Here is a 57,671-nt window from a genome sequence, read left to right as displayed (position 1 = left end):
CTACACGGATTGCCTGTAACTTGTTACTATTACGGGTATAATCAGGGTTGAGCGCTCTTTCGTTGTGGGTGCTCTTTTCTTTTGCCATTTTTACTGTCGCCCCCTTGTTCTATGCTTCGAGGAAGTCAGGGAACGCTTTTTCCAGGTCGTCGAGTTTGACCCGTACACATCGGCCTATTTTTTTGGCCGGTAGTTGGCCGGCGTAAATCAGCCGGTAAATCGTCTTCGTGGAGACTGAAAGAATTTGCGCTGCTTGCGCAATTGAAACGAATTGAGGTGCGTTTGCAGTACCCATTTTTCTACTTTCCGGGGCCCGCGTGCACGCTTAAAAAGCATTTAAGGCGCACTACTAGTAGAGCCCCTAAAACGTTGGTTTTAGTTGCTACTACTAACAGAACGCCTGTTAGCCGGGGTATTGAGCAGAGCCCCGGATGCTCGAGGGAGTATACACTCCTGTCTAAGTGGAGGCTAACATGCCCAATGAAGGGGAATCAAGTATTAACGCTCCTCTTGGCTTAGCCGTGTTTTCAAAAGATCCACGAACGAAACCCAAGAAATCTTGCGCTGCATCAGCTCATCGAAAGCAGGAATTAACTGGCGGGCCGGTAACTTGGCCTCCAAACTGCAGAGTCTGCATTTAAACTCCCAATAAAGCGCCCCGCCCTCAAAAGACTCCTTAGCTCCCCTGACTATAGATGCTCCCCAATCTATAGACCCTCCCCAGTCGGGAGAGCGGCCCCGGCCAATCAAATCGCCACGGTAAACAGCATTACGAGATTTGAGCTCTGCACCCAAGAAAGAAGAAACCACCTCACACACTTCAGCATGTACCCGCCTTAAGTGGTCTTCGGAAAACTCTCGCACTTCCTCCCCTGGTACAGGATGACGGGCGGCCACAATCTCGCAAGCATCTTCAAGCTCATCTAGAAAATTGCCGTTCTTCCTAAGAGTTTCTAGCACCTCCCCAAATTCCGGGCTTAAAGGGTCGACCTTCTCAAGACCTTCTAGCACTGGCATTATGTTGTCAATATCAGGCCGCGCCACTTTGCGTACCGGCCCTAGGTGCCGGTTATCTTTATAGGTGCGGTTAGATGCATGAGGAACAGACCTCCACAGGCTGACGACCTCGTACCGTTCCCCGTCTATTATCCAGGCGGCTAGAGGCTTGATACTTCCTCGCACCTTGACTTCTGGCGCTTCCAACAAGTGGCGTGCATAGTCCGCCCGCGGTTCAGGCTCGAAAGTACCGAGAATATAGCGGCGGGGTTTTTTCCCCTCTCGGTCATGTAGGTCTGAATCACAAAAAACCCGAATAGACCACAGCACAGGCCGGCGCGCGTGTTTCTTACTCCTGGTCATGGTCCTCACCCCTAAGAAACTCTGCTAGTTCTCGTTCCCAAGAAGTAAAGTCTTCCGCAAAACCACGGAAAACTAAACGGCGCGCCACCTCAATAAACGCGTTAATACCCATCTCCTCGGAAAAACCTGGCAGGTGCCAAGCAGGGAAAAGGGTTTTCCACTCCTCGACCCACGAAGACCGGAAAGCAGACTCCTGCAAGTTCTGTAAATCCTGTAGCAAAGCGACCGCTGTTGTCCCTAACGCGGAAATATCATCCTCGCTCGCACCACGGTAAGGCACCACGAAAATACCGGCCCGGCCCCAAAAAATACCGCCAATACGCCGCGAACAAAAACCACTCGCCATTAACTGCTTTTCACAGTCCGGTAACTCTTGGCCCGGGAAAGCTTCACCCGCTAACCGCGCGCCACGATACACCCTCAAATACCGGCGAACGTCCTCCACTCCCTGCGGCCAGGGCTCAGAAGCTATTACACTGCGTAGCCCTGCCCGGAAATAGTCCTGACGGCTCATTTACAAACCTCCTTGTTTTAGGCCCGCTTAGCACGGCGGGTATCCAAACTAGCCACGCCCCGCGGGGCCGAATAGTAGGCCGCGATCTTGCGCGCCCCGTCCTGTTGGAATTCGTCCAATGAGTGGGAATAGTGCTTTGTCATATAGTCGGTGGAGTGTCCGAGCATGGCCTGCACGTCACGCAAATGCATTCCAGCCCGGATAGCCAACGAAGTAGCTGTATGTCGTAAATCGTGTGGTGTTGTATGTTCTATCCCTAGCCGCTTACAGGCGTTTGCCAGGTTCACGCCCCATTGCTTATTAGGCATGTGTTTTCGTGCGTCCTCCTTTGCAGGGAACAACAACCCGGCGGGGCCTACCTGCCGAGCGCGCTGCGCTATTTCTTTCCCCACGGGGCCGCCCATGTAGATCGTGCGAATAGAAAAACGTGTTTTCGGGTTGCCCACCACTGTGGCCACGCCATCACCCGTAACGCCCCGCTCGACGCGCACACGAGTAAGCCCCGTCGTCGAGTCATAAGCAACGTCTTTACCACGTAGCTCGCGAATCTCCCCCGAACGTAGCCCAAATTGGCCCGCCGTGAGGGTCATCAAGCGCTGGTACTCTGGCACCTCGTTCGCGAGCGCTAGCAACTCTTCGCGGCTAATCGCGTGTGCCTGGCGTTTCTTCCGTCCCTTCTCCCGAACTGGTTTACGCACATTTTTCGAGTTCGGTGGATACGGATTCTCAGAGATACGCTCATCAGCTACCGCTGCATTTAAAATATTGCGGAACGTGTCCCGCGTACTTTTCACGCTAGAGGTGAGGGAGTTAGCCCAATCGACTACTTCGGGGCGGCGAATTTCCTTTAACGGTACGTCTGCCCACCTGGGGAGGATATGACACCTTAACACGCTCTCATAGCCGCGGCGGGTTGCTGGCGTGACGTCTACCGTGTCAATCCAGCCGCGGGCGTACTCTCCGAGCGTGTACGCGTCCTGTTTTGCTTTGTGTTCCGCCGCTTCCCGCTCACGGGCTTTTGTTTCCGGCGACTTCCACGTGCCTTTATCGATGGCGTGTTTCTGTTTGGCAAGCCAAGCTTCAGCCGTTGCCTTAGTGGTGAAAGACTTTCGGACGATGTTCCGCGCTCCGTCCTTCTTGTACTTTTGGTGAGGGTTGAGAAATTCCGCCCTCCAGAGAGCTTTTCCTCGTTTTTCGATGTACCCAAAACCGCGCCGCCGCGCCATTTTCTCACGCTCCTAAAAGGGGGACAAAAAGGGGACAAGCCCCGGCAAAAACAGTCTAAACGAGGGTATTAAAGTCGTGCAAGAGATTATGCTAAATCGTTGGTATACCGCGGAAAAGTCCACTTTTCGGCGTCATCTCGTGGAAGCAAAAAACATGGGTCTTTCGATTCGAATCCCACGGGGCCTACCACTACTTTCCCCCGGAATCACAACGAAAAGTGATTCCGGGGAAAACCTTTTCGGCACGCGAGTAACACCTGAGTAACACCGAAAATTGCTAACGAAAGCAATTTCGGGGGATCGCTTTTACCAGGCAAAAAAGGGGACAAAAAGGGGACAAGCAGTTTTCCCCGAAATCACAACGAAAATAATTTCGGGGAAAACTGTAAATCAAACTGCCGTTGCACGGCATATGGTGCCGTTGCGTACCACATGGCAACGAAACACTTTTCGGAGCTAATTCTGCCCCTGCTGGCGGCCCCTCGCGTTTGCGTGACATGCCTCCGGGCGGGCAGCAGCTGCGGCGCGGGCGGCTTGCGGAGCGGCCTGGGCGATCCGTTCGATCGCGGCGGCGTCGTGCATGGCAGAAACGAAGTAAGCCTCAAACACGGAAGGCGGCAGGTGCACCCCGCCCTCCAAGAAGGCGTGGAAGAAGGGCGCGAACCGGAACTGTTCTTGAGCCGCTACTTCCGCGTAGTTGTGCGCGGGAGTGGGGGCGAACAGTACCGAGAACAGGGAGCCAACGCGTTGCATAGTGTGCGCCACGCCGGCCTCCTGCAAAGCCTGGGTAATGATCTCCTGGATTTGTGCGGAAGCTGCGTTCACCTTCGCGTAGACCTCGGCGTCGGCAAGCTGGAGGGTGGCGATTCCGGCCGCGGTGGCGAGCGGGTTCCCAGAAAGCGTGCCGGCCTGGTATACCGGGCCGGTGGGCGCGAGATAGTCCATAACGTCTGCCCGCCCACCCAGGGCCGCGATGGGCATACCGCCACCGATCACCTTGCCGAAGGTGAAGAGGTCTGGGGTGAAGTTTTCTCCAGCGTCGCGTTGTAAGCCCCACATGCCGGCCGGGTGGACCCGGAAGCCGGTGAGAACTTCGTCGAAAATAAGCAGCGCGCCATGCTGGTGGCAAGTTTCGGCAAGGAACGCATTGAAACCTGGCGCGGGTGAAACCACACCCATATTTGCCGGCGCCCCTTCCGTAATTACGGCCGCGATTTTCTCCCCGTGCGTGGTGAAAAGTTCGGTCACGGCCTCCCGGTCGTTATAGGGCAAAACCACTGTGTCTTGCACGGTGCCGGCCGGTACACCCGCGGAAGAAGAAAGCCCGAAGGTGGCCACGCCCGAACCGGCGGCTACTAACATGCAGTCTTCGTGGCCGTGATAGCAGCCAGCGAATTTGACCACGAGATCCCGGCCGGTAAAACCGCGCGCCAAACGAATCGCCGTCATGGTGGCTTCCGTACCCGTGGAAACAAAACGCAACTTTTCTACCGGGGCCACACGGGCCGCTACCAATTCCGCGAGTTGCACCTCCGCTTCCGTGGGCGCCCCGAAGGAAAGGCCCCGCGCCGCCGCTTCCTGCACGGCCTGCACCACCTGCGGATGGGAATGGCCCAAAAGCATTGGCCCCCAAGAACCAACCAGGTCAACATATTCTTTTTCCGCCGCCGTAGTAGTATCGCTAGCCCGCCCGTACAGGTAAGGGCCTTGGGCGCGGTCCACAAAAATCGGGTCTCCCCCTACCGAACCGAAAGCCCGCACCGGCGAATCCACGCCGCCCGGGATCACTGACTGGGCACGTTCAAAAAGGCTCATCTTTCCTTCTACTTCCTTTGCAGTTCTATGCTGTGCTTCTGTATATGTTTGGTTTGCGTTTGCGATGCGGTTGTAATGCGGTTGTAATGCGGTGTTTTCGCCGCGGGCCGTTTTGCGCTCTGCCAGCGGCCCGCTAGTTTTTGCGCCCGGCCCCAGCGGCCCGCTAATCTACTTCACGCCCGGCCCCAGCGGCCCGCTAGTTTTCGCGGAGCCAGCCGGCAATTTCGGCGGCCCAATAGGTGCAGATCATGGTGGCTCCGGCGCGGCGGATGCTCAGCACGCTTTCCATAATGATGCGCTTGCGGTCTACCCAGCCGCGTTCAGCGGCCGCTTCCACCATCGCGTATTCGCCAGAAACCTGGTAAACAGCCACCGGGACGGTCACATTTGCGGCTACGTCCGCCGTCACGTCCAGGTAGGAACTACCCGGCTTGACCATTACGACGTCGGCCCCTTCCGCCTCATCCAACAAAGCTTCCCGCAAACCTTCCGTACGGTTAGCCGGATCGAGCTGATAAGTAGCACGATCTCCACGCAACTGAGAATCTACTGCTTCGCGGAACGGCCCGAAGAAAGCGGAAGCATATTTCGCGGAATAAGCAAGGATGGAAACCGCGGTGAAACCTTCCCCGTCCAAAGCTTCCCGCACGGCCGCCACCTGGCCGTCCATCATCCCGGATAGGCCGAGCATGTGCGCGCCGGCCCGGGCCTGCGCGAGCGCCATCTCCTGGTAGATCTCCAAAGTGGCGTCATTGTCCACGTTTCCCTGCGCATCGAGCACCCCGCAATGGCCGTGGTCGGTAAATTCGTCCAGGCAAAGGTCGGCAATAATAACGGCGTCGTCACCTAGTTCGGTACGCAAAGCCCGCAACCCGCGGTTGAGGATCCCCTCCGGATCGGTAGCCGCGCTCCCCCGCGCATCGCGCTGCGCCGGCACTCCGAACAACATAATCCCGCCCACTCCGGCATCCACTGCCTGGCGTGCCGCGCGGGGCAAAGACTCCAACGTGTGCTGGTAGACGCCGGGCATGGAAGCGATCGGCTCCGGTGCGGCTATCCCCTCGCGCACAAACATGGGAAGCACAAGGTTCGCCGCGGCCAGCTGTGTTTCCCGCACCATTCCGCGCATTGCCGCATTGGTCCGCAACCGGCGCGGCCGCTCAATAAGTTCCACTTTCCGTTCCTTCTTTCCTGGATTCTTTGTTTCTTCGGTTTTTGGTTTCTTGGTTTTTGGTTTCTTGGCTGCTTGGTTATTTGGCGGCTAGTTACGTAGCGCCCGGGCGATTCCTGCCGGGTCCGGGGTGGGCGCCACTCGCACCGGCCCGCGGTACCCAGCTTGCCGGCAGGCGCGCGCGGTCGGCTCCCCCAGGGCGACGAGCGCCGGGGCACCTTCCCACAACCCGATATTTTCCGGTGGCGCGTTATCTTCCGGCGTCCTGTTATTTTCCGGAGGCAATACCTTTCGTATGGCCGCGAGTACCGCGTGGGCCGCACTTCCCGCGGTCAAAACGATAGCGGCCGGGCGTAGGCTCAATACCTTTTCGACGCCGTCCACATCCGGCTCCGTGCGATACACCTCGTGGCGTTCTACTTGGTAGCCGCGGGCAGCAACCGCTTCCGCGAAATCCGTAGAAGCCAGGCTCGAACATGGAAAATAGATACGCCCGGGAATGTTTGGCGGCGAGACCTCTGACGCTTGAACCGGTTTTTGAGCACCCGGCCCCTGGGCAGCGGGCTTCGGGACATCTTGACCTCGCGAACCTGACCCCTGAACACCCGGTTTTTGCCCGGTTTGGTACTGCCCGGTTTGGCGTTGCTCGGTTTGACGTTGCTCGGCTAGCGGGAAAGCTTCCCCGAAAACGCGGCCGGTAGCTGGCTGGGGGCCAATGAAATCCGGCGGCCGGGGGCTATGGCGTGCTGTGCCCTTACCAATGCAAGCAATTTGCAACTCCGGCGGGATTTCTAATTCCCAGGCCCGGAAAACATCAAACACATAACCCGAAGTAACCGCTAGCCATACCGAGGCTGTGGATTGGCGGCCAAGGGCATAGGCGCCGGCGGATTGGCTGGTGAACTCGCCGGCAAGATCGCGGGCAAACTGGCTGGTCGGCTGGCAAATGTCTGCGCGGGCATGGCCGCCGTTTCGGGCATGGCGAGCATAGCCGGCATAGCGGGCCAGGTAATCGCGAGCGCGGTCTTTTTCGCTATCCACAGGGATCCGCCGCGTTACGGGAATCCCCAGCCAGTTAGCTGGCACCTGCCAGTGCGGGGGAAGCACGCGCGTGATTACCACCAGTCCGGTAGTTCGGAAGGTACCGGAATTAGAAGCTCGCTTCGTCGCCGCCATTACTTGCCCTCGGTTTCCCGGCCGATGCTTTGCGCGGCTGGCCCGAGTGCTTCCAATAGCTTGGCGGCCAAGCGGAAGCCAAGCTCGCGCGGATCTGCGTGAGCGGCGGCCGGCGCGGCCTTCACTTGCGGTTCTGTGCCCGAGTTCGAAGCGGGCTCCCTACCCGGTTCCGAAACCAGTTCCGTGCCCGGTTGCGGAACCGGCCCAGCCGTTGGAGGTTCGGCGCGGTTAGCAGCTTGCGCTGCGCCCGCGGCCAATTCGAGGCGGATGGTTGCTTCGTCTTCGGCGCTGGCGGTGCCATCCGGGCTGGTCCAACGGGCGAAAAGATGTAATTCATCCGTGCCCGAGGCCACGGTAGCCAGAGCGCCAACCGGCGTCGAACAACCAGCTTCGATCCCCACCATAAAACTGCGTTCGGCCAGCGCTACCGCCCGGCCTTCCGCACTCTCCACCTGTGCGGCAGCGGCGGCCGCGCGCGTACCGGGCAAGGTTTCCAGGGCGAGGATGCCCTGCGTGGGTGCCGGCACCATTTCCGCCACGGGAATATCGTGCCCGCCAGTTATCCCCAAGCGGGCCAGGCCGGCACGAGCCACGATCACGGCGTCGAGATCCGCTCCCGCCCGCGCGATCCGGGTAGGTACGTTACCGCGAATCGGCACCGCTTCCACATCGGGACGCAGCCGCAACAATTGGCCGATGCGGCGCGGAGAACCGGTTCCCACCCGCGCTCCCGCCGGCAGTTCCGCAATACTCGGATACTTGCCGTACAGCACATCGCACGGCGCTTCCCGCGCGGAAAAGAACATGGCGAAATCGGGGCTATCCGCCGCCGGCAAATCCTTGGCCGAATGGACCACCAGATCGCATTCGCCGGCCAGTAACGCTTGGCGCACCGCGTTCGTAAACAGCCCGGTACCACCGATTTGCGAAAGCTGGCGGCGGTCCGTATCCCCGCGCGTAGTGATCCCCACCAGTTCGAAAGCGCCATACAAACCAGCCGCGCAAATCTGCCGGCCCACCGCTTCCGCTTGCGTGACGGCCAGTTGCGAAGTGCGAGCACCAATGCGAAGTACCGTCACTGCGCGTCCTTTGTGGAATTCGGTTCTGCGGTTTCTTCGGCGGTTTCTCCTACGGCCGGGTTCGAAGTTGCTTCGGGGTGCGGAGCCAGTGCCACGCCCGTGATTTGGCGAGCCAGGCCCAGGGAATGTTCGATGATCGAGGAGATACCGGCTCCGGCCAGCCAGCTGCCGGCCCCGTAAACGCCGGGCGGGAAGACCAACGCATCTTGCCACTGCGCCAGTTGCGGGCTGCGCGGGGTGAGAGCAGGCCCCCAGGCTTCGAAATGCCAGTCGAGGATGCGCGGGTTTTCGATCCCGGTGATCCGGGTAAAATCTGCGGCCGCTATTTCCGCAGCGTTCGCCTCCGTAATATGTGCTTCCGGGTTATAAGACAGCCGCACCACGTGCGGGGCGGGAAGCCGCCACTTGTAACTCAAATGGGTCATGCCCTTAACCCGGCTAAACCCGGGCGCCGTGAGCAAACCCGAACCGCGCGGGCCATTATCCAATTCCGGATTATCCAAGGCCAAAGAAACGTGCGTGATCGGATTACCGCGCGGTACCTCCGGGAGTGGATTATCCGAAATCATGGCCAGCAAATGCGCGGAAGGATCCAAACCTGCCGCCAAAATAACCCGGTCGGCCTGCACCACGTGTGTCTTACTTGGCGCGGCAGCTACAGAACCTGCGGCGCTACCGGGCGCGGCGGCGTCGGCACTGGTTTCGATAACCAGTTCGTAACCGCCTTCGACCGCGCGGATCGCGGTGACTTTCCGCCCGGTGTGGATAACGGCACCGGCCTGGCGGGCTTGCGCGGCCAAAACGAGCGGCAACCGGTACATGCCCCCGACGATGCTTGCCGTGCGCGCGCCGGACGGAATGGAACGTACCGCCCCGGCCAGCGTGCCCTCCCGTTCGAAAGATTCCTGCAAATATGCGGGAATGGCCAGCTCGTACGGGTCGGCAGAATAGATCGAGGTGGTAATCGGCGCGACCAGCGTGTGCACCACCTCCGCACCCATCCGTGCCTCCACCAGCTCGCCCACGCTATTTGCCGTGCGGCCTACCTCCGGGCCGAGCGTGGCGTCGGCGGCGGCGCGGGCGGGATCGCGCAAAACTTGGCGCACCTCTTCCGATTCGGGATGCGCGGGGATCCCCATAACCGAACCTGCCGGCATTGGGAAAGCCGCGTGCTCGGAAACAATCCACGACCTACCGCGCGGCTCTTGCACCTGCAAACCCAAAGATTCGATGTAAGCCCGGGCGTGGTCCTGCTGCGCAAAACTCTCCGCCCCGCCTTCAACCGTGCGGCCCGCCAATTCCAAACCATGAATCAACCCGCCCAGCTCGGCATCGGCTTCAAAAACTTCCACTTCGTGGGCGGAATGGGTACCGCGGGCGTGGTGGGCGTGGTGGGCGCTAGATTCCGGCGTGCTGGTAGATTCCGGCGCGGCTGCAGTTTCCAGCGTGGTTGCTGTTTCTGGCGCGGCTGCTGTTTCTGGCGCGGCTGCTGTTTCCGCGTGCGTTAGTTCACGTGCCAGTATGAGCCCGGCCAAGCCGCCGCCCACAATTACGGTCTTCATCGATGTGCCCCTATCATTCTGGTGATTGGTTTTTCTTCTTCTGCTGCTCTTCCGCTGTTTTCTGCGGTGCCGCTGGCTGCGCAGCAATCGCTTCCCCGCGTAATGTGCGGTGCCGCTCGCTGCGCAGCAATCGCTTCCCAGCGTGGCACTGCTCCCATGCGCGGCGTCGCTTTCTAGCTCTTACCGGCTCAGCCCGCTGCCATTTCTTGCGAGGAACGCGAATGCACATATTCCACCACTCGCGTGAGCACCGCCGGATCCGTGGTGGGCGGTACCCCGTGGCCCAAGTTCACAATATGGGCCGGTGCCGCCGCCCCCGCCCGCAAAACGGCGTCGATATGCTCCCGCAAAACCTCCCACGGAGCCGTAAGCATCGCCGGGTTAATGTTCCCCTGCACCGGTTTGCCCGGGGCGCGGCGCGCCGCCTCATCCAGTGGGGTGCGGTAGTCGACGCCGATAACCTCGGCCGGCTCGGCCATCAAATCCAAGAAGGCGCCCGTCCCGGTGCCAAAATGGATCGCCGGAACCGGCAGGTCGGCAAGCACGCGCCGCGAATACGGCAACACGCGTGCCTCGTAATCCGCGCGGGAAAGCGAACCGGCCCACGAATCGAAGAGCTGTACCAACTGCGCGCCCGCCTCGATCTGCACCTCCAAGAAGCGGCGAGTAATGCATGCCACCCAGCTCAGCAAGGCATCCCAGGCCTGCGGATCGGCGTGCATCATGGCACGGGCCGCCAAGTGATCGCGCGTGCCCTTGCCTTCTACCAGGTAGGCGGCAACCGTGAAAGGCGCACCCGCAAACCCAATTACGGGCACCTCCACTTCCCGCGCGGCGGCGGCCAGCCCGCGCGAAATCAAGTCCTCATCTTCGAGACACCTGTCTACTATTTTAGCGACGTCGCTACGGGTGCGGACCGGTTCCGCAATCACCGGGCCAACCCCGGGCACAATTTCCACCCCGATACCCGCCAGGCGCAGCGGCACCACAATGTCTGAGAAAAATATGGCGGCGTCCACTTTGTGCCGGCGCACCGGCTGCGCCGTGATCTCAGCCACCAAATCTGGAGTCAGGCAAGCCTCAATCATGGGGATCCCTTCCCGCGCTTTTCGATATTCAGGGAGGGACCTCCCCGCTTGACGCATAAACCACACGGGATACTTCCCCGGTTTTTCGCCATTTGCGGCAGTTAAAACGCTTTTGTTCACACCTTCTCGCTTCCTTGCGCCCATCTGACTTCCTATAGATGAAATTTAGTGCAAAAATGTAACTATGCCAATTTTCGCAACGTCGGCGAACCACAGGAGGACTCCCCTCGACGAAGTAGCGAGAACGGCGGAACTGCATAGCGCCTTTACTGATCTACTTTCACGATTGGCTGGGGTTCACGGCTTCGTCACCGTCTCCACGTGCAACCGCTTCGAAATTTACATCGACGCGGATAGCGACGCACTCGATTTTCTTAGCGACATCCCGTCTCAGTATCGGGCTTTGTGGCCTTCCACGGCAGAGTTCTATCGCGGCACCGCCGCCGCGCAACATTTATTCGCAGTAGCTAGCGGACTTGATTCCTTGGTGGTAGGGGAACGGGAAATCGTGGGTCAAATCCGCCGCGCGCTTTCCACCGCGCGGGAAAACGGCACGGCCACCGCTAACCTCGAGCGTCTCTTCCAAAGGGCTTTACACACTTCTCGGCAAGTGGCTACCCGTACCGAACTGGCCCGAAGCGGCCGCTCGGTGGTCAGCATCGCGCTAGATTTACTGGACCGCGCCCTTCTTCGCCAGCATGGCGAGCCCGACCAGCTCGCAAAGCTCACCGCAGCTACCATCCCCGCCTCCACACCCGCTCCTGCATCCGCACCCGCTCCTGCCTCCACACCGGCTCCTGCCAGCACGCGCGCAGAGAACTGGCGCGGGCGGCGCGTGATTGTAGCCGGCACCGGATCATATGCCCGGGTTACGGTGGCGGCTTTGCGCGAGCGCGGCTGCCAGGATATTGCGGTGTGGTCAGCTTCCAACCGGGCGGCAGATTTCGCGACTAAGCACGGTTTGCAGGCTTTAGAAAAGCGCGATTTTACGGACGCGGATGCAATTATTTTCTGCCGCGGCCGGGGCGGGCATGTTTTCGGGCCCACTGATGCCGCCCAGATCGTGACTGCCCGCGGCGAGGCCAATCTAATTGATCTAACTATTTCCCGCGATGTGGATCCGGCCGTGCGGGACGTCAAAGGTACCTACCTGATCGATCTGGAAACTATTTCCCGGCACACGCCTGCCGTGCAGCGCGAAGCTTTAACGCGTGCCAAGGAACTGGTAGAAACCGGTTTGGAAGATTATGTGGCGGATATGCGCGGCCGCGATATTGACCCGGTGATCGTTTCTTTGCGGGAAAAAGTAGCTGGCACGGTGGAAAGGGAATTGCAAAAAATTCCGCGCACTGCCTGGCTTTCCGCGGAGGATACGAATTACTACTTACGGCGGTTGGCTAACAGTATCTTGCATCAACAGATGCAAGCCGCACATCGCGCCGCCCGCGCCGGCCGGGCCGCGGAATATCACCGGGCCGCCGAACTTGTTTTTGGAGCTGGGTTCCCGCCGCCGCACAAATCGGAAACGGTTCCACCAGCTCCCACAACAGCTCCCACAAGCAATACCCCTAGAGAAACGGATGGACTCAATGGCTGATGCCTACATGATTCTCAGTTATGGCGGACCCGATAAAACCGAGGATGTGATCCCCTTTTTGCGCAACGCTACGAAGGGGCGGAATATCCCCGATGCGCGGCTCGCGATGGTGGGAAAACACTACGAACTGTTTGGGGGAAAATCGCCCATCAATGAGCTGAATGAAAAGCTCGCGGCGGATTTGCGTGCCGAACTTGCTTCGCGCGGCGATCACACTCCGATTTTTATTGGTAACCGGAACTGGAAACCATTCGGCAATACGGTTTTGCAAGAAATGTACACCCAAGGGATCCGCGAAGTATTAGCGCTGGCCACTTCGGCCTACGCTTCCTATTCTTCATGCCGCCAATACCGGGAAGATGCTGCCCGCTGGCTCGGAGAAATCTTCGCGCCGGGGATGCATATCCGGAAGATCAAGCCGTTCTGGGATCAAGAGTTTTTCTATCAGGCACAGCTAGCCGTCACCCGGCAGGCGCTGGCCGAGTTGCCAGAAGGCCGCCTAGTTTTCGTTACGCATTCAATTCCCACCGCAATGGAGGAAGCATCGGCCACTGCCCAGCCCTATTCCTATAACGAACAGCACCTGCAGCTGGCCCGCCGCCTCACCGCAGAGCTAGGCGTACAGGAGTGGGATTTGGTGTATTGCTCGCGTTCTGGTAGCCCGCACACCCCCTGGCTCGAACCTGATATTTGCGACCATATTGCTGATCTTGCCGCCCGCGGTATTCGGGATGTTATCGCGGTACCTTTCGGGTTTATTTACGACCATATGGAAGTGGTTTACGACCTCGATACGGAAGCGAAGGAAGCGGCCGCGGAGCACGGCGTGCGGTATTTGCGGGCCGCCACGGTAGGTGACCAACCCGGTTTCATATCCGGTTTGGCTGATTTGCTCACCAATCCGGGTGATATGCAGTATCGCCCCGATGATTGCTTGCCCGGTACCGGGGAATTGTTGCCCGCTATCGGGGAGGAGGCCGACGACGCCGCCCGCGCCGATTCTGCCAATTCGGCTCGCGAGGCACCCACCGCCTAATCGCGGTAAAGAGATCGGGATGGACAAATCGCGGTGAACAAATCGCGATAGGGAAACGTAATAGGTCAAACCAAAAGTCTCAGCACAATAAAACTAAGCAAGGAAGCGGAAGAGGAAAATCATGGCTGAAGCAACGCATGGAAACCACACTCCCACCGGGCATCCCGGCGGGCATCCAGGAACCAGCCACCCCGGAGCTGGGCATCCGGGAGCTGGCCACCCCGGCGGGCATCCGGGCGGCGGGCATCCAGGAACCAGCCACCCGGGAGCTGGGCACCCCGGCGGGCATCCCGGAACCAGCCACCCGGGCGCCGGCCACCCGGGCGCCGGCCACCCTAGCGGCGTGATTACGCACGTGAGTGATCACGCTGATCCCACGGCCGTACAGCGCCATGAAAACGGGGCCGCGCCGTTGGGTGCAGATGTCACTTTGTACACCATGTGGCTTGCCCTTACCTGCGATTTTGATGCCACGCAGGCCGATCCGGAAACGGTGGCCGGCGAAGTGGAGGAACGGATTGCGCAGGCCGGCGGCCGGGTGCGTGGGTTCTATGATTTGGGCGGGTTCCGCGCCGATGCAGACCTGCTCGTGTGGGTAATGGCAGATTCTCCGGAAGAAATCCAGGCTTCCTACCACGAAGTGCTCAATTCGCAGCTCGCGGTAACAACCGCTTGGGTTGCTACCGGCCTGCACCGGATGATGGAATTCAACAAGGCCCACTACCCTGGTTTCATGGACCACGCAGCGCCGAAGTTCATGACGGTCTACCCCTTCATTCGTAGCAAGGACTGGTACTTGATCGATGCGCGTTCGCGCGGGCTGATGATGCGCGACCACGGCGCCGCCGGCCAAGAATTCTCGGATTGCGTGACCTCCACGGTCGCAGCCTTCGGCCTTGGCGATTGGGAATGGATCGTCTCTTTGGAAGCCGATGATCTTGCCCGGCTCGTAGACCTACTGCGCGCTTTCCGGTACACGGAAGCACGCCGCTACGTCGACGTCGATACCCCGTTCTACACGGGCGTGAAAGTAGAGCTCGCTGACTATCTGCGCCGCATCCAAAAGCGGCCCGCGGCCAAGTAAGCGGATACCGAACCCCGCGAGTAACTAAGCGGCTACCGCACGTAGAACAATAGAAAGCAATAGGACAGCGATACCGGTTCGCGCCGGATAGTTGCCAGCTAATCGCCGCAGCTAGTTGCCGGGTTGCATTGCGGCGCACCCGGGCCCTGCCAGCGGAATCGCATCACCTGTGGATAACCACGAAGGGTAATGCGGCTTCCCCGCAGGGCCCGTTTTAGTGGCAGCAGTTCCCGGCGTGCTTAGTATCTGCCGGCATAGATTCCCGGAAGTGTACGACGGCGTTGGCGTGCTACGCCGGCGGCGCACTACACCGTTACCGGGCAGCGTCGTTACCGAGCGACGTCGTTACCGAGCGACGTCGTTCCCGGGCGGCGTCGTTGGTGTACGCGGTTCTGCCGGGCACAGCGCTTAAGCGAGCTGAGGTAGTTCGGTGAGGGGCTGTTCGGGTTCTGGGCGTAGCACCTTGTAGACCTCCCAAATCATGGAGATGATCGGGATTACGAGGATCGCTCCGAGGATGCCGGCCACCAAGGTAGCGCCGGTAACGGCCACGGCGATTACTACCGGGTGGAGGGAAACTTGGCGGCCCATAATAATCGGTTGCAGGATGTGGCCTTCAATTTGGCCGATGAGCGCAACCCCGATGAGTACCACGAGGGCAATAATCGGTCCCTTGGTGGCCAGGGCTACCAGGGCGGCAACGATCATCGCCAGCGGAGCGCCAACGAGGGGGATGAAAGCACCAATGAAAACGAGGACGGCGAGCGGGGCTGCCAGGGGCACCCCGCAAATGAGGAGCAAGATGAGCGCCATAACGCCGTCGCACACGCCGATAATAATGGTGCCGCGCGCATAACCGGAGAAAGTGTTCCAGCCGGCGCTAGCTGCCGCATGGGTGCGGTGGCGGGCGTCTGCGGGCAGGAGGTTTACGAACCACAACCACATCTTTTTGCCGCTGGCCATGAAGAAGATGGCGCAGAAAATTGCCAGTGCCAGGATCGAAAAGCCGAGGACCACCGAGGAAGCTTGGGAGAGCGCGCTGGAGGCGATAGTGCCGGCATTGCTTTGGAGCCATGCGATTCCGCGGTCGATCAGCTCGCCCATTTCTTGGTAGAGCTCTTCTGCGCTTCGGTCGATCGGGAGGGGGCCGTTGGCGAGCCACTCAAGAATGCCTCGCAGGCCGCGGCTCATTTGTACGGCGAGCATATCCCACTGGTTGATTACCGAATCCACGATCCAGGTGATCGCGCCCAGGAAAATCGCCACGAAACCCACCAGGGAAACCCCGGTGGCCACCCCGCGCGGCATCACGCGGGATAGGCCAGACACGACCGGATTGAGCAAAGCCGTAATCACGCCCGCAAAGAACACGGCTATGAGCACCCACTGCACGGCCGCCGCCATATGGAAAATTCCCCAAATAGCAATAAAGACGCCGATGAGCAGCCATGCCGATACACCCCAGGAAACGAGCGTACGGTTCACCCCGCGCGGCAAAAACTCCACTTCCGGGCGCGCTTGCGCAGGCTGTGGCGCAGAATGTAGCGCTGGTTGCGCTGCGGACTGTGCCGCGGGTGCGGGGCTTCCGGGATCTCGCACGGATTCTTGCGCGGGATCTTGCGCGGGGGCAAGGCCCTCCGGCGTGCCGCTTTCCGCGGTCGTGCGCGCTTTACTTTTTTCCGCGATTACCTCGCGTAGCTTGGCTATAAATCGCAAGGTGCATCCTCTCTGTGGGCGGCTACTTGCCTCGGGCGGCCACTTGTTCCGATTTTTCGGTTACCTCGCAATCCTACGGGCTGGCGACGCCGGCGTCGCGCGCCGTCTCGCGCGGGGCGTGCCGTGTTTGCCGAGGTGCTGGGCCGTCTCGCGCGGGGCGCGCCGTGTTTGCCGAGGTGCTGGGCCGTCTGGCTCCGAGTGTGCCGGCCGGGCGCGGGCTGTCGGGTTAGCGGCGTCGGCGGCGTTCTCCGCGCCGCGTGATTTCGGAGGGCATGGAAGCGAGCGCCACCGCAATTGACACGAAAACGAGCCCTGCGAACTGGCCGAGGTTAGGGATTTGGCGCAAGGTGATAATGCCGGCGACCATCGAGGTGGCAGGCAAGAGCGAGGCGAGGAGGGCGAAAGTGGAGGCGGGCAGGGCACCCAAAATAATCTGTTCCACCGTGAACGGCACCACGGAAGACATTAGGGCAACCAAAACTAGGGTGCCGAAAACCTTCCAGTCGGAAAGAAGCGGGCCGGCGCCGGGTGCACCGATGGGCGCGTAGACGATAGCGGCAACCGCCATGCCGATGGCGAGGCGGTCGATCCCGTTACCTTGGGCGGCGCCGCGCCGGCCCAACACGATGTAGAGCGCCCAGAAAACCGCGGCGGCAAGGGCGAAACCCACGCCCGTACGTACCTGCGGGTCGGATAGGTCAACGCCCGCCCAAGAAATTGAGAACACACCGGCTATAGCAAAAAGCGCGCCCGCCCAGCTCTTCCAGCCGCGTCCGCCCAGCACGGCCACTGCTACCGGCCCCAAATATTCGAGAGCAACACCCGTCCCCAACGGGATATGTTCAATGGCACAGTAAAAAGTCATGTTCATGGCGCCCAAGGCCAGCCCAAATACCGCGGCCCCGCCGATAAGCCGCCAATCCAGCCGGCCGTCGCGGCGTTTCGGGAAAGGCCGGCGCCACAGCAATAAAACCAGCGCCGAAATCGTGATCCGCCCCCAAGCTACGGAAAGCGAACTTGCCGTAGCGAAAAGCAAAACGGCCAGGCCGGCGCCAATATATTCCACCAGGCCTTCGCCCAAAAACATGGCCGGCGCCCACTTGGCTAGGCGGGAGCGGTGCGGCGGTTGCGCGCCCGCAGCGTTTCCGGCGCTGGCGCTACCTGCGCCGGTTCCTTCCGGGCCGGGTGCTGGCTGGTGCTGTGACGTGGCAGATTCGCGTGCCTCCATGCCTGCCTAACTTCCCTCTTTCTTGCAGTTTTCGGATTGTCTCAGTACTAGTTCCTGGTTTTGTTTCGCGGCGCGGGCGCGGTTTTGCCGGAGCGAATTTCCGTACTGGGAACGAGCTGCCGTGGCCCGGGCTTACGCCGTCTTACGCTACACGATGCCCACGGCGTGGAACATGGTAGCGATCGCGAGCATTACCACCAGGCATAAACCGGTAGTAATGAGCACCGCATCGCGCGCGAGGGCCACGTCAGACTGGTAGCGATGCGCGTACACGAACACATTATTAGCGGTCGGGAAAGCCCCCACAATAGTAATCGAAAGCAAGGTATGGCCGGTCACGCCCATTGCCCAGCCGAGCAGGAATACGGTAAGCGGCCCCAAGATACAGCGCATGAAAACCGCCAAAATCAGCGCCCAGGATTCGCGGTCGAATTTCGGCACGCGTGCCCCGCGGATCGAAATCCCCATGGCAATCAAAATAATGGGCACATTTGCTTGGCCTAACATATTTGCGGGTGCGGCGATCACCGCCGGCACTTGCCAGCCGGCCAGGGAAAACACCAGCCCGCACAGTACTGCCAGCAAGAGCGGGTTACGTAGCCGGGAAATCACCGTATGCCACAGTCCGCGGCCCGGTTGCCCGGTTTGCCGGTCCAAAATCGCGAAGAAAACGGGCACCAGCACGCCGATCTGGAACAGCAAAATCGGTGCGGCCGTAGAAGCATCTTGGGTAATGGCTACCAGGAGCGCGATCCCCAAGTTGCCAACGTTCGTGTAGCACGCGGCAAGGGTGCCAATGGTCAGTTTGGTGCCGCGGATGCCCAACACGTACCGCCCCAAAGCCCAGTACAGGATCGCAATAAGGCTCGCCGAAAGCACGTTCGCCAGGGAGCCGCGACTAAAGAAGGCCGCTGGTTCGGATTCAGCCACCGTCATAAATAGCAGTGCGGGGAGGGTGGAGTTGAAGGCGATCTGGGTGAGGGTCCTATCGGTTCCGGGTGCGACGACGCCGGCCCGCGCCAGCAGGTAACCGGCGAGAATGCAAAAAATGATGACCCAGAAGGAGAGGAGTACGCTAGCCATAACGCTCTTATTGTAAGGCGTTATGGCTGCGCCTTCATACTTTTAGGGCGGCCTTTTAAGGTTGCCTTTACGGTTGCCTTTTGGCCACGGCTTCATACCTGCAGAGCCGGCAGACCCTGGTAGGTAGCCGGCAGACCCTAGTAAGTAATATTGGCTCGCAAAGCGCGGTGGGTGGAGATATCCAATAGCGCACTTTCGGCATGGCGTACTTGCCCGCCGGTCACCAAAATGTGGTCTTCTTGCTCGGTGGGTACCAGCGCGGGCATGGTGGGAGCCTTCGCGGCGCCGCTAAAACCGCTCCGCCGCAAAGCCGCGCGAGCGCGCGTTATCGGCATGGCCAGATCGCCGAGGATCACCCGCGGCAGGTTTTCTAGGCCGCGGGCTTGCGCAAAGCGGTGCAAGGCGGCGTCCATGGTTTGCAATTGCAACTCTCGCAAACTGGGAAGCGGGCTCAGTTCGGCAGTGGCCACGAGTACCGGCCGGCCCGGCGTATTAATCTGGGCGAGGATCGCATACCGAGGTTTTTCCGCGCCCAAACCGAGCTTGCCTCGCAGCGCCCCAAACCAGTTGCCCCGCGGATTGCGAGCCGGGAGCTCGATTACGTCCCGCGCGCCCAGCGGATAGCGCGAAGCCAAAGCGATACCGCGCGAGTTACCGTGCTTGCCAGCTTTGCACCAGCGTCGGCGTATCGGGCACGCACATTCGGGCACAAAAATAACTTCCTGGTAGTCACCGGCAGCCAGAATTGTGGCAAGGAAAGGTTGGCCGGCGGCGCGTTCCCGCACGCCTTGTAAAGCGAGCACATCTGGATCACATGCGGCAAGTACTTGGGAGGCGCGCTCAATGCGGCTGGCCTGCCATTCCACGCTGGTATAGCCACCGCGCGGTTTGCGTGTAGGGTGGCCGTCATTTAGCTGTGCGGTTACCACATGAATGCTTGCCATATGCCCTCGCCCCCGATTTCCGGTTGTTGCGGTTGGTTTCCGCTCCCGCGCCGGAGCCGCTTTCGCCACCGCTTTGACCTGGTAATTTGTTTTACCACGCGGCTCAATCCTAGCGGTTCGCGCGCCGCGCCGGCGGGGCGCCACGGTAGCGGCGGGCACTGCGGAGGCAGCAGCGAGCACTGTGGAGGCCGCAGCGGGCGCCGCGTTAGCAGCGCGCCGCCCGGGCGCAGCTGCTGTGGGCGCGGGCGCCCCTCCCACTGCGGGCGCCACTCCCACTGCGGGCGCCACTCCCACTGCGGATTCCGCAGTTTGGGCGAGAACCGTGCGAGATGTTGCTATTGCCGGCCATATTGGTGTTGCCCGCAACTGATTCCGGCGTTCCTTCTTATTTTCGGGCAGAGCGTGCCTCCCGTGCTCCTTCTTCAAGCTACCTACCTGCTACGCGTTTCTAGAATCCTGAGGATCTGCCGGCCCCCTTTGTGCCCGCAGATTCCGGCCCGCACTGGTTCCGGGAAGTATCCGGCCTGGTCAGTTCCGGCAGCGCCACGCCAGGCCCCTACGTACCGCCCGCGTTCGCGCCAGGTAGTGGATAGAGCGGCTTCTCTACTGCTCCACCTCACCACTATCTTTAACCTTAAAGGAAAGTGCTACAGAGTTCATGCAGTATCGCTGTCCGGTCGGAGTTTGTGGCGCATCTGCAAAAACGTGACCAAGATGCGAGCCACATTGCGCACACAGCACTTCTGTTCGCGGATAGCCGAGCACATAATCCACCCGCGTGGTCACCGCGTCAGTATCTGCCGGATCATAAAAACTTGGCCAGCCACACCCGGATTCAAATTTGGTATCCGAGCGGAACAGTTCCGCTCCGCAGGCCTTGCACGAGTAGATACCCTCGCGGTTTTCTGCGAGCAGCTCCCCCGTAAACGGACGTTCCGTGCCAGCCTGGCGCAGTACTTGGAACTCTGCGGGCGTGAGCACCTGCGCCCACTCTTCCTCAGTTTGCGGGAGCATCTTTTTGCGAGTTTGCACCATTTTTCGATTCCTTTTTGTCCTTTTTGTGGTTTGCGGTAGCGGATTTAGAATTCTTCGCTTCTTCAGGCTTGTTTTTCTCAGAGTTATCTTTCTCAGAGTTGCTTTTCTGAGAGTTGTTTTTCTCTGGGTTGGTTTTCTCTGGGTTGTTTTTCTCAGGCCTATTTGCAGACTGAGCGGCCTGCGGTTCCACAATTGTAGAACCTGCACCGGGCGCCGTAGCCGCAGCTGCGTTGGCGCGGGCGGCAGCGCGTTCACGTTCTGCCAACACGGCCGGCCCGGGCCCGGTCAATTCCCGCCCGCGGCTCTCGTTGCGTGCCGAACCGGTAAACAGCGAAGCTTCGTGGCCGGGTTTTACGGGCTCGCGCGCCCCGGTAACCGGCTTTTCTCCCGGCGCATAGGCCTTCGGCATTTGCCGCTCGGCGATCGGAATCCGCTTCGGCGCGGCCGCCATAATTTCCGCGGGCCGCATTATCCGGGTTTCCGCCGTCGTCGTACTTCGAGTAAAGCTCCGCCGCGGTTCTGCTTGCCGGGTAGTGCCCTGCCTGCGCGCGCGGTCACTTTGTTTCCCTGCGGGTTTCGCCTTTTTGCCGCGCTGCCGGCGCCGTTCGCGCGCTTGGCGGGCCCGGTTTCGATTCGCCTGACGCAGGCGTTGGCGTTGCTCCGTATCCTCCATATCCGAGCCCAAACCAATATCCATGGTTGCTGGATCGGCGGCGGTGGCGTCGTCGAGCGTATCGCCACGCAGTTTCCAAATCTTGCGGTGCCAGGAAGCATCGAGGGCTTCCTCCCCACTATCGGTAACGCTCGCGCTGCTCCCCTCCCCCGCATCGGCGTCAGTACCGGCCTCTTCCGCATCCACAAAAGCGGTTTCTTTATCGGTGCTGAGGTCGTACACGTGCGGGCGGCGGGTGGTGGCGCGCATGACCCCCGGTTCGGTTTCGGTTTCCGTTTCTGCTTCGCCGGTTCCTGCCGGAAGCTCTCGGGGAGAGACGACGGAGATGCGCTGGCGCGGCATGGATTCGGGCGAATAATCCTGCAACCAGCGCAACATTTGCTCGCGCACATAAAACTGCAGGTCAAACATTTCCCCCACGCTATCTGCGGAAACCTGCATGGCGACCCGCACGATCCCGTTATCAACGCTCTTTACCTGCAGCACTCCGGTCTCCCCATTCCACAGGTCCGTAGATTCCAAAATTGCGTCCAGCTCCGCGCGCAGATCGGCGATCGGCACCCGCCAGTCCAGGTCGAATTCCACGGTGCCCGTCATTTCGGGCACGCGCCGCGTCCAATTCTCGAAGGTCGTGGTAGTCATCTCCGAGGAGGGCACAATGAGGCGCCGGCCGTTCCACACCTTGAGCACCACGTAAGTGAGCGTGATTTCCTCAACCGTCGCGTTCGTGTTTTTCCACACAATATAGTCATTGACGCGCAAGGAATCAGAGAACGCGAGTTGTAACCCCGCAAACACGTTCCCAAGTGCGGACTGGGCAGCAATACCAGCGACCACCGAAATCAGCCCCGCCGAAGCAAGTAGCGAGGCACCCACCGCGCGCGCCGTCGGGAAAGTGAGCAAGGCCGCCGAAACCGCGATCACCACGATAATCACGTTGACCAGCCGGCGCAGGATCTGCAACTGGGTTTGGGTGCGCCGGTAGCGGGTTTCCGCCATTTCTTTGACGAGTTCCAGGTAGCCGCGCGAAAAACCATTCACGGCCCCCACTGCCAACCAACCCATGCTCAAAATCAGCAGGATCTGCAAAATATGGAGCAGACCATCGTAATAGCCCGGCAGTTCCGCAGGGCTCAACCCTTGCCCATAAACCCGCAAGGCCAACCACGCGCCCAGGAAAGAAAGCAGCGCGAAGGTGGGTACGCGAATCCCGCGCACGGTTGCCACGAGCGCGCGGTTGCGGCGCACGACGCCGGCCAACACCGCTACCGTAATCACGGCCACCACTAGACCCGCGAAAGCACCAAGCAGGATCATGCCCACCACTTGGCCTAGCTCTACCGTGTTTTCCACCGCGTTCGCCGCGGCCTCTTCCAGATTGGCGGGGCTGGGCGAACTACTCGGATCGGGCAGTGCGGGATCTGGGGTGGGTGGAGGCGTTTCCTCCCCGGAAGCTCGGGCGAGGCCAGCCACCAGAAGCGGGGCAAAGGCAAGGGCAGAAAGCATGCTTCTATCGTAAGCGGCGCGAGAGATTTGCGAGCGTGCCGCTGCGCTCATGATTGCTGAGGGCGATAAGGCTTGTGGAGAAGGCACTAATCCGCGAAAAAGCAGGTTTTTAGAACCGTGACGCACGGCACGCCGTTTTGATTTGCGTAAACGCCAATTCATTCGTAAGCTATACCTCGTTCCCTTGACGGGAAACTTGCGGAAAGAAACGCAAGGGCCCCCATCGTCTAGTGGCCTAGGACGCCGGACTTTCACTCCGGTAACACGGGTTCGAATCCCGTTGGGGGTACGGTGAACAATTTTGCGGTTAGCTCCGTGAGATTTACTGGATGCCGATCCTTTCGATCGGATCTCTGGTAAACTTCGCGGAGGAATATGGAAGATTGTTTCCCTTCTGGCCCTGTAGCGCAGTTGGTTAGCGCGCCGCCCTGTCACGGCGGAGGTCGCGGGTTCAAGTCCCGTCAGGGTCGCGATGAAAATCCCGGGAAACCGGGTTTTTATCTATCTGGCTCTGTAGCTCAGTTGGGAGAGCGTTCGACTGAAAATCGAAAGGTCACCGGATCGACGCCGGTCGGAGCCACGAAATAAATACCCTTCCCAGAACAGGAAGTTCCGAGCACTAGCTCGAAACACCTAGGCATCTTGTTCTTCGGGAAGGGTTTTTGCATACCTGGCCGCCCGCTCGGCACGCCCGCGGTGTATTGGCCACTGTTTCCTAGATAGAAATCCAGCCCGTCTCCAACCTAATGGTTGAAGCGGGCTGAACGATTACCTACATGATGCCACGACCCCCAGAATCCGCTCACACCAGTGGCGCCACGCCTGCTCGAAGCGCCTGCTCGAAGCGCCTGCTCGAAGCGCCTGCTCGAAGCGCCCGATCAGAGCACCCGTGGCGGCCTTCTACCGCGCATGCACAACGGCCACCCGCACAGGCATGCGCCTATCGGTGCGTGTATCGATACACAATGTCACCAACCTTGCATATAGGCCTTTAGTCCTGTAACGTGAGTTGCGTTAGCAGTGGCGATGCACGTACGGAAAGACGCAATGAGCGCGACGATGCGTGCACGGCTTTGAAGGTGGTAGTCGATTTCTAGCTAAATAAAACAGGAAAAATACACGCAACCGTCATTGTGCTTACATGCAACTGACATACGCGTCATGCAAAAAACGACGGACTGTCTTGCGTATTTATCAAGCAATTTTACTCGTTCTATCTTTAAGTCTTTTGGAGTATGTTAGAGCTATATGTTCTAACCCCTGCCAATGTCGCTACGGAGTTAGAGATAGTAAAACAAATACAATTTTAAGGAGTAGCAATGTCGCGCACCTATGTGGTAACTGGTTCTGGGTCCGGTATTGGCAAGAAAACCGCCGAACTCCTTCGCGAACGTGGTGACAAAGTTGTAGGTATTGATCTTAAGGGCGGCGAGATCGAGGCTGATCTTTCCACCCCGGAAGGCCGGGAGGCGGCTGCTGCCAAGGCGATCGAGCTTTCTGACGGCAAGATTGATGCCATTATTGCTTGCGCCGGTATTTCCGCCCCGATCCCGAAGACGGTTTCCATCAACTTCTTCGGCGTCGTGGAACTGATTGCGAAGCTGCGCCCAACTCTCGCAAAGTCGGAGGCGCCGCGTATTTCCGTCGTCTCCTCCATGGCAACCCTGCAAACTGTTTCTCCGGAAATGGTTGAGGCCATGCTGGCTGGCGATGAAGCTAAGGCACTCGAAATTGCCGCGAGCTTCCTGGATGAAAACGATCAGATGGCCGGCTACATCGCCTACCCGTCTTCTAAGCGTGCGCTTTCGCGCTGGGTGCGCCGCGTCTGCATCACCGATGAGTACGCGGGTGCTGGCATCGCCGTCAACGCGGTGGCACCTGCCGCCGTGCTCACGCCGATGACGAAGGGCCTGGTAGATACGGAAGAAGGCCGGGCACTGTTGGCTAAGTCCACCCCGATGCCGCTCAACGGCTTCCAGCCAGCCGAGACCATTGCGAATGCGCTCATCTGGCTCACCGAAGAAAGCAACACGCACTGCACCGGCCAAACGATTTACGTGGACGGCGGTTGCGATGCGTCCCTGCGCGGGGACGATATCTGGAGCTGGAACGACTAGCGGCGCTACTCGCTAGCATCCGCTGGTTGCTAGGCGTGGCAACCGGATGCCAGGCGCGGCCACGGCTCTCGCTAGCATCTGGTTGGCAGCACAGCCACGGCGGCCCGCGGCCTCCTAGCCGCGGGTGCTCTCCTGCCGGGCATCAGAAAATTTCATATGAACCATGAGGTGGGTGCCGGCGCAGAGGTTGCGGCGGTGTCTAGTCCGCAGCCTCGGCTAGTGGCGGTTCTCCTTTCCCGCCCAGCCCACTCACCCTTCCGGCATCGCTTCCGGCGATGCGCCCGGGCCCCGCAGATGTTGGTGCGAGTTTCTGCGGGGCCCGGATTGCTTAAGTCTTTGGCCGAGCTGGATCGCCCGCATGGTTCGCTCCACGGCCGCAGCTAAATTTGCGGGGCCGTTTGCGAGAGCTTCCTCCAAAGTACAAACCTCTGCCACGATCGGCACCAGCGCCGCGAACAAAGGATTCCCGCCTTGCAGATCCGAGGAAATCTTGCCGGCAAAAGCCAACACTGGCAAGTAGCGATCTTGTTCTTGCGCGAGCTGCTGTGCCAGGCGCGCAATCCCCGCCAAGGTTTTCCCCATCAAAGTTTGCGCATCAATACTTCCCTCACCGGTGAGTATCACGTCTGCCTCGCGCACATGCCGGCGCAGCTGGACGGCGTCGATCACCACCTCGATTCCGGAACGCAACTGCGCGCCCAGGAAAGCCCGGAAGGCGAAACCGAGCCCGCCGGCAGCTCCGGAACCGGGCTCGTTGGCGGCCTGCTCTTGCCCGCTCACCTGCGCAAAGTTCGCGAGCGCGGCATCAAGGAAAGCCACATCGGCCGGGGTGGCACCCTTTTGCGGGCCGTAAATCGCGGCCGCTCCGCGCGGCCCGGTGAGCGGGTTGTCCACATCGCAAGCCACGGTGATTTGTGTTTGCGCGAGGCGCGGGTCTAGGCCGGTTCCATCCACGCGGACCAGGCGCGCCAAAGATTCCGGAGTGGCTGGAAGTGCGGCGGGAAGCGCGGCGGGAAGTGCGGCGGCATTTGCGGTGGCCTGTTCGGGCGCGATAGTTTGCTCGGGTGCTGTATAGAACTTCATGCCGAGGGCGGCGAGCATCCCGGCCCCGCCGTCGGTAGTTACCGAACCGCCGAGGCCAATAATTAGTTCGCGGGCACCGGTATCGAGCGCGGCTTTGATTAGCTCGCCAACACCTGCGGTGTGCATGTGGCGCGGGCGGCGGGCGGCGGGCGTGACCTTACTAATTCCGGCAGCTTCCGCGATTTCTAGGACGGCGCGGTGGCCGTCGCTGGCGAAGCTAGCCGTGGTGGGTTGGCCGAGCGGATCTGTTACTGAGACTTCTCGCAGCGGCATTTGCAAGGCTTGGGCCATGGCGGCGGTGAAGCCCTCCCCGCCGTCGGCCACCGGGATTTCCACGCAAGTGGCCTGCGGAAACACGCGCGCCACGCCCTGCGCCATGGCGCGGGCGGCCTGCCCGGCCGTCATCGATTCTTTGAAACTATCGGGAACACACAGAATTTTCATCGGCTTCCTTACCCCTGCCTCTCGTAGCCTAGCCCGGCTACTCTTTTCGCCGGCTGGTCTTCGCGCCCTAACCTCACCCTCGCCTTTGCTAGTAACTTACCGGGAACCCCACTTCCCCACCTCCATCGAGCATCAAACACCCCGCCACAAACACCCCACTCCACTAATGCATTGCTTCACACTTCGAGCGCTTTAGAGCGCTGGAGTGAATTTTTCTGTATGCTCAACTCTGTCGGTCAGGAAGGCCGGCTCGCGGTAAGCGTTCTACTGCCGAAAACGGCACCGCCCCGCACTAGGAAAACCAAGAAAGGTCTATCGCCATGAAGAAGCTCCTCGCGCTCCTTGCTAGCGCCCTAATGGTCACGTCGTTGTCCGCTTGCGGGTCCAATGACGATCACCAGGCGGCGGGCGATACCTCCGCGGCCTCCGGTGCAAAGCAAACCTTCACGGTAGGGTTCGACGCCGATTTCCCGCCCTACGGTTACCAAGAAGACGGCGAGTACGTAGGCTTCGATCTTGATCTGGCCGCGGAAGTTGCCAAACGGCAGGGTTGGGAGCTCGTCAAGCAGCCTATCGATTGGGATTCGAAGGATATGGAACTCGATTCGGGCACGATCGATTGCTTGTGGAATGGCTTTTCCACCACCGGCCGGGAAGGTAATTACACTTTCTCCGAGCCCTATGTAGATAATGCGATCGTCTACGTGGTGAAGGCTGATTCGGGAATCAACACTCCGGCTGATCTGGCTGGTAAGAACGTGGTTGTGCAAGCGGATTCCTCCGGCCTTTCCGCGCTCAAGACGGATGACGGTAAGAAGGTTGCCGATACTTTCGGTTCGCTCACGGAAGTGCCCGAATACAATTCGGCTTTCATGAATTTGGAATCCGGCGCAGCTGATGTGGTGGTCGTGGATACTGGCGTGGCCGATTTCCAGATCGAATCGCGCGCCCCGGGTACTTTCAAGGTGCTCGATGAAAACCTGGTAGACGACTACTACGCGGTGGGCTTCAAGCTCGGCAACACGGAACTGCGCGATAAGGTGCAAGAATCTCTCGACGAAATCTACGCCGACGGCACCTTCATGGAGCTGGCCAAGAAGTACGGCCTCGAAAACTCCGTCATCACCAAGTAAACAGTAGCCAACTTATGGCAAGCTAATACCGTGTGGCCCAGGCATTCTCACCGCGCCTGGGCCACACGGCCCGGCCACACCGGCTCGGCCACACCGGCTCGGCCGCACCGGCTCGGCCACACCGGCTCGGCCACACCGGCTCGGCCGCACCAGCTCGGCAACCGGCCAACCCGTGCCCAGCTTCCGAGAATCCGGCATACTTTTCTTGCTGGCCCCGGCCGCATCAGCCCAGCTACACCGGCCCCGACCGCACCGCGCCCGGTAGCCGGCGTCGTACGAAAAACTTTGCAAACCGCCCTGAACGGTTCCACCCTGAACGGTTATCCACATGTTAGAGATTTTCCAACAGTTGGCGGACGGCATGGTCCGCACTTTCATTATTTTTGCCCTCACCCTGATTTTTTCCATGCCGCTCGGGTTGTTGGTGTATGCCGGGCGCGTTTCGCGGATTAGGCCGCTGGCGTGGCTGGTGCAGTTCTATATTTCGGTGATGCGCGGAACGCCGCTGATTTTGCAGCTCATGGTGGTCTATTTTGGCCCCTACTATATTTTCGGAATGAAAATTACCGCTTCCTACCGTTTCTACGCGGTAATTATTGCTTTCGCGCTGAACTATGCGGCCTATTTCGCGGAGATTTACCGCGGCGGTTTCCAGTCGATCCCGAACGGGCAGCGGGAAGCAGCTTTCGTGCTCGGCTATTCGCGCCGCCGCACGTTCTTCTCGATCCTGCTACCGCAAATGTTCCGCCGCGTAATGCCTTCGATTACGAACGAAGTGATCACTTTGGTGAAAGACACTTCCCTCGCCTTCGCCATCGCCTACGCGGAAATGTTTACGGTAGCGAAACAGCTTGCCGCCGCCAGCGCCTCGATGACCCCATTCATCGCCGCCGGCCTCTACTATTACGTCTTCAACCTGGTGGTTTCTTTCGTTATGGAACGCCTGGAAAAGCGCCTCGGCGCCTACACGATTTAGTATTCTTCACGACGACGCCGCACGGGGGTTCTTATGGCAGCTTTAGAAATTATTGGCATGGAAAAAGCTTTCGGGTCTAACCAGGTACTCAAAGGCATCAACCTGAAAGTACAAGAAGGGGAAGTGCTAGCAATTCTGGGCCCTTCCGGTTCGGGAAAGTCAACACTGTTGCGCTGCGCCACCTTCTTGGAAGAAATGGACAGCGGGGAGATCCGCTATTTTGGGGAAACGGCTTTGCGCCGGGAAAACGGCGTGAAAACTTCCCGCGGGGATGAACGGCAATTCCGGCACGAGTTTGGGCTCGTGTTCCAGAATTTCAACCTTTTCCCGCACTGGACGGTAATGCGCAACCTGATGGATTCCCCGGTACGCGTGCAAAAACGCCCGGCCGCGCAGGTGCGTAGCGAATGCGAAGAACTTTTGGCACGCATGGGGATGTCCGAAAAAGCCGATGCTTACCCGGGAGAACTTTCTGGTGGGCAGCAGCAACGGATTGCGATCGCGCGGGCTTTGGCGCGCAATCCCCGCATGCTTTACTTCGACGAACCCACTTCCGCGCTCGATCCGGAACTGACCGGGGAAATTTTGGCGATTATTCGCAAATTGGCCAGCGAAAAAATGACGATGGTGATCGTTACCCACGAAATGGATTTCGCGGCCGAAGTAGCAGACCGCGCCCTATTTATTGACGACGGCACAGTTTTGGAAGAAGGCCCAGCCCGCCAGCTCATCGAACAGCCCGAAGCCGAACGCACGCGCCGCTTCCTCAAAAAACTCCGCGGCGAATAGGCGCGTGGCGGCGCGGGCCGGCGCGAGCCGGCGCGAGTCTATGCCGTAGCAGCTGCGGGTTTTGCGGCGGCGGATTTTGCGGCAGCGGATTCCTGCTCGAAAATGAAAGCATTTGCCGCAAGATATTGTGCCGTGGTGAGGCTACGCGGGTCTTCGGGGTCTATATATTCTTTCTGGGCGCGATGCGTGAGTAGCCATTCCTCCACATCGCCCTGCAACCACACGGCCGATTCAATCTGCCCATTCGGAACCACTCCGTGCGGCTGTGGAAACTCGGAGGCACGGCTCGTGGCCCACTTCCGCACTGCCTGCCGAGAAACCCCATAGGTCTCACCTATTGCCGAGGTATTTACCAGGTCTGGCAGTAAACGTTCAACATGGATTGGAGGCGTAACTGTACGCACAAATGCGTAGGCTTCCTTAACTGCTTGCACTGCAGAGATACCTTCCGCGTATACGGAAATGATCCCCTGGGAGTCTCTAGTGCCGCACAGGTAAGTAAAGTTGTCAGGCGCACGTTCAAAAGCGTCTGTCTGTGCATCGTTGTATATATCCATCCCGCTTACAGAAAACTCAAAAAAATATCCGGGGGCGGCCATCGTATTGCTCCTCGTTCGTGGTACCTGCATACACAATATCGGCAAAGTTTACGATCGACAACTACTGCCCGTTGTTCGATAAGCGCAGGCAAAGACCTTTCTTGGAGAGAAATCCTGTAAGGATCTCATAGATCATGCCGCGCGCTGTTTCCTGATCGCCTCAATGAATGGGTGATGAACTGACGAGCTACGTTCAGCCGTGTCGAGAATCTCTTGTTTGACCACAGTCAGCATCGCAGGCGGCAAATCGGGGACTTCATCGGACTGAGGCTCACGGGCGAGGAAATAAGAGATCAGATCCCTGTGCGGAAGATCGGCTCGTTTACTTCCCTTAGGCCTACGTTTCCAAGACTTTTGCCAAACTTTTTCTTTGTGTGAATACTCAGCAAGATCAAATGCATCGAGTGATCCGTACGTGCCCCACACGCAGTCGATTACCTTTTTAATGTAGCCACCAGGCTCCTCGCGTTCTGTTTCCCAAGGCGCGAACCGCGAGGACAAAACATCCTGGTCAACCTCTTTGAGTCCAGCATGAGCGGTGAGCAGATCCCCTACAACAGGGCCGTGCTGCATGGCGTAAAACCGCTCGCTAAATAATGGTTCGCCGGTAAGGTGCGCATACCAACCGAAAGCATAGAAACACAACTTTTCGAGCTTAGTGGCTTCAATTTTCCCGCCAGCGCGGTCAACAAACTGTGTAGAAACGTCAAATACGCTTAGCACGATTTTCTCCCCTCCTAACCACGACAACACAGGACAAGGCCGCGCCCGTTACTGTGACGTGCGCACCCGCACTGTAACGTATCTGGGCTCGACCCCCGGAAAGTGCACACGGTGGTCGGCCCCATAGGCCAGCTCATCCTTAAAAGTCGATGCTCGTTCATGGCACGAATAGCATTGCGAATACTCTGTCTCAATCGGCCCGCAGCAGACGGAACACACCTTAACTTGTGAAAACAGCGCTCCCTCAGAAAAGGAAAACCCTCTCCGAATTGTTCTCGCGTGATAGCCAACGAGAGCCACCAACCACTGCTCGAGATCATGACTATTCACGAAGGCACCTACAGAGACGCAAGGTCAGAAATGTTGAAAGTTGCCATCTCCATCGCAATGGATACCGATTCTTCGACACTGTAGGCAACACGAGCTAAAACGCTAGGATCATCAACCAGCTTGCGACCCCAGGACGTGTTTTCATATACCGATCTCGAAACAACCAATGGGCGCCCGTGTGCCGCAGCCTGCTTCGCTTGATGCCGAGTTCCCGATTTTTCCTTTGCTGAGATGATGATTGTGGCATTCGCGTAGGCCGACATGACGGCATTACGCATAGGGAAAGAGAACTTTGTCGGAGCGGAACCGGGCCAGAACTGTGAAAGGACTAAGCCACTATCTTCAATCGCATGCTGAAGCCGACGGTTCTCTGCCGGATAGTAATGATCGATACCATTGCCGATCACCGCAACCGTACGTCCCCCGCAAGCAAGTGCCTCAGAATGCGCAGCATCGTCTATACCCTTCGCCAAACCACTGACGACGGTTCCACCTTTGCTAACGACGAGTCGGGACATCTCCCGCGCCGCCTCGATTGACGCCCGTCCCGCCTCGCGCGAGCCAACAATGCAGATGCCGTGATCGGGTTGGGCAAGTTTGCCACGAACGAAGATCACCGGAGGGAAGTCATGCACCTCCCGCAGCTGCTGGGGATAATCGGGATCAAGCCAAGAAAGTGGGCGTTCACCAGCGGCAATCCATTGCTCAACATCCCGAACAGCACTGGTATGGATACGTTCGGAGTCAGGTTCTTCAGCAAGAATCAGGCTCGGCAAATCGCCATCGATTAACCGTTGCCTCAATGCCATCTGCGACTTTTGAAAAGATCCATAACGCAGGAGGGCTACCAAGGCGACAAGTTCCTCAGACATAGACATCTCGTCTCCCACCTTTCGTGCCCTCATCCTACCCATACCTCCCCAAACCACCACCTAAATTAGAAATGCATTACGGCCTGCGAGTTATGTGGGAGCAAGGTTCGGGAAGCGTGATCAATATGTCCTCGATTGGCGGGTTAATTGCCGGGCCCAGCCCGATCACTCCGTATGTGGCTTCCAAGTTCGGCATTACCGGTATTTCGCGCCTCGCCGCGCAAGAATCGGCACCCCACGGCGTGCGGGTCAATTCGGTACACCCCTCGCCGGCCGATACAGACATGATCTCCTACCTGGAGAAAGAAAGCGATACGCCGCGAGATCAAATGGCGGCAGGCATCCCACTGGGCCGCTATGCCACGCCCGAAGAAGTAGCTAACGTGGTGCTTTTCCTCGCCTCGGATGCTTCTTCCTTCGTTACCGGTTCCGAATATCGGGTCGACGGCGGCATGCTCGCCTAAAGGCGCACCCGCCCAGTAAAAGGCGCACCTGCCCAGTAAACAGCCCCGGGCCTTATCGCAACTGTGGCCGGCCGCGGAAAACACTCCGCGCCCGGCCTTAGCCGTATCCAGCGCACAAAACTCACCTTTACCGCAGCAAATAAAGGCCTTGGACGAAACTCGAAAGCAACCGCGGCGCCGCCCGACTACACTGCTACTGTCGCCGGTAACCCAAACGGGCCGCGGTACAACCGGTTCGCGGCCCAGCCAGACCGCGGCACAAACGGTTCGCGGCCCAACCGGTTCGCGGCACAGCCAGGCCGTGGCTCAGGCAGGGCAGAAGCCCACCCGGGCATACGCCTAACCAGGCCGCGGCACAGCCAAACCGCGGCACAGTCAAACCGTGGCACAGTCAAACCGCCGCCACGCACCGGCACGGGCACGGGCACGGGCGTAAGGTTCGAAGTTTTTGTGAGGATGGAGCAATGATGCAGGTACCTGCTTCCGCGGATGCGGTTCCAGATTCTGTGGATACGGTTCCAGAGGCCCAATTTTCCCCGGGTTCTCTCATCATTGCGCGGTCTGAGCGGTGGATTGTGCAGCGCGTGCAACGGGCCCGCGGCGGTGCCTGGCGTTTGGAAGCGCGCGGGGTTTCCGATTACGTGCGCGATCAGGAAGTAGTTTTCTTCACCGACCTCGAACAGGTCACGCCTATCGACCCGCATGACGTCAATATCCGCGCCGATAATTCCCCGCATTTCCGCCGCACGCGCCTCGCCGTCGAATCTGCTTTGCGGCAAATCCCGGTTCCCCTCGATGAACGCTCCTTCACGGTGGCGGACCGGATGCTTGCCGATCCGCTCGATTACCAGCTCGCGGCCGTGGAAAAAATTCTCGATTCGGATTCGATCCGCCCTCGTATTTTGTTGGCCGACGCCGTGGGCCTGGGGAAGACGATCGAGATCGGCATGATCCTGGGCGAGCTGATTGCACGCGGGCGCGGGGAACGAATTATCGTGGTGACCCCGAAACACATGATGGAACAAACCCAGCAAGAACTGTGGGCCAGGTTTGCGATCCCGCTGGTGCGGCTCGATTCTGCGGGAATTCAGCGGGTGCGGCAAAAACTGCCTGCCTCCCGTAACCCTTTCACTTACTATCCGCGCGTAATCGTTTCTATCGACACTTTGAAATCCCCGCGCTACCGCGCCCAGCTGGGCAAAGTGCGCTGGGATGCCGCCGTGATCGACGAAATCCACAATGCTTCCAATCCGGGCACCCAAAACAACCAGCTGGCCCGCCTCATCGCCTCCCGCACGGACGCCCTTATCCTCGCCTCCGCCACCCCGCACAATGGTGACCCGCGTTCCTTCACCGAAATTCTTTCCATGCTCGATTCCATGGTGGTACTCCCAAACGGTTCCATCCAAGTGGAAGAAGCCAGCAAGCTGATCGTGCGCCGGCATCGCAATAGCCCGGAAGTGGCCCGTGAGGTCGGCTCGCGCTGGGCGCCGCGCTCCGAACCGCGTAATATCCTCGTCCCCGCTTCTCCGGAAGAAAACGCCGTGTTGCGCGAACTTTCCGAACGCTGGCTGCCCGCTTCACGCGCCACTTCCACTGCCGACGTCGCCGCGCCCGCTGAAGCTAGCCCCACCGCGGGCACCGCTACTTCCACTGCTGGCGCCGCTGCCCCCGCTGAATCTAGCCCCACCGCGGGCACCGCTACTTCCACTGCCGACGACGCCGCCGCGCCCGCTTCACGTACTGGTTCTCGCAGCAGCGGTATTTCCGGGGTGGAAAAGCTTTTCCCGTGGACATTGTTTAAGGCCGCGCTGTCTTCTCCGGCCGCGCTCATCGAAACGGTGGACAATCGCCGCAAGGCCGCCCAGGATCCGGAAGAACGCCAAGCCTTGGCAGATTTGCGCGCTGTGGCGGAACAGGTAACGCCGGATAAGTCCGCGAAGTTGCAACGGCTCATTACTTATCTGGAAGAGATCGGGGTGGGCCGCGGCAAAGAAACCCGGGCCGTGGTCTTTTCGGAACGTAACGCTACCTTGCGGTGGATCCAAGAAAATCTGGAAAAGCAGCTCAAGTTAGGGAAAGGCGCCGTGGAGATCATGCACGGCGGGCTTTCTGATGAAGAGCAAATGCGGATTATTGACGATTTCAAACGCGCCGATTCGCCCATCCGCGTGCTCGTGACCGGCGATATTGCTTCCGAGGGCGTGAATTTGCACCTGCGCTGCCACGATCTGATTCATTTCGACGTGCCGTGGTCGCTGATTCGCATCCAGCAGCGCAATGGGCGCATCGACCGTTATGGCCAGCTCGAATCCCCGCGCATCGCCGCCCTCCTGCTCGATCCTGCAGATGATTCCCTGGCCGGCGAACTACGCGTTTTTGAAAGGCTTATCGAACGCGAACACGAAGCCACGCGCGTGCTTGGCGATGCGTCCCTGCTCATGGGGAAAACTTCGGTCGAGGCCGAAGAAAAAGAAATACGGCAGGTCCTGGCCGGAGAAGTAGACCTGGATGAGGCCGTACCCGATCCGGAACAGGCCGTGGCCAAAGCCTGCGAAACCGTGGGTACTACCACGCAGGACCCCGATGTTTTCCTGCTGTCTTTGCTGCGCCCCGAAGACCGCCCGCAAGCGCCCGCGCCCGCACCCGCCACGCCCGCCACGCCCACGCCCACCGCACCCACTGCCGCCCCGCAACCGGCCACTGCCACCGCGCAACCAGCCGCCGCTCAACCTGCCACTGCCGCCTCGCCCGCGCCCGCCGCGGGGCTAGCCGAGCCAGCGGCGTCGAAATCTTTTGCGCGCCCGGTGCCGCGCAGTTTGTACCGCACGGAAGCCGATTATTTGGTGAGCGCTTTGGAGGAAGGTTTTGACCAGGTTTCCCGCAAGCCGCTCAGCGAGGGCGGGGTGGGGCTGGAGATTCACGCACAGGAGGGCGTTATTTCTTTGACCCCGCCGCGTGATTTGGCTCGGCGTTTAGACTTTTTGCCGCAAGATTATGTGGCTGAGCGCGGGGTGAAAACGAAACTTGCATTGGCTACCCGGCCCGACCGTGCGAATGCTTCTTTGCGGGAGGCGCGGGAAGGTATTTCGCATACCACCTGGCCGGCCGTGCATTATCTGGGGCCTTTGCATCCGGTAACCCAGTGGGCTGCCGATCGGGCTTTGGCGTCCGATGCTTCTACCAAGCCGACGATTACCGCGGCGGTGAGTCCGCAGATTTCGGAACCGTGCGTGCTTTTGGTAGCCACGATTTCGAACCGTTTGGGCCAGGTGGTGGCACGTTCTTTTGTGGCCGCGCAGCATTACGGGGGCACGATGTTCCCGCAAACGATTGCCAATCCGTATTCCTGGTTGCGCGAACACGAGATTTCTGAGGAAGCAGTGAACCCGGGTGAACTTGCACCGGAAGATCTGGCCGGGGCTAAAGAGTTGATCATCCAGGCCGTGCGGAGCGCTGAAACTTTGGCGAATAATACTTTGGAGGCGAACCAGAAAAATGCGCAAAAGCGCTTGGATTCGTGGCGGGCGCGGGCTGATGCTTGGCAAGTTCAACGTGCGGGCCATAGTACGCAGCGCGTGATTCGTACCGCTAAGGAGATCCAGCGCGAACGCGAACTGGCTGATTCTTTACAACCTGACCGGCTCACGGTCCGTCCCCTGCTTCTGCTTTACCCGGAGGTACACCTTGGCTAGCTTTGATTCCTTCGCAAACATCGACGAATGGATTTCCGACTACTACCTCACCACTTCTGATCGCGGGGAAACTTTCGAAAACCTGGTAAATGCCCGCCGTAAGGAGTGGGAAGAGTATCCGGGTAATCCGTGGGAGCGGTTTTCTGCGGTGCGTTCCGAGCTGGCGTTAGTGTTGCCGCAAGTTGAAGAACGGAACGACGCCGTTGCCCACGCCGGTATAAATACCGGCCCGGAAAGCCCGGTACCGGCCGGTGATGCTGAGCAGCCGGGAACGGCGCAGGCTAACCGGTTATTGCGCCGTGCTTTTGGCTATACGGAAACCCAGGAACCGCTTAGGTTTAGCGCACCGGGCCAACTGGTTACCATGCAGGGCAGTTATCGGCATGGCGTTTTGGCGGTAAATTTGCCGTTCTTGGATACTCCGGAAGCTTTGGGCAGTCTGGTTTTGCCGGTGCGGGAAAAAGACAGCCCGCATATTGTTTATCAAGACGTTTTCAAAGCTGTGGGGCAGGCCTTTCTGTCTGATTTGGAACCGGCCTTCGCGGTTTTGTTTGCCGGCCAGTGGGTGGTTTTAGGGGAACGGGAAACTTGGGCGCAGGGCCGATATTTGGCTATCAATGTGGCTTTGGCGGTGGAGCGGCAAGACGAACGCGTGAAAGGCGAATTGCGGCACGTAGTGGCCGCCCTGGCCTTTGAAAACACTTCCCAGGATGCGGAAGGTAATTGCTGGTGGTCGCAGGCGCGGGAGGCCGCGGTGAACCACTCCATGAAAGTTTCGGAGTCTTTGCGCGGGGCGGTACGGGATTCGATTGAGATTATCGGCAATGACGTACTTGACCGCCTCCGTGCCCAACACCGCCCTGCCGCCGGCGCTGCTATCTCCGCTGGCGCTGGTGTCTCCGCCGACGCTACTTCTGCCGGCGCTAATCCTGCCGACGCTACTTCTGCCGACGCTACTTCTGCCGACGCTACTTCTGCCGACGCTACTAGCGCGCTTTCAGGTTCCGTTGGCAGCGCCACTGTGCTTCCAGATCCGGCCAGTGTGGATGGGGATGATTTGGCCCGCCAGGCCCTGCGGTATTTGTACCGGATTTTGTTCTTGCTGTTTGCGGAAGCTTCCCCGGAATTGCAGATTTTGCCAGTGGGCGATCCGGACTATCAGGCCGGGTATAGCCTTTCCCGGTTGCGGGATTTGATTCTGGAGGCACCTGCCTCGGTGGCAGAAGAGCAGGGCACACACTTGTATGATTCCCTGCAAATTCTTTTCCGCCTCGTCAACGAGGGCAATAATTCTTCCCCGGCTAGCCCGGATGATTCCTTGCCGGGTTTGCGATTCGAGGCGCTATCGGCGGATCTGTTTTTGCCTGCGGCTACTCCGCTGATTGATGGGGTCAAGCTTTCTAACCGGGCACTTACGGATGTGCTCACGAATCTATTGCTCACTCCGGAAACGGCCAAACAAGACCGCGGGTTTATTTCTTATGCTTCCCTGGGGGTTTCCGAGCTTGGCCAAGTGTATGAAGGTCTCATGTCTTACCGGGGGTTGGTGGCCGCAGAAGACCTCGTAGAAGTTGCTCCGAATGGGGAAGCCGATAAGGGGTCGTGGCTGGTAAGCCTGGACAAAATCGATGATTTGCCAGAAGAGTCGATTGTTATGTCCACCCAGCGCTCTTCTGCTGGGGAGCTGGTTTCTACCCGGCGGATTCACCGGCGGGGCAGTTTCGTGTTCCGGCAGTCTTCTCGCGATCGGGAACGTTCGGCTTCGTTTTATACCCCGCAGGTGCTCACCGAGTTCACGGTTGGTCAAGCTATTGCGGAACTCCGGGCCGCGGGTACGATCACGCGGGCTGAAGATATTCTTCAGCTTGATATTTGCGAACCAGCCCTCGGGAGCGGGGCCTTCGCCGTGGAGGCGGTACGCCAGCTTGCCACCCTCTATTTAGACCTTCGGCAAGAAGAGTTGGGCGAATCTATTCCGGCGGATTCTTATACGCGCGAACTTCAGCAAGTGAAATCCTATATTGCCTTGCATCAGGTGTATGGGGTGGATTTGAATGCCACCGCGGTAGAGCTTGCCGAAATTTCGCTCTGGTTAGATACGATGACGGCGGGTCTGCAAGCGCCTTGGTTTGGTTTGCGTTTGCGGCGCGGCAACTCTCTAATCGGTGCTTTGCATGCAACATATGCTCCTTCCCAAGTGGCTAGCGGAGCCTATTTGCATGAGCCGGCCAAGCGTTCGCGCCTCACTTTTGGTAGCCCGCAAGAATTAGCCGCTGGCGGTAGTGATGCTGATAGTGGTGCCAGGCTTGATACTGAAGATTTGGTGAGCGGGGATTCGGATACTCAACGCATTTTCCACTTCTTGTTGCCTTCTAAAGGTTGGGGTTCGGCAGTGGAGGCGAAAGGCCTTTCCAAATATGCCGGAGATTCTATTCGGGAGCTGCGCACCTGGCGGCGGAGCGTGCAACGCAAATTCACGGCGAAACAGTTACGCCGCTTAGCTGGGCTTTCGGAGCGGGTGGAGATCCTGTGGAGATTCGCGTTGCGCCGCATAGAAATTGCCGAACAGCAAGTACATCGCGATATTCCCTTGTGGGGCCGCCAAACCCCCACCCACACCCAGGCCGTTTCCCGTGAGCAAATCGAGGCGGAACTTTTTGAAAACACTTCCGGTGCTTATGGGCGGCTCCGGCTGGTTATGGACGCGTGGTGTGCTCTCTGGTTCTGGCCTCTAAACCTTGACGAAACCGCCGCACCTAAGGATGCTGGAACTCTTTTCTCTGTAGTGGGTAACCCGCAGGAAGAGCAGGAAGAGAACAATAGCGGCGCAGCCAACCAGAACGTTCGCCAGCAGTCTGGTTCTCGGGTTCCGGCTCCGCCTTCGGTAGATGAGTGGTTGGATACGCTCGAAGCCATTTTGGGGCAGGCTGATTATGCCCGTAATATCAGGCCAACACAGCTTCGTGACTACCGTGAAGCTGGGCCTGATCTGGTGGCCGGAATGGATTGGGAGGAACTAGCCGCAGCCGAGAGCCTGGCCATTTCTACCGGCGGCGTGCAACTCTCCGTTCCGGAGATTATTGCCGCACATCCGTGGCTGCAAACAGTAGAGTCTATTGCCGCTCAGCAGGGTTTCTTCCACTGGGATCTAGACTTTGCCACTGTTTTTGCGCGCGGCGGTTTTGACCTACAGGTCGGCAACCCGCCCTGGGTGCGGCCTCTTAGCGACGAAGATGGCGTGTTGGCCGAGTTTGATCCTCGGTTCGCTATCTTCAAACGCGCCACTCAAGCTAAGAAGAGAGAATGGCGCGAACCTATTTTGGCAACTCCCGCCGGAAGGAAAGCTTTGGTTGATTCCATGGCTGAAACCGCCGCTACCTCCGCCTATCTTTCTTCCACGCCCGAATACCCGCATCTGGTCAATCAACAACCTGACCTATATCGCGGGTTCATGGAGCGCACTTGGGCCAACCAGGCACCTACTGGCATTGTGTCGCTCATCCATCCCGAATCCCACTTCGGCGAAGTTGGGGCAGCAACACTGCGCCGCGAAGCTTATTTGCGCCTGCGCCGGCATTGGCAGTTCGTCAATGAACTATCCCTATTTGATATACACCACCTGGTTTCCTACGGTGTTCATGTCTACGGGAATCCATTAGAGCTCCCTAGTTTCCTACAAGCCGTATCCCTCTACCACCCGCAAACTGTTGTAGATTCTTTGCGGCATGATGGTTCTGGCCCGGCTCCCGGTATCAAAAATGATGAGAACCAGTGGGATCTGCGCCCCCATCGTGATCGCATCATCCAGGTAGACCAGAACGAACTCCAAGTTTGGCATGATGTCATGGAAGGCCCGGAAACCCCGGTTTTGGATACCCGCATGGTCTATACGGTTAACCGTGATGCCGCCAAGGTTCTCGAAAAACTTGCTCAACAACCCCGGATCAGCAGGCTAGAACTGTACGCTTCTAGTGGTTGGCACGAAAAGAGCGATAAAACCAAGGGCTATTTTGATCGCGGCTGGGCAGTGCCGGATTCTTGGGAAGACGTTATCTTGCAAGGCCCACACCTCGGCATCTCCCTGCCCATACAAAAACAGCCGAACGAGACTCTACGAAACAATCTCGACTGGACAGAAATCGATCTCGAAGCAATTCCGAGCGATTTCATCCCTGCCACCGGGTATCAACCCGATCCGGAAAAGGATTCCTACGCCGCCGACTACGGCACCTGGAAAATCAACGGCACACAGCAACCCGTGCGGTCTTTCTACCGCATTGCCTGGCGAGAATATGTTGGTTCTACAACGGGTGCGCGGACACTCCAGTCTGCAATTATTCCACCCGGGACCGCACACATTCACATCGTTAATTCTGCTGGTCCAGTACGGAACCTTATTGAAGTGTGTGTTGGGGCCCTCTCTTCGTCATTCCTAGTCGATTTTCTGGCTCGTTCTATGGGGCGAGGACACATCAATTTTGAAAACCTCGAAAACCTCCCCCTCGGGGATTCTCCTCTCCTGGATGACGCGGCGCGGATTTATTTGCGGCTCAACTGCTTGACCTCTGCTTATGCCGATCTGTGGGAAACCTGCACGGGTGAACCTTGGACCCCGGAGGTGCCAATCCGGAACGCGGCAGAACGCCGGAAAGCCCAAATTGACATTGATGCGATCGCGGCAATCAATTTCGGAGTCACGGCCGATGAGCTGTGTTCGATTTACCGCACCCAGTTCCCGGTAATGCGAATGCGTTACGACGAAGCTGATTTCTATGACGCTAATGGCCGGCTAGTAGAAAACAACATCGCCCGGGCCGAACGTTCCGCTATAGATAGCGGCGAAGGAGGCACGCTCAGCGAGGAAGCCCGTACCTGGGTGCACCCGCAATCCGGCGTCACTTACGTATTCGAATATCCTTTCCGGGTTTTGGACCGCGAAGCCGATATGCGAAAAGCTTATGAATACTGGCAGGGCGTTGCCACACAGAAAGAAAACAAGGCGGCACGGCAAGAAGATGCGGCGGCACAGCCCGCAAATCTGCTTTCTCCTAAGCCAAACGCGTCTATTAGGCCAAACGAGGATGGTGATCGGTAGCTATGGCGATGCTAAATCCGATAGGGGCCGCTAAAAGCATTGAGGCGGGGATCTCCGAATACCTTACGAGTTCTTTCACGCTGAACGATCCGGCCACTTCCCAAGCCCTGGAAGATTTCCTGACGGACCCGGTAGACGGCATGTTCCATGGCCCCTTCGTCCGCGTCCGCCTGCCCTACCAGCCCGCCCCAGAAAACGGTACATCTGCCACCCAGCCTTTGAGCTGGCTTCCGGAAGGTTTCCAGCCCTACAGTCACCAGGCGCGTGCTTTCGCCCGGTTGCGTTCCGATGCTGCCAATCCTTCCGGCACCGGCCCGCAGCCGACCATCGTGGCTACCGGTACCGGTTCTGGAAAAACGGAGGCCTTCCTCTACCCGATTATCGACCACGCGCTGCGCGCCAGAAACGCCGGCATTGGCGGTATCAAAGCGATCATTATCTACCCGATGAACGCACTTGCCGCCGACCAAGAAAGCCGCCTGGCCCGCCTCCTTGCCGAAGATAAACGTTTGCACGGCCTTCGCGGCGGTATTTATACGGGTGCCACCACGCAGCAACGCCAGCGCGCCACTTCCACACACTTGATCAGCAGCCGCGCGGCCATGCGCGTAGACCCGCCAGATATTTTGTTGACGAACTACAAAATGCTCGATCAGCTTTTGTTGCGAGACGACGACCAGCCCCTCTGGGAACTATCCGCCCAATCGTTGCAATACATCGTGCTCGACGAATTCCACACTTATGACGGCGCGCAAGGCACCGATGTTGCCCTCCTGCTACGGCGGCTCGGGCTCCGCCTGCGCGATTTCGCTCCCGATAGGTTCCCGGACCCGCACGTACCGCTCGGGCCAATCACTCCCGTTGCTACCTCTGCCACCCTGGGTGATAAAGCCTCCGAAGTACTCGATTTCGCACACACCGTATTCGGCACGCCCTTCCCCGATTCGGCGCTAATAGGCGAAAACCTCATGGACTATGAACGGTGGTCCGCCCGCCTCCGCGCCGAACTCGCTGCCAATACCGCTACCAGCACTACTCCCGATACCGCACCCAATACCGTTACCGCGGGCCGCGCGGAAAACAGCACGCCCGGCGCCGCGCCGGATGCGGAGCCGCTTGCTTCCGAGTTTGATGCCGCGGCGGCCCGGGAAGCTATGCACAAAGTGTGCGCGGCGATGGAAGCTTTCGAAAACGGCACGGCCGCAAACACAGAAACTGCCGACCCGGGTGAATTGCGGGCCGCTTTTGTACAAGAAATATTTGCGCGGCATGTTCTCCACCTGCCCCATTTGCCCCACCGGCCAGGAGCCAGCACCCCAGAAGCCAGCGCTGCAGAATCCACCGCCGCACCTACCCTGCCAGAAACCAGCGCCGCTCCTACGCCGGAAGAGCTCTTGCGCGCCTACGCGCTCCACCCGCTTTTCAAGAATATTTTGCAGTGGGCGGCCCGGCCGGCCCCGCTGCGGGAAAGGCCGGCACCGCTACCGGAAAATGATCGGCGCCAGCGCTGGGCGGTGCCTTCGCTTACCGAAAGGTTTGTGGCCGAATATGCGATTCCGGCCCGTTCGGAAAACGCGGCCGGGGAGTCGCTACCGGAACTATTTATGGGCTACGCCCTAGAATTTATGGCTTCCTTACGCGCGGTAGTAACCGCCGCGGATTCGCACTTGCGTTTGCTGGTACCCGGCGTGGAAACACACTTGTGGATCCGCGAAGTTTCCCGCGTGGACCGTTTGGTTGGCGAACCGGAAGCCGGGGAAAAACTGTTCCGCTGGTCTGACGATGGCCCGCTGGAAGAAAGCAATAATGCGGCCACTTGGCTTCCTGCCTGCTATTGCCGGCATTGCGGGCGGGCCGGGTGGATGGGTTCTTTGCGGGCCGGCAGCGAAGCCGAACTGGTAGAAGACGCCACCGAAATCCGCCGTTCCAGCGCCCAAAACAGTGGCAAACAGCGCCCCCTCATGGACGCCCAGGCCGCGGCCGGGCAAGCCCGGGAAGAAGGCCGGGCCTTTGCCGGCGTCAAAACTAGTGACGCTACCAATTGCAACTACTGGTTAGATGCCGAAAATAAACACCTCCTCACCTCCGCACCGAGCGAAGAAGATATCCAAACCGCCCGAGTAGTTCCCGTAGTTACCTACGCTCCCCACCAAGACAGCGAAGAACGGGCGAATAAAGAAATCTGCCCTTCTTGCGGGGAACCCGATTCGATCCGTTATATTGGTTCTTCCATCGCCACCCTCCTTTCGGTAGCGCTTTCGAACCTGTTTGGTTTACCGGAACTGGACGCTTCCGAAAAGAAAACCCTGGTTTTCACGGATTCGGTGCAAGACGCCGCCCACCGCGCCGCCTTCGTGCAAGACCGTTCCCATGTTTTCACCTTCCGCGGCCTGATCTACCAAGCCATCCCGGAAGAAGGAATTTCCCTAACCGAACTCACCCGGCAAATGATGGACCGCACCGGGAAAATCGAACGCCGCCAAGTTAGCGCAAACAGCGTGGCCGGTAAAAAACAAAAAGCCCACAATGCGCAAGTATGCCGGCGCCGCTACGAACTATTACCCGCCCATATCGCCAAGATTCGGGCCTACCGCCCCTATTGGGAACCCGATACGGAAGCAGACCGTTCCGCCCACCGCAAGGCAGAACGGTTCGCCCGGGAACGGATCTCCTTCGATGTGGCCCAAGAATTTGGGCAAAGATCCCACCTGCCGCGCTCCCTCATGCTCACCGGCACGGCCGGCGCCTTTGTGGATGCCACCGAGCCGAGCCTTTTAGCCGCCGCGCAAGCCGCGGTGGCCGGCCTGCCTGAAACCCTGGAAGGCTTCGAAATTTCCGCAGAAACCCTCATCCAATGGGCGCGCGGCTTCCTGGAAATTATTCGCGAGCGCGGCGGGATCTACCACAGGTGGCTCGATAGCTACCTGAAAGCCAATGCGGATACGTATCTGCTCAACCGGCGTTCGGCCCGCAGCCAAGGTATACCTACTTTCCCGCCCGGTGGGGGCCCCGAATTTCCGCGGGCCGGCCGCCCCTTTTCGAATAAAGCTGCCGAACGGCTGTGTGTTTCCCCGCTCGCTTCCCCGCAGGGTCGGTACGCGCGGTGGACGGCGCGGCAATTACACATTAAAGGCTTGGGGCCGCATGAGGCCAGCAGGTGCGTCGTCGAACTTGCCTACCATCTGGCAGAACGGGGCCTGTTACGCCAAATCCGCCCCCAAAACGCGCGGGCCTACAACCCTTCCCGCTGGGCTTCCCACCCGCACTCGGGCACGCCTGCGGGGGCAGATGCCGCCACCTCGCACCGGGAACGTAAAGAAGCACTATTTGCGCTCGATCCCGACTTGGTGATCGCCGAACGGACCGAGACCGCTACCCGCACGGAAGGGGCCTCGCGCCCGCGCCCGGGGCTGGAATGCGATACGTGCCGTTCCGCGTTCGCCGTGGCCGCTTCGAAGGTGCCGGATTTGGTGGGCATGGCTTGCCCCGTGGCTGATTGTGACGGCTATTTGCGGCAAGAAAATATTGCGGATGGCTACTACGCGAATCTGTACACTTCGCGTTCGCCGCGTACCGTTATGGCCGCCGAGCATTCTTCTTTGCTTTCCGAAAAAGAACGCGCCCACCTGGAAACCCAGTTCAAGGGCAAGAAGAACGAACCGGCCGCGCCGGATGCCCCGAACGTGCTGGTTGCCACGCCCACTTTGGAGATGGGTATTGATATTGGGGATCTTTCTACCGTCTTCCTTTCTTCTTTGCCGAAGACGGTAGCAAACTACCAGCAGCGGGTGGGGCGGGCTGGGCGGAAAACCGGGAATTCGCTGGCGGTTACGCTTTCGCGGGGGCGCGGGGAAACTTTGCCGAAAATTGCGTGGCCGCTTTCCATGATTGATGGTGACGTTACCGCGCCGACGGCGTTTTTGCGGGCCACCGCAATTGTGGAACGGCAGTTTTTGGCCCGGCTGCTAGACACTATGGAAAAACCGGGCGTGCGGCATAGCCCCTCCGTGTTTGGCTACGCGGAAAATAATTTGGTGCCGCTAATACAGAAACGTATTGGCGCGGGGATTGAGGGCGTGCTCAACGATTTTTTGGCTACCCTCAGCGATTTTATTACCCCGGAAGATGCGCAGCGTTTGCGAGCTTGGGCTACCGGGGATGGCCCGCGCGATCTCATTGGCACCCTCACCGCCCAGCAATTGGACTGGGCGGAAGAGCAACGCAGCCTTACCGAACGCATCGAGCAGCTCAAAAAATTGTGCGCCGAACTCGAACCTTTGAGCGCCAGCGAACAGGCTACTTTGCAACGCCAGGAAGGTGCTGCTGCCACAGGTAAAGAAACGGGCGCCCAAATTGAGTACCGTACCGCGAATGCGAATTTGCGCCACGCCATGCGGTTACGTGTGGACCGGAACGAAGAGTATTGGATTTCCGGTATGGAACGCACCGGGTTGCTCCCGAACTTCACTTTGCTTGACGATTCGGTGGAACTTTCCGTGGGTATTTCGCGAGTTGATGAGGAGACCCAAAAGCGGGAGATTGAACGGCGCGATTACACGCGCGGGGCGGCCCAAGCTTTGCAAGAGCTGGCCCCGGGGGCGAGTTTCTATGCCCAGGGTATTCGCGCAGATATTACCGCGGTGGATTTGGGGCCGGAAAGTTCTCGTGTTGAACAGTGGCATCTGTGCCCGAGTTGTAGCTATTCGGAACGCGATACCGGTACGAACGTGAATCGGGTGTGCCCGGCGTGCGGGGATACGAAGTGGAACGACGCCGGCCAGCGGGCCGCGGTGGTCCAACTCCGGAAAGTTTCCGCGGATGCCGATGGGATTCGTAATGCGATCGGCGATGATCGTGACGAGCGGCGGGTAACCGTTTTCCACACGGTACTCACCTGTAATTTTGATTCGGCGCGGGTGAGCCGCAACTGGTACACGAATAAGGGTTTTGGGGTGCAGGTACTCCCGCAAGTGGATTTGCGGTGGCTGAATTTGGGGCGCGGGAGCGGCGAAAAGATCGCTATTAGCGGGCAGGAATATGAAGCTCCTGGCTTTCGGGTTTGCCCCGAATGCGGGCATGAAGATTCCAATGATCGTACTAACCACTGGTATGACCACCGGCCGTGGTGTTCTTTGCGTAGCGAACTAAATTTGGAGCCACGCACTATCTTTTTGGGTCGGGAGTTGACCACGCAAGGTGTGCTATTGCGGATCCCCAAGTTTATTACGCGCGGGGATAATGAGGCTTTGCCGTCTTTGATTGCGGCTTTGCGGCTCGGCTTCCGGGAAGTGATTGGGGGAGATCCGGATAATCTAGATATTTCCGCGGTGCGGGTGCCCAGCCAGGCCAGTACCGGGGTTACTGATGCGCTGCTTTTGCATGATGTGGTACCGGGCGGCACGGGCTATTTGATGCAGTTTGAACAACCTGGCGGCGTGTGGAACCTGCTGTATTCCACCTGGCAACGGTTGCGGAATTGCGATTGCGGGGAAGATGGCCGGCGGTGCTGCACGAATTGTTTGCTGCCCTATACTTTGCACGGGCAAATCCACAACACTTCCCGTTATTCTGCCCAAGCTTCACTAATCAAGTTGCTTACCGATAATCCGGCGGCGGATCTGGATACTGAACCGCCGGCAGAAGGCTGGGATGAGCAAACCATTTTGGAAGAAGAACCAGAACCAGATCCAGCTTCGGAACTAGAAGTACGTTTCCGCGAATACTTCCGGCAAGGTTTACAAGACCGCAATATTGCATCGCAAAGCACTATCAATTCGCACGGGCAACGCACTATTACTTTCCAGTTCCCGGGCCAAACCAGCACTTGGCACATGCGAGAACAGGAAATATTGCGCGATTCGAATATTCTGGTGCAGCCGGATTTCTTCTTCGAAGCTACCGATTGGGCTTCGGGGGATCGTGAACCGATCCAGATTGCCGTATTTACGGACGGATATGCTTTCCACAAGCAGGAAACTTTTGCGGATGATATTCGCAATCGGCACGCCCTGCACGATTACGGGATTATCCCGTGGACGATCACCTGGACCGATCTGGACTGGTATCAAGAAGTACGCGAAACCGGGGGCAATACTGCCAACCATCGCCCCGAATGGTATTACGACGTGCAAAACAATCCCGATCCGAACGTTATTGGCAACCAAGAATTGGAGCAGGTGATTACCGCCGATCCGCTCAGCCAATTATTTGACCTCTTGCGCAATCCGAACTTGCAACGGCGCCAAGTAATAGCCACCCGCACCAAGCTAGAAGCCCTGGTCAGCAGCAACCTGGACTCCGTGCAGGGCGGCGGGGCCAGCCCGCTACCCGCTTGGAAACGCCGCGTGGTTTTGCCAAAGAAGGAGAATAGTAACAACACCTCGGGTAGCCCGGTGGTTATTTCCCTGGAAGGCGTGAACAGTGATGGTTCGATCGCGGATGCCTTCGAACAGGAAGACTGGGCTATCTACCACCACCTGCTGAACCTGTTCTACACCTCTACGAATTCTATTACCGTACGCTTTGATGACGGCGCCGAGCTTTTCACCCAGGGCGCGGCCTTTATGCCAGATCTTGCCCCGGTTCCCGAACCAGAATCCGATTCCTGGGACGCCGCTTTTGCCGAGTACGAAGGCGAGCCGGATGTGGTGGAAGCTTTGGATGCTTTGCGCCGGGCCGGCGTGGCCGCACCAGAAATGATCGGCGAAGAAATCGGCGGGATCCCCACCGTAGCTTCTTGGCTGGGTCGGATTTTCCTCGCCTTTGCCGCGGAAGACATTCCCGCCAGCGCCGCGTACACGCCCGAACCCGCCGCCGCACAAGGTGCAGGGGCACAGGGCGCAGATACGCAGGGAGCCGCCGGCACACAAGGTGCAGGCGCGCAGGGCGCAGGCACGGGTTCAGATATGCAGGGTGCAAGCGCGCAGGATGCAGATACGCAAGGCGGAGATACGCAGGGCGCGCAGTGGTACAGCTTGGAGCAGATTAGTGGCGGGGATATCCCGGATTCCCTACCGAGAATGGGGCAGTGATGGAAATCTATGAACCGCCTGCTGGGCAGGTTATCTTGGGCAAGAAAGTCTCTTCTGATACACGTGGAGATGTCCGCACTTTGGCCATGAACTATTTGGTTTCGCTCCAGCGTACGCCGGAAGAACGCCGCGCCGCTGGAACCCCAATACAGATGGAGAAGGTGCCGGGGGCGGCCGATCCGCGCGCCCGCCTGGGCGTTATTAGCGAGAACTACCGCTCCCTCGTCTTTGAGCTCGTGGGGGAAGACGGCGGCCGAAAATACGTGTATGAGGCTCTGTTTCCGGTAGCAGAGGCGCGCGATATTGCCCAAAGAGTTGTTATCTCCATCAACCCGGTAAATGGCGTCCCAGAAATCACCGAGGTAGAAGCACCCGCCGCACCGGCCGCGGCCTCCGGCGTACCGGCTACCGTACCGGCTCCCACGGCCGGCCCGCGTTTGGTGGATACTTTGCCGGCGCCGGAAGTTATGCATGAGCGTATCGGTATCGACCTGGCTACCGCCCAGGCCGTGCGCGAAATCGTGGCGCGCACTAATTCCGCGCAAGCCCCGGAACTCACCGCGGTGTTGGCTTCCCGCCCCGCCTGGGAACAAGACGCCATTAGTTCCCTACTGGCCGGGCTCAGCGTGGAAGAAACCCTCGAATCCCTCGGCATCGAAACGTCTGCTACGCCGCCGGATGCGCAAGATCCCCAGAACTCGCAGGCCGTGATTGATTCCTTTGCCCTGCCCGCCGCGCAGGCCCACTACACGTTCCTCGAAAAGGACGATAAGGAAGCTTTGCGCCGCGTTCTGGATACTAAAAATTTCGGCGATTGGCTCACCTTCCTGCATCCCTCGCAGCGCGGGATTGTGGAGGGCAACCTCAGCAAGGTTTCCGGGGGTGCCGGGACTGGCAAAACCGTCGTCGTACTTCACCGTACCGACAGGCTCTTGCGCGAAAGCCCGGTAGAAAATCCGCGGATTTTACTGACCACGTTCACGCGCGCGCTCGCTAACTCTCTCCAAGACCAGATGAGCCGCCTCACGCCCGGATATCCGCGTGCTACCGCGCCCGGCGCGCCCGGTCTGACGATTATGGGGGTGGACGCCGTGGCCCGGTACGTGGTCGATAATGCCAGCCGGGCAGAAATTGAGGCGGCGAGCGCAGGCGTATTTGGGGTGACTTTCCGTGATAAGCCGCGAGTGCTATCCGCGAAGGCGGAAGAACAACTTTGGCACCAGGCCGTGGCTTTCACCCCGCAATTGGAAAACCCGGAACTGCAAAGCACCGATTTTTTGCGTAGCGAACTGGAAGATATTGTGTTCGGCCACGAAATTTCTACGTGGCCGGAATATGCGCGGGTGAAGCGTACGGGCCGGGGCCGGGCTCTGAACCGGCGCCAACGCAAAGGCGTGTGGGAAACGTGCGCGGCCTACCTGCGGCTGTGTAGCGAAAGCGGGCGGTTACCGTGGAGTGGGATGGCAATTTTGGCGGCCCGGTTGGTGCGCGGCAAACCACTTTTCGACCACACTTTGATAGACGAAGCCCAAGACTTTTCGGCCCCGCATTGGCGGTTCTTGCGGGCGGCCACGCGGGAAGGGCGCAATGATATTTTCTTGGCGGAAGATTCCCACCAGCGAATTTACGGCCGCCAGCTCACGCTTTCCCACTATGGGATCCATACGCGTGGTTCTTCCCGCCGGCTCACTTTGAACTATCGGACTACGCGGGAAAACCTGAGCTACGCGATACGTTTGCTGGAAGGTGGCGATTGGCGCGATTCTGCCGGGGAAAGCGAAAACCTGGCCGGCTACCGCTCCGCCCGTTCCGGGCCCGAACCACAAATCATTGCCTGCACCGGCTTGCCCGAAGAAATCTCCCTCGCCGCCGCATATATCAACCGCTGGCTCGGCCACACTAGTGCGGCAACTAACGATGCAGGTAGCGCAGCAGCGGGCGCAACCGGTGCTAATCCTTCCGTGCAGATTGGTGTGCTCGTGCGTACGAACCGCTTAGTTACCACGGTGCGGACTGGAATCGCCAATCACGGCGTAGATACCCGCGATGTTTCCTTTATGACCATGCACAACGCGAAGGGCCTGGAATTCACGCACGTGATAATGATGGGCGTGGATGAAAGGCATGTGCCTTTCCTGCGGGAAGGTTTGGGGGACGTGGAGCGCGATGAAGCAGAAAATCGCGAGCGCGCCCTGCTATACGTAGCAGCATCACGCGCCCGCGATCAACTGGTTATTACCTACTCCGGCGAAGCCTCCGAACTCTTAGCAGAATAGGCGCCTTAACTCTCAGCGCCCCGGGAAACCCGGGGCGCTGAGCGTAGTTACATGTTCCGCCTTGCGGCTGAGCCCTGCTCCGCCTTGCGGCTGAGCCCTGCTCCGCCTCTGCGGCAGCGGTGTTCCGCCTCTGCGGCTTAGCCTTTCACGGCGCCGCCGGTGAGGCCGGAGACGATGTAACGCTGCAGGAAGAGGAAGAGCAGCAGGATCGGCAGGGCGGCGATTACCGCGCCGGCGGCGAACCAGCCCCACTGCTTTTCGTTTCCGCCCACCCACAGGTTCATGCCGATGGAAAGGGTCCAATTGTCTTGGCTGGTCAAAATGGTGGATGCCAGCACGTAGTCATTGAAAGCCCCAATGAAAGCCAGCAGGGCTACCACGGCCAAGGTGGGTACTACGAGTGGCAAAATGATCCGCCAGTACACCTGGCCGTGCGTGGCGCCGTCGATCTTTGCTGCCTCATCCAAAGATTTCGGAATGGAATTGAAAGTCCCGTACATGAGGAACGTGTTCGAACCGAGCGCCCCGCCCAAGTACACGCAAATCAGGGAGAGTTTCGAATCCAAACCGAGCTGCGGGATGATCTGCCCTAACTGGGTGAGGAGCAAGAAAATCGCCACGAAGGCCAGCAGTTGCGGGAACATCTGCACCACCATCAGGCCCATGAGCCCAATTTCCCTGCCCTTGAACCGGAAACGGGAGAAGGCGTAGGCCGCGGCCGCGCCCATTACCACCGCACCGAGGGCGGAACATATAGCGATGATCAAGGTGTTACCGAACCACATCCAAAACAGCGTGGAATTGGAAAGATCGGTGAAGTTTGCTAGCGAAACCTCCGAGAACATTTTGTTCGCACCCGTCAGGGTGGTTTTGGTGCTCGGATTGAGCGCCGCGGAAAGCACGTAGAGGATCGGGAACACCGAGTAGATGACCGCCACTATTCCCACTACGTGCCGGAACCCCATGCGCCGGAACCACGTACCGAACTTTTGGTGGTTTTGCGCCACCTCAGTTTCTTTCGGCAAAGTAGTTAGCTCCGGCGTCGTGCCCGCAGTGGTGGCTATACCGGCACCGCCAGCCGCACCGGTGCCCGAAACTGCACCGGCACCGCCAGCCGTTTCTGCCGCATTCGTACCGCGCATTTACTCCGCCCCCTTCATAGAATTCGACTTCTTGAAACTGATGAGCGAAATCGTTCCTACGATCACGAAGATGAGGAGCGACATCGCCGAAGCCAAACCGTAATTACGGGTAGCTTCGCCGGACATGCCGGATATCTGGTACACCATCGAAATGAGGATGTCGGTTGCGCCAACTGGCACCTGGGCGTCGTCGAAACGCGGGCCGCCATTGGTCAACATGTAGATCAGGTTGAAGTTATTGAAGTTGAAGGCGAAGGAAGAGATCAGCAGGGGCGTTACTTGGATCATGAGCTGCGGCAAGGTAACGTAACGCCACCTTTGCAGGCCGGTAGCCCCATCGATTTCTGCCGCTTCGTTCAAATCCGCGGGGATCGACTGCAAAGCACCCGTGCAGATCAGGAACATGTAGGGGAAGCCCATCCACAAGTTCACCGCGATCACGCACACGCGTGCCAGCCACGGATCGGTAAGCCACGGGATTTCTGCGCCGCCAAACAGTACCTCGTTGAAGAACCCGTATTTCGAGTTGAACATGCCGGCGAAGAGGAAAGCCGTCATGAACGAGGGGAAAGCGTAAGGCAAAAGCATCAAGGTGCGGTACACCTTGCGCCCGCGCATCCCTTCCTTATTGAGCACGATCGCTAAGAACATGCCCAGCAGGAAGGTGGTGGCTACCGAAAGGAAAGCGAAAGCGAATGTCCACACCAACACCCGCAGGAAGGGCGTGGCATAGCGGGCATCGCCAAAGGCATCCTTGAAGTTATCGAACCCTACGGTTACGCGCCACCCGGTATCGAGGGTTTGGCCGTCTTCGGAAACATAGAAACCAACCGAATCGTCGGCCTTATAGGTTTTCCCGGAAGCGTGGTCGGTAATGGTTTCCGTAGCCGGGTCGTAGCTCATGGTGGAGCGGAAGACGAAACCGGTGGAAGCATTCTGGGTGCCGATCGCGCCCTCGTTTATATCTTCCGAAATCGGCACCCGCAAAGCCATGATTTCGGCTTGCCGGGCGCTAATATCTTGCGGGGTAAGTACCTGGTAACCCGGCACTTCCGTAATCTGCTGGCCGTTTACCTGCGCGCCTTTTATTTCTTCGAGCGGTTTGGTTTCCGTACCTGCCAGCACTTTGCCGTCTTCGAGTACGGCAAAACCTAAGTCTCCGGATTGTTCCACCACTTTGAGCGGGTATTGCGGAGAATCGGGAACGCGCTGCGAAGAGCGCACCAGCTGGGAATTCGTGGCCGCTTCCTTGGTGAGCATATGCCGATCCCCGTAGTTCGTGAACGCAATATAACCGGTATATAGGATCACGAACACTTGGAAGATAAGCAGGAAAACGAGCCCTGGAATTAGGTATTTAGAAGCGAGGGTACGCCGAGAGAAATAAATGTAATTTATGGCGATGAGCAGGACCGCCACGATGGCAAAGAGCGTCCACGAACGGGCCGTGAACGTTTGCGTCAACACGTAGATGCCCAGGGCGTCTACCAGCCCCACGAGCACCAGTTTCACTACGAAGCCCGCCGACCAATTACGAGCTTCCGGCGCCTGAATTTTCAGGGCCTTCCGTTCCGCGGGCCGCTTTTTTCGGGCCGGTTGCTTGGTTTGCTGCATAGTTCCGTTCCACTTTCTAGCCGTATCTAGCGTCACTAGCGCCACTAGCGCCAGGGGCGCGGCTCAGCCTAGGCCGCGCCGCGCCCCTGATGGTGTGCCATCGCGCTAGCTACTACTTAGCGATGGAGGCTTGGACTTCGGAGACCATGGACTGCCAGGTAGAAACCGGATCAGCACCGTCAATAATCTTGGCTTCCGCCACGCCCCACGGCGTCCACACCGAGTTCATCGCCGGAATGTTCGGCATGAACTGGGCGCCTTCCGCGGCCTTCGCGAAACCAGCGGTGGCCGGATCTTCCGCGGCCTTCTTCGCCGCCGAGGTGAGTGCCGGCAAGCGGTCGCCCGCCTTGTAAATAGCGAGCTGGGCTTCTTCGGTGGCCATGTATTCGGTGAGGAACTGGTTTGCCACGATCTGGTTCTTCGAAGCCGAAGAAACGTAGAAGCCCTGCACACCCACGAACGGTACGGCCTTCTCGCCGCCGGCCGAAGGTACCGGGTCTACCGAAATATCAATTCCGGCATCCTTGAAGTCCTTGACCATCCACGGGCCACCCAGGATGTAGGGAGCTTGCCCCGTCTTGAAAGCATCCACGGCGACGTCGTACGTCATGGCCGTTTCAAACACGCCGGCCTTGCCCTGTTCGCCGAGCCACTTCGCAAAAGCTTCGCCCTTGGCATCGCCCAGGGTCAGATCGCTGGTGAGTTCGCCCTTGTCCCCGGTGGCAAACACCGAAGAACCGAAGGAAGCCTGCAGGGCGTAATAGGTGTAAGGATCGCCCTTATCGGTGGTCTGTACAACGAAGGGGTACTTGGTGCCGGCCGCCTTGCCCTTGGCGATCATGTCTTCAAACTTTTCCGGCGTGGAATCGGCTAGTGCCTTGTTGCGGATGATCGCTACGTTTTCGATGGCGTAGGGCACGCCGTAGGTTTGGCCGTTGTAGGTGAAAGCCTTGACGGCGGTGGCATCGAACTGGTCTTGCTTATCGCCCAGTTCGATCGGGGAAACCAAACCATTGGCCGCAAATTCACCCAGCCAATCATTGGCACCTACCGTAATATCCGGGCCTTCCCCGTTGGAAACTTGGGTGGAGAAATCGGCACGAATATCGCCAAATTCGCGGACCACAACATCTACGTGGTTACCGGTTTGTGCCTCAAACTTAGCCGCGGCATCCTTGAGAGCCGCTTCGCGGTTCGAATCCGACCACACCGTAAGGGTGACGCCGGTAGATGCAGCGGACTGGCTGGCCGCTGGTGCTTCGCTAGTTTTCGCCGTGGAATTAGTGCTAGAACCGCCTCCGCAAGCACTCAGCATGAGTGCCACTGCGCTGGCAGCCGCCACGAAAATGCTCTTGCGCATGGTTTTCCTCCTCGAATCGCGCACGCATCGCACCGCCTCTTTACGGTACTTGCTAAGAGTGAGACTAGATCCCTCCCCAAAATTTTACAAGCGATTTTCAGCTTTTTTCAGCGGCGTTTCACGATTGTTATGGAAGCGTTACATTTTGCCTGTGAAGTAGGCGCGGGCCCTTTGTCCAAACGCGCGGGCCAATGTGGGCTGGGCGCGGGCTGGCATGGACTGGCGCAGGCTGGGCGCGGAGTGCATATGCCCTAAGTGGCGAGCCGGGCGCGGGCCAGCTAGTTTTCAGTAACACTTCCCGGTTCTTTCGGCGGAATTTTCGCCGTGACCTTGCTTTTTCGGCGTCGAAAATTATGGACACCACTTGCAAAGCCGCCTCTTTTTCATAAACTTTACAGAAGACGGTACCAGTGTGGCTACCGCGCCGCGCGGCACTGCCAGTGTTGCGCACACGCAGTTCCGGCAACACGAAATCCCGCAGGTTCGGAAAATCCGCCGGCACGGAGAATCCCGCCAGCACGGAAAATCCGCAGTCACGGCAAATCCGCGGGTACGGAAAATCCGCAACGCGATTTTTCGGCACCCCAGAAACACGTACCGCAGGCGTATCCGGAGTTAAGTATCCGGAGTCAAAAGGTAAAGACGAACTAGATGAGAAAAAAGATCAGATTGGTGGACATTGCCGCGCAGGCCAATGTTTCCATCGCTACAGTTTCCCGCGTCCTCAACGATTCCGGCCCGGTTTCGCCGGAAACTGAGGCGCGCGTACTTACCGCGATCGACCTGCTCGGCTACGAACGGCCCGAAAGTTTGACCCGCACCACACGCGGGCTCATTGGCCTGCTAGTTCCGGAACTTACCAACCCGATTTTCCCCGCCCTCGCCCAAGAAATTGAGGCGGCCATGATTGGGGAAGGTTTCGTGCCGGTGCTGTGTACACAATATGCGGGCGGGACCACGGAAGATGAATACGTGGCGATTTTGCGGCGGCAAAAAGTTTCCGGGATCATTTTCGTTTCCGGTTTGCATGCGGATATGGAAGCCGATCCTGGCCGCTATGAGCGTTTGCGCGGGGATACTCCGTTCGTCACGATCAATGGCGCCAACCCGCACATTAATGCGCCCGATGTTTCTACGAACGACGCCGATGCAATGTTCCAAGCCGTCGAATATCTTTCCGGCTTGGGCCACACCAAGATCGGGCTGGTAATGGGCCCAGCACGCTTCATTCCCTCCCGGCGCAAAGAACAGGGTTACCGGAAGGCAATGGCAAAGTTTGCCCCGCAAGCCACTCCCCGCGTAATCAATACTTTCTTTACTTTCGAAGGCGGGATTTCGGCGGCGAATTCTTTGTTGGAGCGCGGCTATACGGCCATGCTGTGCGGTTCGGATTTGATGGCTTTGGGCGCGGCCCACGCGGCCCGCACGGCCGGCCTTTCCGTACCGGAAGATCTTTCCGTGGTCGGCTTCGACGATTCGCGGCTCATGGCCCTCACCAATCCCCCGCTCACCACGCTGCGCCAACCCGTGCGTTCCATCGCCCGCTACGCCGTAAACACCCTGGTAGCCGAAATCAGCGGCAAAGAAGTAGACCCCAACCCCATGCAATTCAACGCCGAACTGATCGTGCGCGGCTCCACCGCGCCCTGCACCAGCATTTAGGAGCATGGCCGGGCACGGACGGGCGCGGCCGGGCATGGACGGGCCCTAGCCTGCCGTGATAGCGCAGTTCCGCACCTTGATCTGAAATTGGTAATCTGAGGGAGGCAAAGTTGAACTGGCGGCGTGGTCAGGGCCGGCATTCGCTTCCGCACTCTGAGAAGGATCCTCATCTCAGAATCAGAAAGCTTCTCATTCACAAAGGAGTAAAATGCAAGAGCTTCATTCCGCGCGCCCGCGTACACAATGGTGGCAAGACGCCGTTGTTTACCAGGTGTATCCGCGTTCCTTCGCCTCCTCTCGCGGCGCCATTGGCGACCTACCGGGAATTACTAGCAAACTTACCTATATCGCTAGCCTCGGCGTCGACGCTATTTGGCTTTCGCCTTTTTATAAGTCTCCGCAACGCGACGCCGGTTATGACGTCTCCGATTACCGCCAGGTAGATCCGCTTTTTGGCACGTTGGAAGACGCCCAAAACTTGATCGATACCGCCCACTCGCACGGCCTCAAAGTAATTGTGGATATCGTTCCAAACCACACCTCGTGGGATCACGAACTTTTCCGCAAGGCGATTGCTGCCGGGCCGGGTTCGCCCGAACGGGAAATGTTCTGGTTCCGCGAAGGCCGCGGCGCGGACGGTACCGAACCGCCCACGGATTGGATTTCCGTATTCGGCGGGCCGGCGTGGAGCCAGGTCAAAGACATTCCGTGGGTGAAAGGCACCCCGGCAGAAAACGATGAACAGTTCTACCTGCACCTGTTCGATCCCGGCCAGCCCGACGTCAACTGGGAACACCCCGCTATTCACGCCGAGTTCCGCGACACTTTGCGGTTCTGGCTCGATCGCGGCGTCGATGGTTTCCGGGTAGACGTAGCCCACGGGCTTGTAAAAGACCCGGCCCTCCCCGATTGGGAAACCCGGGTGCGAATGGTCGAGGGGGAAGAAAGTAGTTTCGACGCCGGTGGCGACGCCGGCAACCCGCCCATGTTCGATCAAGATGGCGTGCACGATATTTACCGCGAATGGCGGTCTGTACTCGATGAATACGGGCGGGACCGAATGCTCGTAGCCGAAGCTTGGGTGGGCGATGAAGAGCGCCTTTCCCGGTATATTCGCCACGATGAAATGCAGCAGGCCTTCAATTTCATTTATTTGGCTGCTCGTTGGGACCCGGCAGAACTGCGCCGCGTGGTGGAAGAATCCTTCCGCACCGCAGATTCGGTAGGCGCACCTACCACGTGGGTACTTTCCAATCACGACACCGTGCGGGCCACTACCCGGCTCGGGCTTGCCGAAACCGGCAAGGGCCCCAACGGGATTGCGGCCACCGATCCGCAACCGGATGTGGAACTTGGCGCCCGCCGCGCCCGCGC

38 protein-coding genes and 3 tRNA genes (1 of these 41 cut by a window edge) are annotated in these 57,671 nt (G+C 59.0%); 18 read left to right on the top strand and 23 right to left on the bottom strand.

Going from position 1 to position 57,671, the window contains the following annotated elements; all coding sequences use genetic code 11:
• Window positions 1–109: 109 nt before the first annotated feature.
• From BLT47_RS02080 to hemE, 10 genes are all read right to left on the bottom strand, one after another.
• A complete protein-coding gene (locus BLT47_RS02080; RefSeq protein WP_074661097.1) occupies window positions 110–295 on the bottom strand; it encodes a helix-turn-helix domain-containing protein in 186 nt (61 codons plus the stop codon).
• 203 nt (window positions 296–498) lie between these two features.
• Window positions 499–1,359: a hypothetical protein gene (locus BLT47_RS02075; protein ID WP_074661095.1), complete on the bottom strand. Its 861-nt coding sequence runs from the start codon at window positions 1,357–1,359 to the stop codon at window positions 499–501.
• Window positions 1,346–1,873, bottom strand: a complete 528-nt coding sequence (locus tag BLT47_RS02070) for a hypothetical protein (RefSeq protein ID WP_143021743.1) — start codon at window positions 1,871–1,873, stop codon at window positions 1,346–1,348. The genes BLT47_RS02075 and BLT47_RS02070 overlap by 14 nt, the downstream gene beginning before the upstream one ends.
• 17 nt (window positions 1,874–1,890) lie before the next feature.
• Window positions 1,891–3,099, bottom strand: coding sequence for a tyrosine-type recombinase/integrase (locus BLT47_RS02065; RefSeq protein ID WP_074661091.1), 1,209 nt, complete (start codon window positions 3,097–3,099; stop codon window positions 1,891–1,893).
• A gap of 456 nt (window positions 3,100–3,555) precedes the next feature.
• On the bottom strand, window positions 3,556–4,914 hold the full coding sequence (gene hemL / locus BLT47_RS02060) for a glutamate-1-semialdehyde 2,1-aminomutase (RefSeq protein ID WP_074661088.1): 1,359 nt from the start codon (window positions 4,912–4,914) through the stop codon (window positions 3,556–3,558).
• A 196-nt stretch (window positions 4,915–5,110) separates the two neighbouring features.
• A complete protein-coding gene (gene hemB, locus BLT47_RS02055; protein WP_074661085.1) occupies window positions 5,111–6,088 on the bottom strand; it encodes a porphobilinogen synthase in 978 nt (325 codons plus the stop codon).
• Window positions 6,089–6,175: 87 nt separating this feature from the next.
• The gene (locus BLT47_RS02050; protein ID WP_074661082.1) at window positions 6,176–7,261 is read right to left on the bottom strand and encodes a uroporphyrinogen-III synthase; all 1,086 of its coding nucleotides are present in this window, start codon (window positions 7,259–7,261) and stop codon (window positions 6,176–6,178) included.
• Complete coding sequence (gene hemC, locus BLT47_RS02045) at window positions 7,261–8,340, bottom strand: hydroxymethylbilane synthase (RefSeq protein WP_074661079.1); 1,080 nt, start codon at window positions 8,338–8,340, stop codon at window positions 7,261–7,263. Before hemC ends, BLT47_RS02050 begins: the two co-directional genes overlap by 1 nt.
• Complete coding sequence (locus tag BLT47_RS02040) at window positions 8,337–9,902, bottom strand: protoporphyrinogen/coproporphyrinogen oxidase (protein WP_074661076.1); 1,566 nt, start codon at window positions 9,900–9,902, stop codon at window positions 8,337–8,339. The genes hemC and BLT47_RS02040 overlap by 4 nt, the downstream gene beginning before the upstream one ends.
• Before the next feature lie 188 nt (window positions 9,903–10,090).
• Window positions 10,091–11,110, bottom strand: a complete 1,020-nt coding sequence (gene hemE / locus BLT47_RS02035) for a uroporphyrinogen decarboxylase (RefSeq protein WP_256332497.1) — start codon at window positions 11,108–11,110, stop codon at window positions 10,091–10,093.
• Window positions 11,111–11,174: 64 nt separating this feature from the next.
• Here hemE and BLT47_RS02030 point away from each other — a divergent pair, with 64 nt between their 5' ends.
• The 4 genes from BLT47_RS02030 to BLT47_RS09275 all read left to right on the top strand — a co-directional run bounded on the left by BLT47_RS02030 (window position 11,175) and on the right by BLT47_RS09275 (window position 15,119).
• Window positions 11,175–12,587 carry a glutamyl-tRNA reductase gene (locus tag BLT47_RS02030; protein ID WP_074661072.1) on the top strand — a complete coding sequence of 471 codons (1,413 nt, stop codon included), beginning with the start codon at window positions 11,175–11,177 and terminating at the stop codon, window positions 12,585–12,587.
• Window positions 12,580–13,623, top strand: coding sequence for a ferrochelatase (hemH, locus tag BLT47_RS02025; protein ID WP_074661070.1), 1,044 nt, complete (start codon window positions 12,580–12,582; stop codon window positions 13,621–13,623). Before BLT47_RS02030 ends, hemH begins: the two co-directional genes overlap by 8 nt.
• Window positions 13,624–13,744: 121 nt before the next feature.
• Complete coding sequence (hemQ, locus tag BLT47_RS02020) at window positions 13,745–14,707, top strand: hydrogen peroxide-dependent heme synthase (protein WP_143021742.1); 963 nt, start codon at window positions 13,745–13,747, stop codon at window positions 14,705–14,707.
• Between the two features lie 268 nt (window positions 14,708–14,975).
• Entirely contained in the window at window positions 14,976–15,119 is a 144-nt protein-coding gene (locus BLT47_RS09275) for a hypothetical protein (RefSeq protein ID WP_176764470.1), read from the top strand.
• Here the strand turns inward: BLT47_RS09275 and BLT47_RS02015 are convergent.
• From BLT47_RS02015 to BLT47_RS01990, 6 genes are all read right to left on the bottom strand, one after another.
• Window positions 15,116–16,423, bottom strand: coding sequence for an AI-2E family transporter (locus BLT47_RS02015; RefSeq protein ID WP_256332496.1), 1,308 nt, complete (start codon window positions 16,421–16,423; stop codon window positions 15,116–15,118). The genes BLT47_RS09275 and BLT47_RS02015 overlap by 4 nt on opposite strands.
• A gap of 226 nt (window positions 16,424–16,649) precedes the next feature.
• The gene (locus BLT47_RS02010; RefSeq protein WP_256332495.1) at window positions 16,650–17,651 is read right to left on the bottom strand and encodes an EamA family transporter; all 1,002 of its coding nucleotides are present in this window, start codon (window positions 17,649–17,651) and stop codon (window positions 16,650–16,652) included.
• A gap of 147 nt (window positions 17,652–17,798) precedes the next feature.
• Window positions 17,799–18,734, bottom strand: a complete 936-nt coding sequence (locus tag BLT47_RS02005) for an AEC family transporter (RefSeq protein WP_049620272.1) — start codon at window positions 18,732–18,734, stop codon at window positions 17,799–17,801.
• 137 nt (window positions 18,735–18,871) lie between these two features.
• The gene (locus tag BLT47_RS02000) at window positions 18,872–19,678 is read right to left on the bottom strand and encodes an endonuclease/exonuclease/phosphatase family protein (protein ID WP_143021741.1); all 807 of its coding nucleotides are present in this window, start codon (window positions 19,676–19,678) and stop codon (window positions 18,872–18,874) included.
• A gap of 603 nt (window positions 19,679–20,281) precedes the next feature.
• Window positions 20,282–20,713 carry a peptide-methionine (R)-S-oxide reductase MsrB gene (gene msrB, locus BLT47_RS01995; RefSeq protein WP_074661065.1) on the bottom strand — a complete coding sequence of 144 codons (432 nt, stop codon included), beginning with the start codon at window positions 20,711–20,713 and terminating at the stop codon, window positions 20,282–20,284.
• Window positions 20,676–22,892, bottom strand: coding sequence for a mechanosensitive ion channel family protein (locus tag BLT47_RS01990; protein WP_176764469.1), 2,217 nt, complete (start codon window positions 22,890–22,892; stop codon window positions 20,676–20,678). The genes msrB and BLT47_RS01990 overlap by 38 nt, the downstream gene beginning before the upstream one ends.
• 216 nt (window positions 22,893–23,108) lie before the next feature.
• Here BLT47_RS01990 and BLT47_RS01985 point away from each other — a divergent pair.
• The 4 genes from BLT47_RS01985 to BLT47_RS01970 all read left to right on the top strand — a co-directional run bounded on the left by BLT47_RS01985 (window position 23,109) and on the right by BLT47_RS01970 (window position 25,009).
• A tRNA-Glu gene (locus BLT47_RS01985) sits at window positions 23,109–23,181 on the top strand.
• Window positions 23,182–23,288: 107 nt separating this feature from the next.
• Window positions 23,289–23,362 (top strand) — tRNA-Asp (locus BLT47_RS01980).
• 37 nt (window positions 23,363–23,399) lie between these two features.
• Window positions 23,400–23,472: transfer RNA gene (locus BLT47_RS01975), tRNA-Phe, on the top strand.
• 739 nt (window positions 23,473–24,211) lie between these two features.
• A complete protein-coding gene (locus tag BLT47_RS01970; protein ID WP_049620268.1) occupies window positions 24,212–25,009 on the top strand; it encodes an SDR family oxidoreductase in 798 nt (265 codons plus the stop codon).
• Window positions 25,010–25,258: 249 nt separating this feature from the next.
• Here the strand turns inward: BLT47_RS01970 and BLT47_RS01965 are convergent, their stop codons facing one another.
• Window positions 25,259–26,536, bottom strand: a complete 1,278-nt coding sequence (locus tag BLT47_RS01965; protein WP_074661060.1) for a glycerate kinase — start codon at window positions 26,534–26,536, stop codon at window positions 25,259–25,261.
• A 320-nt stretch (window positions 26,537–26,856) separates the two neighbouring features.
• Here BLT47_RS01965 and BLT47_RS01960 point away from each other — a divergent pair, with 320 nt between their 5' ends.
• From BLT47_RS01960 to BLT47_RS01945, 3 genes are all read left to right on the top strand, one after another.
• Window positions 26,857–27,669, top strand: coding sequence for an amino acid ABC transporter substrate-binding protein (locus BLT47_RS01960; protein ID WP_074661057.1), 813 nt, complete (start codon window positions 26,857–26,859; stop codon window positions 27,667–27,669).
• Window positions 27,670–27,997: 328 nt separating this feature from the next.
• Window positions 27,998–28,645 carry an amino acid ABC transporter permease gene (locus BLT47_RS01950; RefSeq protein ID WP_049619748.1) on the top strand — a complete coding sequence of 216 codons (648 nt, stop codon included), beginning with the start codon at window positions 27,998–28,000 and terminating at the stop codon, window positions 28,643–28,645.
• A 33-nt stretch (window positions 28,646–28,678) separates the two neighbouring features.
• The gene (locus BLT47_RS01945; RefSeq protein WP_074661052.1) at window positions 28,679–29,434 is read left to right on the top strand and encodes an amino acid ABC transporter ATP-binding protein; all 756 of its coding nucleotides are present in this window, start codon (window positions 28,679–28,681) and stop codon (window positions 29,432–29,434) included.
• A gap of 38 nt (window positions 29,435–29,472) precedes the next feature.
• Here BLT47_RS01945 and BLT47_RS01940 read toward each other — a convergent pair whose 3' ends face one another.
• The 3 genes from BLT47_RS01940 to BLT47_RS01930 all read right to left on the bottom strand — a co-directional run bounded on the left by BLT47_RS01940 (window position 29,473) and on the right by BLT47_RS01930 (window position 31,958).
• The gene (locus tag BLT47_RS01940) at window positions 29,473–29,991 is read right to left on the bottom strand and encodes a helix-turn-helix transcriptional regulator (RefSeq protein ID WP_143021740.1); all 519 of its coding nucleotides are present in this window, start codon (window positions 29,989–29,991) and stop codon (window positions 29,473–29,475) included.
• 174 nt (window positions 29,992–30,165) lie between these two features.
• Entirely contained in the window at window positions 30,166–30,756 is a 591-nt protein-coding gene (locus tag BLT47_RS01935) for a Panacea domain-containing protein (RefSeq protein ID WP_074661047.1), read from the bottom strand.
• Window positions 30,757–31,094: 338 nt separating this feature from the next.
• Window positions 31,095–31,958 (bottom strand): DNA-processing protein DprA, encoded by an 864-nt coding sequence (locus BLT47_RS01930; protein ID WP_176764468.1) that lies wholly within the window; start codon window positions 31,956–31,958, stop codon window positions 31,095–31,097.
• 71 nt (window positions 31,959–32,029) lie between these two features.
• On the opposite strand from BLT47_RS01930, the gene BLT47_RS01925 reads away from it, so the two are divergent.
• From BLT47_RS01925 to BLT47_RS01900, 5 genes are all read left to right on the top strand, one after another.
• A complete protein-coding gene (locus BLT47_RS01925; RefSeq protein WP_074661044.1) occupies window positions 32,030–32,422 on the top strand; it encodes an SDR family NAD(P)-dependent oxidoreductase in 393 nt (130 codons plus the stop codon).
• A gap of 464 nt (window positions 32,423–32,886) precedes the next feature.
• Window positions 32,887–36,117, top strand: a complete 3,231-nt coding sequence (locus tag BLT47_RS09270) for a DEAD/DEAH box helicase (protein ID WP_074661039.1) — start codon at window positions 32,887–32,889, stop codon at window positions 36,115–36,117.
• On the top strand, window positions 36,110–41,212 hold the full coding sequence (locus BLT47_RS01910; RefSeq protein WP_074661035.1) for a DNA methyltransferase: 5,103 nt from the start codon (window positions 36,110–36,112) through the stop codon (window positions 41,210–41,212). Before BLT47_RS09270 ends, BLT47_RS01910 begins: the two co-directional genes overlap by 8 nt.
• A gap of 2 nt (window positions 41,213–41,214) precedes the next feature.
• Window positions 41,215–48,243, top strand: coding sequence for a DEAD/DEAH box helicase (locus BLT47_RS01905; RefSeq protein WP_074661033.1), 7,029 nt, complete (start codon window positions 41,215–41,217; stop codon window positions 48,241–48,243).
• On the top strand, window positions 48,243–50,519 hold the full coding sequence (locus BLT47_RS01900; RefSeq protein ID WP_074661031.1) for a UvrD-helicase domain-containing protein: 2,277 nt from the start codon (window positions 48,243–48,245) through the stop codon (window positions 50,517–50,519). Before BLT47_RS01905 ends, BLT47_RS01900 begins: the two co-directional genes overlap by 1 nt.
• 137 nt (window positions 50,520–50,656) lie before the next feature.
• Here the strand turns inward: BLT47_RS01900 and BLT47_RS01895 are convergent, their stop codons facing one another.
• The 3 genes from BLT47_RS01895 to BLT47_RS01885 all read right to left on the bottom strand — a co-directional run bounded on the left by BLT47_RS01895 (window position 50,657) and on the right by BLT47_RS01885 (window position 54,635).
• The gene (locus BLT47_RS01895; protein WP_256332500.1) at window positions 50,657–51,484 is read right to left on the bottom strand and encodes a sugar ABC transporter permease; all 828 of its coding nucleotides are present in this window, start codon (window positions 51,482–51,484) and stop codon (window positions 50,657–50,659) included.
• Window positions 51,485–51,661: 177 nt separating this feature from the next.
• Window positions 51,662–53,275 (bottom strand): ABC transporter permease subunit, encoded by a 1,614-nt coding sequence (locus BLT47_RS01890; protein ID WP_065414753.1) that lies wholly within the window; start codon window positions 53,273–53,275, stop codon window positions 51,662–51,664.
• A 112-nt stretch (window positions 53,276–53,387) separates the two neighbouring features.
• Window positions 53,388–54,635 carry a sugar ABC transporter substrate-binding protein gene (locus BLT47_RS01885; protein WP_049619740.1) on the bottom strand — a complete coding sequence of 416 codons (1,248 nt, stop codon included), beginning with the start codon at window positions 54,633–54,635 and terminating at the stop codon, window positions 53,388–53,390.
• 651 nt (window positions 54,636–55,286) lie between these two features.
• On the opposite strand from BLT47_RS01885, the gene BLT47_RS01875 reads away from it, so the two are divergent.
• Together BLT47_RS01875 and BLT47_RS01870 are read left to right on the top strand one after the other, a co-directional pair.
• Complete coding sequence (locus BLT47_RS01875) at window positions 55,287–56,297, top strand: LacI family DNA-binding transcriptional regulator (protein WP_074661027.1); 1,011 nt, start codon at window positions 55,287–55,289, stop codon at window positions 56,295–56,297.
• Between the two features lie 208 nt (window positions 56,298–56,505).
• A protein-coding gene (locus BLT47_RS01870; RefSeq protein WP_074661024.1) for a glycoside hydrolase family 13 protein crosses the window boundary here: on the top strand, window positions 56,506–57,671 show its 5' portion. The gene runs 598 nt beyond the window's last position; 1,166 of the gene's 1,764 nt are visible here — the first part of the coding sequence; it begins with the start codon at window positions 56,506–56,508; its stop codon lies beyond the right edge, outside the window.

This window comes from Actinobaculum suis, assembly GCF_900102025.1.
GTDB classification, from domain to species: Bacteria; Actinomycetota; Actinomycetes; order Actinomycetales; family Actinomycetaceae; genus Actinobaculum; species Actinobaculum suis.
This window is presented reverse-complemented; position numbering and strand designations above follow the sequence as displayed.

Coding starts and splice junctions, on each gene's coding strand:
- BLT47_RS01965 (WP_074661060.1), bottom strand. CDS start 26,536: ATGAAAATTCTGTGTGTTCCCGATAGTTTCAAAGAATCGATGACGGCC.
- BLT47_RS02065 (WP_074661091.1), bottom strand. CDS start 3,099: ATGGCGCGGCGGCGCGGTTTTGGGTACATCGAAAAACGAGGAAAAGCT.
- BLT47_RS01890 (WP_065414753.1), bottom strand. CDS start 53,275: ATGCAGCAAACCAAGCAACCGGCCCGAAAAAAGCGGCCCGCGGAACGG.
- BLT47_RS01990 (WP_176764469.1), bottom strand. CDS start 22,892: ATGCTTTCTGCCCTTGCCTTTGCCCCGCTTCTGGTGGCTGGCCTCGCC.
- BLT47_RS01970 (WP_049620268.1), top strand. CDS start 24,212: ATGTCGCGCACCTATGTGGTAACTGGTTCTGGGTCCGGTATTGGCAAG.
- msrB (WP_074661065.1), bottom strand. CDS start 20,713: ATGGTGCAAACTCGCAAAAAGATGCTCCCGCAAACTGAGGAAGAGTGG.
- BLT47_RS01895 (WP_256332500.1), bottom strand. CDS start 51,484: ATGGGGTTCCGGCACGTAGTGGGAATAGTGGCGGTCATCTACTCGGTG.
- BLT47_RS01940 (WP_143021740.1), bottom strand. CDS start 29,991: ATGGATATATACAACGATGCACAGACAGACGCTTTTGAACGTGCGCCT.
- BLT47_RS02075 (WP_074661095.1), bottom strand. CDS start 1,359: ATGACCAGGAGTAAGAAACACGCGCGCCGGCCTGTGCTGTGGTCTATT.
- hemH (WP_074661070.1), top strand. CDS start 12,580: ATGGCTGATGCCTACATGATTCTCAGTTATGGCGGACCCGATAAAACC.
- BLT47_RS02040 (WP_074661076.1), bottom strand. CDS start 9,902: ATGAAGACCGTAATTGTGGGCGGCGGCTTGGCCGGGCTCATACTGGCA.
- BLT47_RS02005 (WP_049620272.1), bottom strand. CDS start 18,734: ATGGCTAGCGTACTCCTCTCCTTCTGGGTCATCATTTTTTGCATTCTC.
- BLT47_RS02080 (WP_074661097.1), bottom strand. CDS start 295: ATGGGTACTGCAAACGCACCTCAATTCGTTTCAATTGCGCAAGCAGCG.
- BLT47_RS02010 (WP_256332495.1), bottom strand. CDS start 17,651: ATGGAGGCACGCGAATCTGCCACGTCACAGCACCAGCCAGCACCCGGC.
- hemL (WP_074661088.1), bottom strand. CDS start 4,914: ATGAGCCTTTTTGAACGTGCCCAGTCAGTGATCCCGGGCGGCGTGGAT.
- hemQ (WP_143021742.1), top strand. CDS start 13,745: ATGGCTGAAGCAACGCATGGAAACCACACTCCCACCGGGCATCCCGGC.
- BLT47_RS01930 (WP_176764468.1), bottom strand. CDS start 31,958: ATGTCTGAGGAACTTGTCGCCTTGGTAGCCCTCCTGCGTTATGGATCT.
- BLT47_RS01945 (WP_074661052.1), top strand. CDS start 28,679: ATGGCAGCTTTAGAAATTATTGGCATGGAAAAAGCTTTCGGGTCTAAC.
- BLT47_RS01900 (WP_074661031.1), top strand. CDS start 48,243: ATGGAAATCTATGAACCGCCTGCTGGGCAGGTTATCTTGGGCAAGAAA.
- BLT47_RS02030 (WP_074661072.1), top strand. CDS start 11,175: ATGCCAATTTTCGCAACGTCGGCGAACCACAGGAGGACTCCCCTCGAC.
- BLT47_RS02000 (WP_143021741.1), bottom strand. CDS start 19,678: ATGGCAAGCATTCATGTGGTAACCGCACAGCTAAATGACGGCCACCCT.
- BLT47_RS01925 (WP_074661044.1), top strand. CDS start 32,030: ATGCATTACGGCCTGCGAGTTATGTGGGAGCAAGGTTCGGGAAGCGTG.
- BLT47_RS01875 (WP_074661027.1), top strand. CDS start 55,287: ATGAGAAAAAAGATCAGATTGGTGGACATTGCCGCGCAGGCCAATGTT.
- BLT47_RS01885 (WP_049619740.1), bottom strand. CDS start 54,635: ATGCGCAAGAGCATTTTCGTGGCGGCTGCCAGCGCAGTGGCACTCATG.
- BLT47_RS01905 (WP_074661033.1), top strand. CDS start 41,215: ATGGCGATGCTAAATCCGATAGGGGCCGCTAAAAGCATTGAGGCGGGG.
- BLT47_RS01960 (WP_074661057.1), top strand. CDS start 26,857: ATGAAGAAGCTCCTCGCGCTCCTTGCTAGCGCCCTAATGGTCACGTCG.
- BLT47_RS02050 (WP_074661082.1), bottom strand. CDS start 7,261: ATGGCGGCGACGAAGCGAGCTTCTAATTCCGGTACCTTCCGAACTACC.
- BLT47_RS09270 (WP_074661039.1), top strand. CDS start 32,887: ATGATGCAGGTACCTGCTTCCGCGGATGCGGTTCCAGATTCTGTGGAT.
- BLT47_RS01950 (WP_049619748.1), top strand. CDS start 27,998: ATGTTAGAGATTTTCCAACAGTTGGCGGACGGCATGGTCCGCACTTTC.
- BLT47_RS02070 (WP_143021743.1), bottom strand. CDS start 1,873: ATGAGCCGTCAGGACTATTTCCGGGCAGGGCTACGCAGTGTAATAGCT.